Genomic DNA, 57,127 nt, shown 5'->3' with positions numbered 1-57,127 from the left:
TGCACCGTTTGCCCAGCTTCCGAACCCCTTCGTCGGCCCGAGCACTTTCACGGACGCGCAAGTTAAAGAAGCTGACGACGCGGCAATCAGCATGGACTTCGGAAACTACACAATGGGCAGGCTGGTGCCCAACCGACACAACTACGACTACAAAAACGTCGACTACAGGGATGTCCGCCGCGCCATCGTTGAGCGGATGCTCCAACTCGGCTATGAGCCGAGTGCGTACCAGGACGCCGAGAGGTCAAGAAATAGAGGTTATCGCGCAGCAAGGAACGAGAAACGGAAGGTCGACCGCTACGGGAAAAAATATGGCTGGATCGCCTATTTCGAGATGTGGGGTTGGCGCCAGGACCAGGGTCGTCTTGATGTTTGGGGCAGCGCCGAGCGCCCGTCGGATGCAGACCTCGACCCATCCTTTCCGGGCCCTATCATGTCGTGGGAGCCGACATTACCAAAACTCTTCGACGCCAGCCCCGACGAGATGGTGGCATGGATACAGCATGGGCCGACACCGGACTACGCGGCGCTACTTCAGCTTACCGAATTTCCGGGACTCGCCGGGGAGTGGGTAATGATTGACGGCTTCATCGACGAAACTGCAAAGCATGACTATCGGAACGTCTTCACGTTCATCCGGGCACTTCTCGTGAAGCACGAAGACGTCGACAAGGTGTCGCAGTTCTTTGAAGCCATGGAGTATCCCGGGAACCGGGCGATTCCAGAGGTCACGCAGCATTACTATACTTATGCAGGCGAGATGCCGTTCGGAGGCTCTCCGCAGAGTCTCACCTCTGCGCACGGAATCGGAACAGTCGCTTTCGACCGTGTCGAACTATCCCATCCCGACGATCGCGGTCTGGTTGTCAGCATCCAGTTGCCAGTTCATGAATACGCCTGGGAAAGCTATCACAGCGAACTGAACAATGCGAGCGGCGCAGTGTTGCCGAGTCCCAACCTTTGCCAAGCTGCCAATTTGCATTGCTGGCCTGGCTCTTGGGACATGCATGACGTCAATGGCGTGGCATCTCTGTTTCGAGAAATTGGCGAAGACAGTACCACCCTTAGCGGCCACGTCAGCTATCTACGCGCGGATCTGATGCGCAAGTACCTCGAGGAAAGCGGCCAGGTACTTGTCTGGATGGTGTGGGGCGAGCGTGGCCGGCACTATCGCGGACACACGAATGACGGACGTGATCTGCATAGCACCCTATCGACTCGGCAACAGATTCACAAGCAGTGGATTGTTTGGGGACATCCGGAATGACTGGCGCATCCGGCCGGATGTCATTGTCACAGACTTCATGATGCCGATCATGACAGGGCTTGAGCTCGCAAAAGCGCTTCGAAATCTTTGAAAAGCCTTGCTCTCCCAAAGAAATTATCGCGGCCGTACTTCATTTAGCCGGACAACAAAGCAAGATGTGGGGTCCGGGTTGTTGAGTTGCACTGAGAACTGACCCACCAGACCCGGTAATTTGCATCGAATGTTGACCCACGTGTAGAACACTGTCCTGCTTGGCAACGGGCGGGAGTTCGGAGTGATCGACCTAGCGATCCTGGCCGCATTCAGGCGCATTAGACCTCTGCACTGACGACAGTCCGCGACGCAACCCACTATGAGCCTTCCTCGGCGGCGGCGGCGACCACCAATGGCCGTTTCCGAACCGCAAGCTGCCGGTAGCACTGCAGAGAGTGAGTGACGGCAATGGGTCGGTCAGAGCCGGTTGGCCCTGGCGGGCGGCCAGCCGGTAGGCCGAGTCCGGTCCAAAAGCCGACTTTCGATGTGGCGGAATGGCTGACCGCTTCAGGCTGATTCTGTTCGTTGCAGAGAAATCGCCAACGGTCGTGGAAGCCGCAATCGCACGGGCAGACGAATTTTGGCGACGAGTCAACTCGGAGGAGGATGTCGTCGGGGCCTTTGAATGGTTGCGAAGCTATCTGTCGAATGGAGGTCTGGGCTTCTACAACTACGCCCAGCATACGATTGCGCTCGCGTTCGTGCTCGCGAGGATAGGCGATGCTGATGGCGCACGAAGGGAGCTAGATCGATTCCTAAAGGGGCGCTCAGCGGAAGACCCCCGTTTCCTTACAACTCGGCAGGATGTTGACTAGAGCTACCTCCGTCGCATGATGTCGGTAGTTGCCCTTGGCGCTGGAAAGCCTTCACCTGAATCGGCAGAGGTCCAAAACCGGCTGCGGATTCAACCGGTCGATGCAACACCTCCGCTGCTCACACAGATTCTAGGTGTTGCATCGACCGGTTGAATCCGCAACTAGGAACGGACCTTCGGGTTGTCCGAGGAGAGTCAGCTAACGGATCCGGATTCTCCGCACTTGCTGACTATGGGCCAGTCCTTTCAAAAGCACTCAATCCGCGATGCGAAGCACGGATACTGACGAGCAGCATTTGCCAGGCAATTGACCATCAGCTCCGCGTCGCTCGGAAAACGTCGCTCGAATTCCATCCAGTTCTTTAGCCGGAGAACAAGGGGCATTTCGACAAGCGCAGTGATGGCATCCCAAAACGCGTCCCAGTTCTTTCCGTACCAATCAGGAAACTCCAACTGCGTCATCAACCTCGTGTGCAACTGCGCGACGGACTCAATGTCACCAAGTTCGATCTCTACAATTTCGTGACGTGCCATGGTCTACTGTTCATGCAGCAGTCTAGTGTGTTGCATCGACCGGTTGAATCCACAGTCGTTCTGCGACGGCCGCTGGGCGCCTGCCGCGACATACCCGACTAGTGCCGAACTTGGCGCGCCGACGTTGTTTCCAAGTAAAACGGGCAAACGCAGTTTTTACTTGGAAACTCCTCGGGAACCGCGAGCAGGACCGCGGCATACGCCGAAGCCAGGCCGGCGCTCCGTCGGCAAGTGAGGGACTTAGTGTTTGCGAGCTGAGACGTCAGCCACAGGCAAGATCGTAGGGCCGAAGCAACAACAGCCGATCCGGTTCATTGTGCACCATTGAATGCGGCGAGTTCCTGCGCCAATTCATCCGGATCGTAGTCAACTACAGCGATGCCCAGAGCACTCAGTTGTTCCAGGAATTGCGATAGACTCGTCTGTGCCAGCTTCGCGGCACGTACGGAGGTTACCTCGCCGGTTTTGAACAAGCTGACTGCCAGAGCAGCGTGGACGCCTATCTGAAGCAGTTCTTCGGTAAATGGCACGCTGACGAATAGCGGGTGTCCGTCGCGTGTAACGAGCGCAAGCCGCCCCTCCCCAGCTTCTCGAATAAGGTCACGCAAGCATTCCTGCAGTTCGCTGAGCGAAAAGATATGCATGGCGTCCCCTCAGCATGTTTGCCCAGTATTCAGCCAGTCATCGTGGCAGGTATCGCCCCACGCGTGCGCTCTTTGCTCGTCACCAACAGATGTATAAGATCCATTTCTGTCAAAAGACGGTCAACGCCGGCGTTGTGATAAAGAGGCTGATATCGCAACGGCCTTGCGCAATCTGCGTTACTCAAGCAGTTCCTCCGGGCAGGAGAAATAACTCCCGGAAAGGCGGCACCACTCTCAAACGCCAAGAGACGGAGTGCGCGCCCGCTCATGTGACGGCACCCATTGCATCACCCGAGCCACGATGACCAGTCACTGAGGCTCTCCACAAACCATGATCTCCTGCCCCAGGCCCAGCCGAGGTGCTTTGCTTCAGCGTCCCCGCCACGAGGCACTTTCGTTGAAGATATCATCGGGAATCGCGGCCTCTCCCACATCTTCGACGACTCCCCGCACAATGAACGCGTCGAATTCAGGCTCGTCCGCCGGATGGCGGATCGTTTCAAGATAGCGTTCACCGAATTTCGTGCGCCAGTGTACAAACCGTTGAATGCCAGCGTGCCAACGCGCAATTGAGGCGTTTCGACAGCGCCCGCGGTAATAGACACCGTGTTGCAGTTCGTCCCTGCGCAGCAGGCCGCAACCATAGGCCGCCTCCAGCGTCTCAGGCGTCGGCTTGGAAGTCAGTTTATTTAACATGATATTTATAACATTTTGGCGGAAATGGATTACCACGGTTAAGCATTGCGTTGTTTAAGCGTTATGTGGACCGCTACGCGTCTGTTGGATCTGCGACGCTGTTGCCGTAAGAGCTTTCTGGCTACACATCGGAACTAGCCTACGAATCGGCGGAGCTTTCGGTTTTCGGCGCACATTCCCGCCTCGCAGGCGGACCCCCGGCCAGCGGGAAGTACGTAGCGCCCTCCAGCGTTACGGCATCCGCAATACGCGGCCGAGTGTTTAGCTAGAAGCCGTAAGCGTATGCGTTGGCTCGTGCATCGTGCAGCGCGTGGTGCTCGCCGCCATGGCGTAGAAAGTATGCCGCCCGTCGTGCGGAGTCGAGCTGACCACTAATGTTCGTGAAGGCCCAAGCGCCTGGCAGCGGCCCGTTCAGCAGGACGCGCAGCATGTCGATGTCCAATACATCGTCGTAGCAGAGGACAGGTTTGGATGCAGCAGGAATGTCTGTGAACCAGTCACGCAACTCCTCACTAAGCCGCTCCAGAATCATCGCTCTCCTCTCGAATCGGCCGAATTGCGGTATCACTACCGCTCGGACGAAATCGCTACACCACGTTTCGCTATAGTCCGTACGCTCGCCATAGAACTCGAATCCGTTCTCTCCAACAATTGCGATACTCAGAACCTCAGGCGTCTGGAAGTCGCTGAATTCCGTGTCAATGAAGTAGCGGTTGCCCCAACCGTTGCTGCGATTAGGCAAACACGACCAATTCATCGCGTCGTGAAAGCGCGTATCAGTCATCGCATACCTGTTTCCGCGGGAGCATGCCAGACACGCCGGCCCCGCTGATAGCGTGTGGCGACACCGTGGGGTACTGAGAACTTGCGACCGGCGGTTGTGGTGAACTGCGTCACGATGAGCAGGCGCTGGTGGCTCTCGCTATATTCGCTCGCTCCGATTCGGATCTCACGCAATGGATCCAGATGCCAGTCGTCAACGCGTTGCACACTACTCGTGCTCACCACGGCAGCCCCACGCAACACGCTCGGGCCACCAAGAAACTGATCAAGTGATACTGCACCCCGGGTGAGCCCCATCCAGACGACGCGTGGTACCGCACGAGAGCCCTTCTCCGCTACGCGAAGCACCAGCAAGTCGCCGGGCATCCACTGTTCCATCACTGCCCACACACCTGCACCGCCGGCGATCTCCGACTGCAGCGGTAATCGATTTTCGTCCTGAATAAGAAACATATGCTTTAAAACGAGAGGACCAGGGCTACGACAAATGGGTCGTAAATGCCGTGGTCAATTGGCCATCATACCGTGACCATCACGGGATGCAAAGGGTATCGGTCAAACAAGACGATGCGGGACACTTGGCCGCCATTGGCGCGGCCGTTCGCGCGCGCCGGCGGGCGTCTGGTGTGTCTCAGGAGGCTCTTGCCCATGCGACCGGCATCGACCGCAGCCATATGGGCCGGATCGAACGCGGCGAGCGCAATCTTTCCATCCTCAATCTCATCCGGATTGCTGCCGCCCTGGATATCGCCCCCTCCACCCTTCTCATGGCATCCGGTCTATAGGCGTCCATCTGCCATGGCGAGCCAGATCATGACGATCGAGCAGGCTTTCGGAAAGGCTGTGCGGATCCGGCGCAAGGCCATGGGATGGAATCAACGCGATCTGGCCAATCACGCGGGCCTGCAAACGGCCGCGGTCAGTCGCGTCGAACGCGGCGATGGTGCGCCCACCCTGCGCACCATGGAACGCATCGCGGCAGCGCTGAGCGTGCGGCTCTCCCTGTTGATCTGGCTGGCAGAGAGGCTTCGGGCGGCGAAAGACACGCCCGCCTCCCCCACGTCGGAATGAACGCGCCAGTTCCGGCGGGGTGCGCACGCATCGCCGGCGCAGTGCGAGACTGATAACTGGGCGATGCCTTCATGTGCGCGCCCCCACGGAAATGCGACTTCAATCGCAACCCGAAGCTCCGCTAAAGCGGGAAGCCCTCAATCACCAGCTTGTTCATGCAATTTGACATTAACGACAAGTGCGTCTCGCCATATGTCGCACCGACCGATCCCATTGCATGTCCATCGATTACAAAGCGGATGTGCTCAGGCAGTTCACCCGCCCTCCAGTTGGTCGCAAAACCGTGACGAAACGAATGGAAGGTTTTGCGCTTGTCTGTAATGCCCACGTCTTTACGCAAAAACTCACCGAACCACTTAGAAAAATTTGCGGTCAAGCTTCCATACTTGTTCCGCATCAGATCGGGAAACAGTGGGGCATCGGGACCGGGCAGCGATGCCACATAGTCGAGCAGACCCAAGCGAATCAGCACGGGATGCAGGGGCACATCGCGGTTCGAAGTGACAGTCTTAGTGGCATTTCCCTCCGCGTTGTTGATCACGAAATAGTCGAGGCGCCGAACGCCCAGGCCTTTCTTAAAATCGCGTTGCTTGAGTTGACCGATTTCCTCCAATCGCGCGCCAGAAAAACAAGCGATCAACGGCAGCCAGAAGGCGGCGACACCTCCCGCGCTGCCGCAGTAGACGGCAGCGCGGGAAGTAAAGATCTGATGACTGAAAATACGCTGAACATCATCGGCATCGAAGGAGACGCGGGGCTTGGGTTGATTCCTTGGCAGCGATACCGAAACCCCATCAAAGGGTGAATGTTCGATCCGGCCATTGGCGACTGCAAGCTTGAAGTTGGCGGCAAGCAAACCGAACTTTTTCTGCGCCGTTTGGGCCGAGCCATGCTCCAGCAGGTAAATCTTGAACGCGACCGCCTTGGCCTTGGCCAGTTCGCTGGCATGCGTAATCTGGGCAAAGGTCGCGAACTCCGCTACCGCGGCACGCATGGCCAGCACTGTGCGCGGATTTCGCCCCCGCTCGCGTATCCAATCATTCGTGATGTCGCCAACGGTCAGCCCGGTCTTTTCCGTCGTAAGCCGGGCATTCGCGACGGGCTCGACGTTGAACGATGGCGGCTGAACGGTCATTGGCAAGGGCAGCGACGCCATGGTCGGCGCAACGCTGGCGCCCGGCATCAACCTTTCGGTATTGCGGAGCTGGATCTTGCGATGCGCCTGCAGCAAGGCCTGCATAGCGCTCAGACGAAGGCTCTGATACTCGATCTGCTCGCGATCGACTTTGATATGCAAGTGCGGCAGCAGGGCGTCGAGAAACGGATCTGCCGCACTGTAGTCATGTTGCGCGGCCTGGCGCCCCAGATCGGCCACCACGCGATCCATGCAGAGTTGGTGCGCGCTCAGCGCATCCGGCGGCAGCAGCCCTTCCTGCTGCGCGTTGCGGGCCAACAATGGCCCCTCTAGGGCACCCTGCGCAGATCCCTGCCGCCGCGCATGGGCTTCACTGTCCAGCAACGCCTGCTCGAGTGTGCCACTCACCTCAGCGCTAAGCTTGCCCGCATTGCCGGCATCCAATTGACACCATGGGCGCAGGTGAACGTCGCGCAGCCGTTGGAAATACGCATCGTAATAGCTAACATAGTCGGCCACCAACTGACGACAGCGCACGGGATCGGCGGTGCGCAGGCTCACGCAAATAACCTTGGGGCCGCTCCAGAACGGCAGCATTTCCCTGCGCACCGTATAGCGGAACGCTGGGAATTGGCTGTCCGGGCGAGTGTGAAGATATGTGGGAGTTCGACGGGATTTCATGGGATCCACCTCTCCATGCATGGTACGCCGTCTGGTACGTTGCGTGGTACGGTGGTGAGAGCGTAAGAGCCCCTTGTGAAACCAGAACCCGGCCCCCGCAGGGGCCGGGCTGTCTTCTGGCGGAGACGGAGGGATTCGAACCCTCGATCCGGGTTTTAGCCCAGATGCTCCCTTAGCAGGGGAGTGCCTTCGACCTCTCGGCCACGTCTCCCAAACCTGCGTTGTGCGAGGGAGGCCACACAACGAAGCGCGTATTCTAGCGAGGCAGGTGCGAGTGGTCAATGAATTTTCGATGACTCGTGACAAAAATCACCGCATTCGTCATCGCATTCCAGGACCATAAACCGCGAGGTCCCGCCACGCCAGAAAACTTCAGAACCGGATCACGCCTGATCGAGTTCGAACACCTTGTGCAGCGCGCGCACGGCGAGCTCCATGTACTTCTCGTCGATCAGCACCGAGATCTTGATTTCCGACGTGGAGATCATCTGGATGTTGATGCCCTCTTCCGACAGCGTGCGGAACATCTTGCTGGCGATGCCAACGTGCGAGCGCATGCCAACGCCCACCACCGAGACCTTCGACACCTTCGGGTCGCCCGAGATATTGGCCGCGCCGATATGGGCCTTCACGCTGTCGTTCAGGATCGTCAGCGCGCGTTGATAGTCGCCGCGCGGCACCGTGAACGTGAAGTCGGTCTTGCCGTCCACGGACTGGTTCTGGATGATCATGTCGACGTCGATATTGGCGTCGGCGATCGGGCCCAGGATCTGGTAGGCGATGCCCGGCTTGTCAGGCACGCCCAGCACGGTGATCTTGGCCTCGTCGCGGGCAAAGGCGATGCCGGAGATGACGGCTGCTTCCATTTCAGAATCTTCCTCAAAAGTAATCAGCGTGCCCGAGTGCATTTCCTGCTCGAGCGGCAACAGGGGGTCGGTCAGCGACGACAGCACGCGCGTCTTCACGCGGTACTTGCCGGCGAACTCCACCGAGCGGATCTGCAGCACCTTGGAGCCCAGGCTGGCCATTTCCAGCATTTCCTCGAAGGTGATCTTGTCCAGTCGGCGGGCGTCCTCGACCACGCGCGGATCGGTCGTGTACACGCCATCCACGTCGGTATAGATCAGGCACTCGTCAGCCTCGATGGCAGCGGCAATGGCCACAGCCGAGGTGTCCGAACCGCCACGGCCCAGCGTGGTGATATTGCCGTCGTCGTCGATACCCTGGAAGCCGGTGATGACCACCACCTTGCCTTGCTCCAGGTCACCGAGGATGCGCTCGTCATCGATCGATTCGATGCGGGCCTTGGTGTAGGCCGAGTCGGTCTTCACCGGCACCTGCCACCCCGTGTAGCTGACCGCATCGATGCCTTCGCCGTGCATGGCGATGGCAAGCAGTGCCACGCTGGCCTGCTCGCCCGTGGAGGCCAGCATGTCCAGCTCGCGCGGGTCCGGCTGCGCGGAAATTTCCTTGGCGAGCCCAAGCAGGCGATTGGTCTCGCCCGACATGGCCGAAGGCACCACGACTACGCGGTGACCGGCGCGGTGCCACTTGGCTACGCGCTTGGCGACATTCTTGATGCGTTCCGTGGAACCCATCGAAGTGCCGCCGTATTTGTGAACGATGAGAGCCATCTTCTATCGACGCCAGCGGTTGTGCAAACCGTCGAAGATATACGATCCGGGCTTGCCAGTAAAGGCACGGAGGCCGGAAACAGCCCTGAAAAAGCCCCGTATTTGCAAATTTTCTTGTGAATAATTTTCACAAGAAGGATTCACAAGGCGTGTCCGGCGCGCAAGGACGGCAGTTCTTTCCACTCCACTCGCCAGCGTGGCGCGCGTGCTGCGTCTGCCGGCCAGCGCCGCTGCATACCAAGGCCGGCGACCATCACGAGCACTGCGTCGGCAGCCGTTCCGCTCCAAAGCAGGGGCAGAAACGTCCGACGCCAGGCAGGGACTCCCGCCTCCTGGTAAGCCTGCTTGAGCGCGCGGGCCGGGCCGCCGGGCCGCAGCACGATGCGCTCGCCGCCCGCCCTGGCGGCAAGGCGCAGCGGCTGCTCCATCACCGCCTGCGGCACACCAAAATCGTCATCGCGCGTGATATGGAGTTCGCCACGCCACGCTGGCACCACGATGCGAGACTCGCCTCGCCAATCGAACAGGAACGGCGCGGGCGTCTCGGCCGGCACGGCACGGCAGGCCAGCACCCGATCGCGAAAGCGGCGCAGGACGAGGCCGTCGTGCGCGATGGCCGGCTCGCCGCCGCCATGCTGGATCAACTGGGCCCGCATCGCGGCCAGACGTGCGGTAGTGGGCGGCTGCGCGCCGAGGTCACGCAGCCAGTGGCGCAGCACTGCATCGGCATGTTCCGATGGCAAGGCGCGCAGGCCAGACAGTTCGAGTTCGGAAAGGGTGTCGGCGTCGCGACCGGACTTGACGAGGTGCGCGAGCGTGCTGGCTGCCTGTGCATCGAGCATGGCAGCAGCCTGCCCGAAATGCGCAGCGGCCTGCATCACGTTCCCATCGAGACCGGGAAATGCCTGACGGAGTTGAGGAAGCTGGGCACGCAGCGCATTGCGCGCGAAGCGTGTATCGGTGTTGGAGGGGTCATCGATCCACGATAACGACTGGGCCGCGCAATACGCCTCGATATCCATGCGCGGCACATCGAGCCAGGGACGCAGCAACTGCACGTCGCCCCGGGCATCGAGCGGTCGGCGCATGGGCATGCCGGCCATACCCGCCACGCCGGTTCCACGGAACAGGCGCAGCAGCACCGTTTCCACCTGATCGTCGCGATGATGGGCGAAGAGCAGCAGCGTGGCGCCCTGCTCGCGGCACATGCGTCCCAGCGCCGCGTAGCGGGCACGGCGCGCGGCAGCCTCGATGCCCTCACCCGCTTTCGCTTCCACCACAACGCGTGCGGTCAGAAGCGGCACCTGCCAGCCAGCGCAGCGTTGCTCGCAGAACGCGCTCCAAGCATCGGCCTGCACCTGCAGTCCGTGATGGACATGCAGTGCGACGAGACGCACGAGTGGGAACGACTCGGCCAGTGCGGCGCGTGTGGCGTGGAGCAGCGCCACGGAATCGCGGCCGCCTGACAGCGCCACGGCCACCGTCACTGGCGAGGGACCGCCAGAAACAACAAAGGCCGCACCGGCCTGGAGAGCCTGTGCGACCTTCGCGGTCAAAGATTGTTCAACGCTCACGTCATTCCTGGACGCCGGTTTCCTTGAACTTGCCATACGCCATCAGGCGTTCGTGGCGACGCGCCTGCAGCTCCTTGACGCTCATGCCCTGGAACTGGCGCAGCGACTCGGCCAGCGAGCGCTTGAGCATGGCGGCCATGCCCTTGGGATCACGGTGCGCGCCGCCCAGCGGCTCGCTCACGATCTTGTCGATCAGGCCCAACGCCTTCAGGCGGTGCGCGGTCAGGCCCAGCGCCTCGGCGGCTTCCGGTGCCTTCTCGGCAGTCTTCCACAGGATCGACGCGCAGCCTTCCGGCGAGATCACGGCGTACGTGGCGAACTGCGTCATCTGCACGACGTCGCCCACGGCAATCGCCAGCGCACCGCCCGAGCCGCCTTCGCCAATGATCGTCGCGATCAGCGGCACACGCAGGCCAGCCATCACGAAGAGGTTATGGCCGATGGCTTCGGACTGGCCGCGTTCTTCGGCGTCGATGCCCGGGAATGCGCCCGGCGTATCGACGAACGTGAAGATCGGCAGGCCGAACTTGTCGGCCAGTTCCATCAGGCGCTTGGCCTTGCGGTAGCCCTCGGGCTTGGACATGCCGAAGTTGCGCAGCGCGCGCTCCTTCGTGTCACGACCCTTCTGGTGGCCGATCACCATGCAAGCCTGGCCGTTGAAGCGGGCCAGGCCGCCAACGATCGACAGGTCATCCGCAAACGCGCGGTCGCCATGGAGTTCGTGGAAGTCGGTGAAGATCTCGCGCACGTAGTCCAGCGTGTAAGGACGCTGGGGGTGGCGGGCAATCTGCGCAACCTGCCACGGGGTCAGGTTGGCGTAAATATCCTTGGTCAGTTGCTGGCTCTTGCCAGCCAGCCGCGAAATCTCTTCGGAAATGTCGACAGCCGAATCGTCCTGCACGAAACGCAGTTCTTCGATTTTTGCCTCGAGCTCGGCAATCGGCTGCTCGAAATCCAGGAAGGTAGTTTTCATAAAGCGCGGACCTGTCTGTGAAGGGGCGCATTCTACCGGAAAATTTGCCGGTTACTGCCACCCAATATGTTGATTCTTATGCGCTTTTAGCAGGAATCAACGCCGTCACTACAAACAATAAGGGCTTACCCGGTGCCTAATACGTCACGGGTAAGGGATCAAGGCTACGCCACATGTACCACGTGGCAACCGTTCGCCAGGGCTCCCAGTTGGCCGCCACCTCGCGCGCTTCGCTGCGCGTGACCGGCTCGCCACTGAAATAATTGGCCGAGATCGCGTTGATCAATCCTACGTCGTCGAGCGGTAGCACGTTGGGACGCGTCAGGTTGAACATCAGGAACATTTCCGCCGTCCAGCGACCAATGCCACGGATCTGCGTCAACTCGGCGATCACGGCCTCGTCATCCATGCTAGCCCAATCGTCGACATGGACACTGCCCGACTTGAAATGCTGGGCCAGATCGGTGATGTACTCGGCCTTGCGCTTGGACAAGCCGCAGCCAGCCAGTTGCTCGGTGCCCGCCTTCAGGAACTGGGCGGGCGTGACACGCGGACACAGCGCCGCGAGCCGGTCCCAGACCGATTGCGCAGCCTTGACCGAGATCTGCTGGCCGACGATGGCTCGCGCCAGCGTGATGAACGGATCGCCGCGCGACACCAGATGCGCGGGGCCGTACGTCGGAATCATCTTGCGCAGGATGCGGTCGCGCTTCATCAGGTCGGCGCAGGCTTCGTCCCAGTAGGCGGGACGCTCGGCGTCGATGACGGTCTCGACCGGTAGCGGAACGGCATCCGCTTCGGGCAGCGCTGGCTTGCCTCGCGTGCCAGCCAGCCTGGCAGCCTTCGCGACCGGCGCTTTCGGCGCCTGCCGGGCCGCGGCCTTTCCGGCAGGTGCCGGACCGGTAGCGGCAGTCTTTGGCTTGCGCGCGGCAGCGTTCAAGCACGCCTCCACTCGGTGGCGCCGCCCGGCTTGTCTTCGAGCACCACGCCGGCCTCCAGCAGCTCGGCACGGATGCGGTCTGCTTCGGCGAAATTGCGCCCGGCCTTGGCGGCCTTGCGTGCGGCGATCTGCGCTTCGATCTGCTCGCCGCTGAGCGCGCCCGCCACGCTGCCACCTTGCAGGAAGGTATGCGGATCGCGTTCCAGCAGGCCCAGCGTGCCCGCCAACGCCTTGAGCTGGCGCGCGGCCATGGCCGAGTGGGCGCCACTGGTGCGATTGACCTCGCTGGCCAGGTCGAACAGCACGGACACGGCGATCGGCGTGTTGAAATCGTCGTTCATCGCATCGGCAAAGCGCTTCGCATGGGCTTCTTCCCAATCCACGGCGCAGCCGCCGGGCTGCGATTCCTTGAGTGCCGTGTAGAGGCGCGTCAGGGCATGGCGGGCGTCGTCCAGGTGCGCATCGCTGTAGTTCAGCGGGCTGCGATAGTGCGCGCGCAGGATGAAGAAGCGCACGACTTCGGCATCGTATTCCTTCAGCACATCGCGGATCGTGAAGAAATTGCCGAGTGACTTCGACATCTTCTCGTCGTTCACGCGCACAAAGCCGTTGTGCATCCACATATTGACGAACGGCTTGCCGCTGGCCCCCTCGGACTGCGCAATCTCGTTCTCGTGGTGCGGGAACTGCAGGTCCGCGCCACCGCCGTGGATGTCGAAGTGCTCGCCCAGCAGCGTGCAGCTCATGGCCGAGCACTCGATATGCCAGCCCGGACGCCCGCTACCCCACTTGGAGTCCCACTTGCTTTCGGGCGGCTCGCTTGCCTTGGCGGACTTCCACAACACGAAATCGAGCGGATCCTGCTTGGCGTCGTTGGCGCTCACGCGCTCGCCAGCGCGCAGGTCTTCCAGCGACTTGCCAGACAACTTGCCGTAGCCCGGGAACTTGCGCACCGAGTAATTCACGTCGCCGTCGGCGGCGTGGTACGCCAGACCCTTGGCCTCCAGCTTCTCGATGATGTTGAGCATCTGCGGCACGTACTCCGTGGCGCGGGGCTCGTAATCCGGACGGATAATGCCCAGCGCAGCCGCATCTTCATGCATGTACTGGATGAAACGGGTGGTCAACTGCCCGATGGTCTCGCCGTTCTCGGCGGCGCGGCGGATGATCTTGTCGTCGATATCGGTGATGTTCTGCACGTACGTCACCTCGTACCCGGCGGCGCGCAGCCAGCGGTGCACCATGTCGAACACCACCATCACGCGCGCGTGGCCCACGTGGCAGTAGTCGTACACGGTCATGCCGCACACGTACATGCGGACCTTGCCGGGTTCGATAGGCACGAGAGGCTGCTTTTCACGCGCGAGCGTGTTGTAGATGTTCAATTGCTGCATGAAGCGGATAGGAGTAGGTGACAGCGGTAGGTGACGGCGCGACGAACACGTGCGCCATGGCGCGCAGGCCCCATATCTTACCGGAAGCTTTCGGGTCCGGCCGGGGCGCGGGCCGCGCTGCGGACCGGCAACCCAGCGGCGCGTGCTGCACGCCGCGCCGCTTTGCTAGAATGCCGCGGAGTATAACGAACCGCCACGATCTGCCTCTACATGCGCCTGCCTCTGCCCATCCTGCACTTTGCCGCTGCCCGCCGTGGCGCCTCCCTCTCCGCGCTGACCGGCGCCCTGGCGATGGCTGCCACGCTGACGGCCATGCCGGCCGTCGCGCAAAACGGGCCGGTGTCGCTGGAGGCCCCCGCCGCGCCGCCTAGCGGGCTGGCATCGGCAGATCCCGGCATGGCGCCCGCCCAGAAAGCCGTCAACGACAAGCGCTACGAAGACGCCATCAAGGGTTTCGACAAGGTACTGGCCGAGAATCCGCGCAACGTTCAGGCCCGGTTCCAGCGCGCATGGGCCCTGGCCAAGCTGAACCGCGACGATGAAGCCGTGCAGGCATTCTCCGAAATGGCACAGGATTTCCCCGAACTGCCAGAACCGCATAACAATCTTGCCCTGCTCTACGCCAAGCGCGGAGATCTGAAGCGCGCCGAGGCCGAACTGCTGTTGGCGTTGCAGGCCAAGCCAGACTACGCCATCGCGTCGAGCAACCTGGGCGACGTCTATCGCCGGCTGGCCCAGCAGGCCTATGGCGAAGCCGTCCGCCGCAACCCCGCAGATACGCGTGCCGCCGCCAGCCTGCGCCAATTGCAAGGCGCGGAGGCTACGTCCGCCGCACCGGCCAGCGCGCCCGCTGCGACGCCTGCTGCGCCCGCGTCGCGCGGCAAGACTCCCGCTGCACGGTAATCAGCCGCCGGGTTCTGCCGCCTCCCTTTTTAGCTCTCTCTGATCGACTGCTTTTGTTCTGAATTCCGGAGTCCAGACATGACCTTCTCCCGCCGCTTTTCCCGACGCATGGCCCTGACCGGTGCCCTGGCCGCCGCAATCGGCCTCAGCCCGCTGGCCGCCCTGGCCCAGGGCGCCAGCCCGGCAGCCGCCGCGCAGAAGACCGAGCGTGTGCAGTTCACCACCAGCGCCGGCAAGTTCACGATCGAGGTGTACCCCGACGCGGCGCCGAAGACCGTGGCCAATTTCATGGAATACGTGAAGAGCGGCTTCTATACCGGCACGATCTTCCACCGCGTGATCAACGGCTTCATGGTCCAGGGCGGCGGCTATGACCGTGACATGAAGGAAAAGCCCACGCGCGCGCCGATTCCGCTGGAGTCCCAGAACGGGCTGAAGAACAAGACGTACACCGTGGCCATGGCACGCACATCGAACCCGAACTCGGCAACCGCCCAGTTCTTTGTCAATGTGGTGGATAATCCGAACCTCGACTATCCGCAGCCCGATGGCAACGGCTATGCCGTATTCGGCAAGGTGGTGGAAGGCACCGATACGATCGACAAGATGAAGACCACGCCGACCACGGCCTACGGCGCCATGCGCAACGTACCGGCCACCCCGATCGTGATCGAGTCCGCCACCGTCGTCACCAAGTAATATCCGCAACCCGAACACCGAACACCGAGAGGTAACCCCATGAGCAAGGTACAACTCCAGACGACGCAAGGCGTCATCACCATCGAACTGGATGCCGAGAAGGCCCCGAAGTCGGTGGAGAACTTCCTGTCGTACGTGCGCAAGGGCCACTATGACAACACGGTCTTCCACCGCGTGATCAAGAACTTCATGATCCAGGGCGGCGGTTTCGAGCCGGGCATGAAGCAGAAGGACACTGATGCCCCGATCGAGAACGAAGCCGGCAACGGCCTGAAGAACGATCGCTACACCGTGGCAATGGCCCGTACCAACGCGCCCCACTCGGCTACCGCCCAGTTCTTCATCAACGTGGTGGACAACGATTTCCTGAACTTCAGCTCGCCCACGCCGCAAGGCTTCGGCTACGCCGTGTTCGGCAAGGTCGTGGAAGGCACTGACGTCGTGGACGCCATCAAGGGCGTGCGCACCGCCAGCTCGGGCTTCCACCAGGACGTGCCGATGGAAGACGTCGTGATCCAGAAGGCCACGATCGTCGAGTAATTCCGGCAACCCGTGCCATCCGATTGCGGGCATGCCGCTCGTGGTGAACAAGTCAACACGCCCATCCGACACGCATGACCGCAACCACCCACACGCCGGTGGCCGCACCGATTCCGGTGCAGGCGCCGGCGTGGTTCATTTCCGATCTGCACCTGACCCCTGGCATGCCCCGCACGCTGGAGGCATTCGACCAGGTATTGAGCGACGCCGCGCGACACGCAGGCGCCTTGTTCATCCTGGGCGATTTCTTTGAATTCTGGGTCGGGGACGAGGAGACCGACACGCCGTTCGCGGCAGGCGTGGCCGCTGCGCTGCGCCGTGTGGCCGACACCGGCCTGCCGGTCTACCTGATGCATGGCAACCGTGATTTCCTGATCGGCAAGCGCTTTGCCGCCGCCGCAGGCGCCACGCTGCTACCCGATCCCTCCATCATCGACTGCGCCGGCCGCCGCGTGGTACTGAGCCACGGCGACATGCTCTGCACCGATGACGAGCGCTATATGCGCTTCCGGCGCTGGACACGCAAGCGCTGGGTGCAACGGCTGTTCCTGATGTTGCCGCTTTCCACGCGGCTTGGCATTGCGCGGCGCCTGCGCGCCGACAGCGAGGCCGGCCGTGCACGCCAGCCTGCCGATGCACCGCCGCCCACCTATGGCGATGCCGCGTCCGAAGCAGTCGAGAAATTGCTGACAGACAGCGCCGCCAGCACGCTCGTCCACGGCCACACGCACCGGCCGGCCCTGCACGCGCACACTGGTGGTGAACGGTGGGTGCTGACGGATTGGGATCTCGACGGCCGCCACCCACGTGCCGCCGTGTTGCAGCTCGGCGCCAGCGGTTTCAGCGTGCTGCCGCGCGCCTGACTACTTCATCATCTTGCGCAGTTCGCTGGCATCGAAACGGTCGTTCGGGGTGTTCTCGAGATGTTCGCCAAGGCGATCGAGCGCGGCCAGCACGGCCTCGATGCGGTCATGCTGCTTGGCCGCATTGTCGATCAGGCTCTTGAGGGCCAGCGACACTGGATCGTCCGCATTCGGCGTGATGCCGTAGGCCGAGAACTCCTGCTTCGCGCCCTGCTGCGAGGCCGGCGCATCGGGCATGATGATGCGCGCCGGAATACCTACCGCAGTCGCACCGGGCGGCACCGGTTTCAGTACCACGGCATTCGAACCCACGCGGGCGCCATCGCCCACCTCGAACCCGCCCAGCACCTTGGCGCCGGCACTGACCACCACGCCCGTACCCAGCGTCGGATGCCGCTTCTGCCCCTTGTAGAGCGACGTGCCGCCCAACGTCACGCCCTGGTAGATCGTGCAGTCATCGCCAATCTCGGCAGTCTCGCCAATCACCACGCCCATGCCGTGGTCGATGAACACACGTCGCCCCAGCTTTACCGCCGGATGGATCTCGATGCCGGTCAGGAAGCGCGACCAGTGCGAAATCCAGCGCCCCAGCCAATGGAATCCGGACCGCCAGCAGGCATTGGCCACGCGGTGGAACATCACGGCATGCAGGCCCGGATAGCAGGTCAGCACCTCGAGACGGCTGCGCGCGGCGGGGTCCCGCCGCATGATGGCGTCGATTTCTTCCTTCAGGCGAGTGAACATCTTTGTCGTGTCGTGTTGCCGCGCCGATGCGCCATCCATGCAAGAGCACGACGGTCGCCGGCGCGGTCATAAGCGGTAAGCGGGTACTGCGCTCTGTGCGGCCGTGGGGGGACGGTCCGGTCGCATGCGAGCAGCGAGTGTAAGAGATTTGCGAGCCTGCCGCCGCCCCTGACGCTGTCAGGGCCTTTGGGGTCGCAGTGCCCTCAACATCGATCCGGCAGCCGGCAACAGCCGCACGACCCCAGATGGCGGGAGGCGCCTCGGGTATCGTCGTGCGGTGCGAATGCCGGGTAGAAATTCACGGATGGATGTCCTTGTCGATATCGTCGTCAACCTGCCCTGCAGCGTCCGCGCCGGCGGGCTTGCCGCCCGTCAGCAGCATCCGCTTGGCGATGCCGCGCAGGATGTTGACCTCCTCGCGCTCCAGGCCGGCGCGGGCAAACATCCGGCGCAGGCGCGGCATCAGCTTGCGCGGATTGGCAGGATCGAGAAACCCGATGGCCGCCAGCCCCGCCTGCAGATGCCCGAACATCGATTCGATCTGCTCGGTCGTGGCAGGCTCACCAGAATAGCCGATATTGGGCGTGGCGTCCGAGGCCGCCTCGCCGCGCGGCACTTGCCCATCGAGCAGCGCCAGGCGCATTTCGTAGGTGATCAACTGCACCGCCTGCGCGAGATTCAGCGAGCTATAGGCCGGATTGGCCGGGATATGGGTCACGGCGGAGCAGCGCAGCACCGCCTCGTTGGGCAGGCCATAACGCTCGTTGCCGAACACGAAGGCGATCATGGCTGCGTCGTCCGCACCGGCCAGCACCGTGTGTGCCTGCGCCGCCGCCGCACGCGGCAGCAGGCGGGGCGGGCCGAATTCACGCTGGCGCGCCGTCATCGCGACGGTAAAGGCCGTTCCGGCCAGCGCGGCCTCGATATCGGGGACGATACGGGCGCCCGCCAGCACATCGTCCGCGCCACTGGCCATGGCCACGGCATCGGCATGGGCCAACACATCAGGCTCGCGCGGCGACACCAGCACAAGGCCGCCCGGCGCTGCACCGAAGCCCATGGTCTTCATCGCACGCGCCACCGAACCCACGTTGCCCGGGTGGCTGGTCTCCACGAGCACCACACGGACACGGGAAAAAATGTTTCCCGGATCACACGATGCCGGGGATGCCGGATCTGGTCCGGCCGATTGATTCAACGCTTCAGTCATTTGGGATGGCCCGTCGTCACCGATTACCGCATCGAGGCGTGCGGCGGGCCGGGTTTCCTATACAATGCTGCCTTCAATTTGCGGCGCGTCGCCAGAACCGGCGGCGCCCCTCGTTCTTCTACAATCCGTTGTGTTGTTCGGCCAACGCCGGGCATTCGCGCATTCCTGACCACCATGCTGGCGGGGACGCCGCGCGATCCATGCCTTGCTGCGCCGTCTGGAGAGATTCATGCATCCGATGCTCAATATCGCCGTCAAGGCGGCCCGCAAGGCGGGTTCCATCATCAACCGTGCGTCGATGGACGTCGACCTGGTGCGCGTTTCGCGCAAACAGCACAACGATTTCGTGACCGAAGTCGACCGCGCAGCCGAAGCGGCGATCATCGAGATCATCAGCACCGCCTACCCCGAGCACGCCATTCTAGCGGAAGAGTCCGGCCAATCCTGGGCCGAAGGCGAAGAGCAGAGCGAATTCACCTGGGTCATCGACCCGCTCGACGGCACGACCAACTTCATCCACGGCTTTCCCCAATACGCGGTTTCGATCGGCCTGCTGCACAAGGGCGTACCCTCGCAGGCGGTGGTCTACGACCCCACGCGTGACGAACTGTTCACGGCCAGCAAGGGCGCCGGCGCGTTCCTGAATAACCGCCGCATCCGCGTGACGCGCCGCGACAAGCTGGCCGACTGCCTGATCGGCACGGGCTTCCCGTTCCGTGATCTCGACGGCATGGACGAGTACCTCGAAATCTTCTCGCTGATGACGCGTAGCTGCGCTGGCCTGCGCCGCCCGGGCGCCGCAGCGCTGGACCTGGCCTATGTGGCCTGCGGCCGCCTGGATGGCTTCTTCGAAACCGGCCTGAAACCGTGGGACATGGCAGCCGGCATGCTGTTGATCACCGAGGCCGGCGGCCTGGTGGGCAACTACGCTGGCGAATCGCGCCAGATGGAACAAGGCGAAGTGCTGGCCGGCAACCCGAAGGCATTTGCGCAGATGGTGCGCCTGCTGACGCCGTTCTCGCTGGACAACGCCAAGCCGAAGCTGAAGCCGATCCAGGACTGATCTTCGCCGGGGGGGCGCCGTCAGGCGCTCCTGTCGAGGGTACAGGCCGTGGGCAGGTAGTTCTGTTTGAAACCGTCGCTGCCGCCCCGCACCGCGCAGTTCCACGTCCCATCGGTCAGCCGCCCCACCGTGATACGCGTGTTGCGGGCGGCCACATGCACATCGCCATCCAGCAACACCACGATGGCACCAGACCCATCCGCGTTGAACACGAAAGTATTAGGCGTGGCGGTCAGCGGCGACTGGATATAGCCCAGTGCGTCCCTGGCATCGGGGAATGCATGCACGCCGTGCTGCAGCCGCTCCTCCACCGGGATCTTGTAGGCCGATGCCTCCCAGAACGCTCGCGCCACCTGCGCCTTGACCGTGTAATCCTGGTAGGTCGGGATGGCAATGGCGGCCAGGATCCCGATGATTGCCACCACGATCATCAATTCGATCAGCGCAAAACCCCTTTCGAGCCTGCTGCGCTTTCTTTCGGATTGTTCCGGCCCCATTCCCGCTTTCTTGCTGCGCATACTTACTCGTCCCGTTGCCGGCGTTTTATTGGATTCGTGCCGGTGCCTGCGGTCCTATCCAAGCTTTGTGCCATGTCTGAACGACCCCGGAAGTGACAAATTCTGTCCGCCGGTCACGTCGCGCGTACCTTCGGGCTGACAAGTTCGATGTGCGCTGCCGGACCAGGTGACAAATCCCGGCATGCTGCACTTCGCCACGAAGCGTCCCACCAAAAATTCGTCAGAGGCGAAACGTCTCATTCAAAAATGAGAATCCGCCGCATGGGCCGAGGGTTGACCAGGCAGTAAAATGCCGCTTTGCGCCACGGAAGGAATGGCTTGGCCGCGCGGATGCCCCGAGGCATCCGGACGTACCGCCAGCCATCCCCGATGTGGCAACCGATACACCGGCGGCCCTGCCAGACCGCCCGCGAGGAACGCATGTCCGCAGAAACCCTTTCCAACCTTCCCGCAACCGACAGCGCCACGGTCGGCGACAACCGCTCTGACGCCGTTGACGCAATAGCCACCCAAGGCGACTCGGCTGTCCCGGAACATTCCGAGAAGCCGGCCAAGACGGCCAAGGTGGATAAAGCGGCCAAGTCCGGGCAAGCCGAAAAACTCTCCCCGATGATGCAGCAGTACACCGGCATCAAGGCGGACCACCCGGACACGCTGCTTTTCTACCGGATGGGCGACTTCTACGAGCTGTTCCATGACGATGCCGAGAAGGCCGCTCGGCTGCTCGACATCACGCTGACCGCACGCGGCCAGTCCGGTGGCGTACCCATCCGCATGGCGGGCATCCCCTTCCACTCGGCGGATCAGTACCTCGCACGACTGGTCAAGCTGGGCGAATCCGTGGCGATCTGCGAGCAGATTGGCGACCCGGCCACCAGCAAGGGGCCGGTCGAGCGCAAGGTCGTGCGAATCGTGACGCCGGGCACGCTGACCGATGCCGCGCTGCTGTCGGACAAGGTCGACTCGTTCCTGATGGCCGTCCACCAGCAGACCACGCGACGCGGCGTCAGCAAGACCGGTCTCGCATGGCTGAACCTCGCCAGCGGCGAACTGCGGCTGATGGAATGCGATGGCGCGCAACTGTCGCGCGAACTGGAACGTGTCCGCCCCGCCGAACTGCTTTACGCCGATGGCATCGAACTGCCCGCCCTGGCCTGTGCGCGCACGCGGCTGCCCGAATGGCATTTCGACCAGGAAGCCGGCACGCGGCGCCTGCGTGAGCAGATCGGTGTCGCCAGCCTGGAGCCGTTCGGCTGCGCAGGACTTGGCGCGGCACTGGGTGCTGCGGGCGCGCTGCTCAACTACGCGGCAAGTACGCAGGGCCAGTCCTTGCGCCACGTGCAAGGCGTGACCGTCGAGCGCGAATCGGAGTTCGTGGGCATCGACACCGCCACGCGCCGCAATCTCGAACTGACCGAGACGCTACGCGGCGGCGAATCGCCCACGCTGTTCTCGCTGCTCGACACCTGCTCCACGACAATGGGCAGCCGCGCGTTGCGGCACTGGCTCCATCATCCGCTGCGCGATCCGGCACTGCCACGTGCCCGTCAGCAAGCCATTGGCGCGCTCATCTCACAAGACCCCGACGCTGTCCGGTCGCATCTACGCAAGCTGTGCGACGTCGAGCGCATCACGGCGCGGCTCGCACTGCTGTCGGCACGGCCGCGAGACCTGTCGGCCCTGCGGGATACGCTGCGTGGCCTGCCGCTGGTACAGGCCAGTGTCACCTTGGCCGATGACGCCGCGCTGCTGGCCGAGACGCTCGAGGAACTCGATGTCCCGCAAGACTGCCTGGATCTGCTGGCGAGCGCCGTGGCAGACGAGCCGTCGACCGTGATTCGCGACGGCGGCGTGATCGCGCGCGGCTATGACGCGGAGCTAGACGAACTGCGCGACATCTCAGAAAACTGTGGGCAATTCCTGATCAGCCTGGAAACCCGCGAGCGCGAACGCACCGGCATTTCCAATCTGCGCGTCGAGTACAACCGCGTGCATGGCTTCTATATCGAGGTCACGAACGGACAAGCCGACAAGGTACCCGACGACTACCGGCGCCGCCAGACGCTCAAGAACGCCGAGCGCTACATCACGCCAGAACTGAAAGCCTTCGAGGACAAGGCGCTGTCGGCGCAGGACCGTGCGCTGGCACGCGAGAAACAGTTGTACGAGGCGCTGCTCCAGACGCTGCTGCCGCATATCGGCAGCCTGCGTCGCGTGGCCGCCGCGCTGGCGCGTCTCGACGTGCTGGCCACGCTCGCGGAGCGCGCGCGAACGCTGGACTGGACACAGCCGGAACGCGTGACCGAGAACGTGATCGACATCTCGCAGGGCCGGCATCCGGTGGTCGAGGGCCAACTGGCGGCGGAGTCGGTCGCGTTTATCGCCAATGACTGCCACCTCACGGAGGCGCGCAAGCTGCTGCTGATCACCGGCCCGAACATGGGCGGCAAGTCGACGTTCATGCGCCAGACCGCGCTGATCGTGTTGCTGGCCTGCGTGGGCGCCTGGGTGCCCGCACGCCGCGCCGTGATCGGTCCCGTCGATCGCATCTTCACGCGCATTGGCGCCGCCGACGATCTGGCGGGCGGGCGCTCGACGTTCATGGTCGAGATGACCGAGGCCGCCGGCATCCTGCACAACGCCACACCGTCGAGCCTTGTCCTGATGGATGAAATCGGACGCGGTACATCGACGTTCGATGGCCTGGCACTGGCGTGGGCCATCGCGCGGCACCTGCTGTCGCACAACCGCAGCCATACGCTGTTCGCCACGCACTACTTCGAATTGACGCAGCTGCCGCAGGAGTTCCCGCAGGCCGCCAACGTCCACCTGTCCGCTGTGGAGCATGGCGACGGCATCGTGTTCCTGCATGCGGTGCAGGACGGTCCGGCGAGCCAGAGCTACGGCCTGCAGGTGGCGCAGTTGGCTGGCGTGCCACAGCCGGTGATTCGTGCCGCGCGCAAACATCTGGCGTGGCTCGAACAGCAGTCGGCCGATGCCACGCCGACACCGCAGATGGACCTGTTCGCCGCACCGGCCACGCCGCTGGACGACGAGATGGAAGTGCCCGCGCCGATGCAGACACAGGTCATGGGCGAATCTTCCGCTGCGCTCGACGCGTTGGAGGAAATCGATCCGGACAACCTGTCGCCGCGCGATGCGCTGGAAGCGTTGTACCGGCTCAAGACGCTCGCGCAGTCCGCTACCCGGCCATGACGGCACCTTGCCCGACTGGCTCGACCTGCCATGGCCGGCGCGCGCTCGGCGTCGCGCTCCTGACCGTCGTATGCAGCGCGTGGCTGAGCATACCCGGCCCGGCCTACGCCGCTCGTACCACTGCGGTTCGTCCCCCGCCCGCGCCGGTGGTCCAGCCGACGCGTATCGGACTGATTGCCGACGTGCCGCAATGGCCGGAGGCCGAGACTGACGCCTCTGCGCTGTTCGATCTGATGAACGCCCGACAGATGGCGCTGATCATCCATGCAGGTGGCATCAAGGGCGATACCGAATCGTGTGCGGACACCATTCTGGGTGCGCGGCAGCGCGTGCTGGATGACTCGCCTGCGCCGCTGCTCTTCGTGCCCGGAGAAACCGACTGGGCCGAATGCCACAAGCCCGTCAACGGCAAGTTCGACGCCGTTGAGCGCCTGAACCGCCTGCGCGAACTGTATTTTCCGGTGGACACGACGCTGGGCCGTCGAACGCTGCCGGTGATCCGGCAGTCGGACCAGGCGATGTTCCGCAGCTTCCGCGAGAACGTGCGGCTGATAGTGGGTGGCGTGATGGTAGTGGGCCTGAACCTGCCCGGCGACAACAACCACTATCGGAGCGAGGGCGGCCGAAACGGCGAGTTCGAGGACCGTCGCGAAGCCAACCGGCAATGGCTGCATCGCGCGTTCTCGGTGGCCAAGCAACGCGACCTGCCCGGCATCCTGGTGGTGGCGCATGCCGACCCGGAGTTCGGGAATGGTTGGGAAAAGCGCGGCAAGCCGTCGCTGCTCGATGGCTTCATGCGACGTGGCACCCGCGACGGCTATCTGGAATTCAAGAATCAGATGCGCGAACTCAGCGCAAAATTTCCGGGACAGGTGCTGCTGATACACGCCAGCGACAGCGGCTTCAGCATCGACAAACCCCTGAAGGACAAGGACGGCAAGATCCTCGGCAATTTCACGCGCGTATCGCTCCCGATCGGGACGCCATCCCGTTGGGTCGAATTGACTGTCACGCCCAACACACGATCGGTTTTCCAGGTGACGCTGCAGGATGGGCCGAAAAACAACTGACCAGGATCAAACGAAGTGGATGGCAGACAAACAGTCTGCGCAGCCAAGCAAAAAGCCGGCAAATGCCGGCTTTTTGCTTGCTTCTTGCGATGACCTGTCGCGTATCGCCCGGAAGATTCGTAAGGGAATCGAGAGTGGATCAGTGCAGCGTGCGCGGGCTTTCGCCTTCGCCGTCGTCGTCTTCGTCAACGACTTCGATGCCCGAGGCACCGTGGGCGTGGCCATGCTCGACTTCGTCGTCGGTGGCTTCACGCACTTCGGAAACTTGCAGCCAGAAACGCAGGGCCATGCCGGCCAGCGGGTGGTTGCCGTCAAGCACCACCTTGTCTTCCGCCACATCGGTCACGGTGTAGACGATCGTATCTTCATCGTCGCCGTCTTCGGGTACGCCCTCGAACTGCATGCCAACTTCGAGCGGCTCGGGGAAGCGGTCACGCGCTTCCACCTTGACCAGTTCAGCATCGTAGTCGCCAAATGCGTCTTCGGGTTCGAGCTGCAGCTGGGTTTCGAAACCGACGTCGTGGCCGTCCAGCGCTTCCTCGATCTTGGGGAACGTGCCATCATAGCCGCCGTGCAAATAGACCATGGGCTCATCGGACTCTTCGATCAGATTGCCCTGCGCGTCCGACAGCTTGTACATCACGGACACCACCGTGTTCTTAGCGATTTTCAATTCTTGACTCCATGAGCGATTCCGCATTATACGCGCAGGCCCTGCCTGCGGGACCCATTGATCCTGACGCGCCGCTCACGCTGCTCGGGGGCATGACACCCGCGGCATTCATGCGTGACGTCTGGCACCGCAAACCGTTGCTGATTCGACAGGCCGTGCCTGGAATCGTGCCCCCAGTGTCGCGCGAAGCGCTTTTGGAACTGGCGGACCGCGACGATGTGGAATCGCGGTTGGTGTCGTACTTTCGCAACCGCTGGAAGCTCGAACATGGACCCTTCTCGGAGGACAACCTGCCGTCACGAAAGACTGGCAAGTGGTCCCTCCTGGTCCAGGGCGTGAACCTGCACAACCAGGCCGCGGCAGACCTGATGAGCCAGTTCCGCTTCGCGCCCGATGCACGGCTCGATGACGTGATGATCAGTTACGCGACCGATGGCGGTGGCGTGGGACCGCACTTCGATTCCTATGACGTGTTCCTGCTGCAGGTATCGGGCCGGCGCCGCTGGCGGATTTCGTCACAGACGAAGCTCGACCTGATCCCCGACATGCCGCTCAAGATCCTCGCCGACTTTACCGCCGAAGAGGAATGGGTCCTGGAGCCAGGCGACATGCTCTACCTGCCGCCGCAGTATGCGCATGACGGCGTGGCCGAAGGCGAGTGCATGACCGCATCCATCGGCTTCCGCGCCCCCACCTACCGTGAACTCGCCGGGCACTTTCTGGCCTGGTTGTCCGAGACCGTGGAAACCAACGAAGGGCTCGATGGCCGCTATGCCGACGCAGGCGAAAAGGCCACATCGACCCCGGCAAAGCTCCCGGCCGGGCTGGCCCGCGCCGTGACGGAGCGGCTACAGGCACTACGCTGGAACGCCGCCCTGGTCTCCGAGTTCCTGGGCAGCCACCTCTCCGAGCCCAAGGCGTCGGTGCAGTTCAACGAGGTCGAAGAGATCACGTTGAAACAGTACATGAAGCTGGCCAAGGCGCATGGCGTGGTCCTTGCTCCCGGTACGATTGCGCTCTACGACCGCACGAGCTTTTTCCTCAACGGTGAAGCCTACGAGCCGCCGCCGACGCTTGCGATGTGGCTGCAACGTCTGGCGGACAATCGTCAACTGACCGCAAAGGAAGTCAACGCATGTGCTTCACTGCCGGACCTGATGGACACATTTCATGACTGGACCATGGAAGGTTGGCTGCAATTGGCACCTCCTTCGGTGTAATAATGCGTAACAGGGCGAACCAGAAGATTTCGGCTATACACAAGCCGGGGAAACGCGGATATAATCGCCCGCTGGCTAGTACTGTGGACCACTGCACGGTCGGCACCCGGGAGAGCCTATATTTGCAGTACAAGAGCGATAATTACCGGTAATTATTCATCGCCTGTTTTCGTTTTATTAAAAGTTAAAGGACGAACAATGAAGAAGTCTCTCCTGATCGCATCCCTGCTGGCTGCAGTTGCTCTGGCCGCCTGCGGCAAGAAGGAAGAAGCAGCTGCTCCGGCCGCTGACACGGCAGCTTCGGCTCCGGCTGCTGCCGCTCCGGCTGCTGACGCATCGGCTCCGGCCGCTGCTCCGGCTGCTGACGCATCGGCCCCGGCCGCTGACGCCTCGGCCCCGGCTGCTGACGCTTCGGCTCCGGCTGCCAAGCAGTAATCGGATTCTTCCGATAAAAAAGCCGACCTTCGGGTCGGCTTTTTTATTTCCGGATTATGTCGGAACCCCACCAAATACAAGGTTGCCGACTGCAGGATTATGACCGCACGGACTGCCAGCCCAACCCCTCGTCCTGATCCGCGATGAGAATGTCCTGAGCCAGGACACCCAGCACCCCAGCGAGCGCATCCCCCACCAGTTCTCGCGTGTTGTTCTGCTTGCTCAAATGGGCCGCCACCACGCCTGAGAGCTGTGGATGGTTGACCTGGGACAGAATGCTGGCAGCGATGTCATTCGCCAGATGGCCGAAATCGCCGCCGATGCGACGCTTCAGCGAGTACGGATAGACCGAATTGCGCAACATTTCACGGTCATGATTGCACTCCAGGACGAGTGCATGAACGCCCGCCAGCCGCGCCGTCACATACGGCGTCTCCATGCCCGCATCGGTGAGCACACCCAGTCGCACCTGGCCATCGGTAAGTACAAATTGCAATGGCTCGCGCGCATCGTGCGGCACTGTATAGGGGTGGATCTGCAAGCCGCCGACGGAGAACGCGTGGTCGGCGCAACACACCCGGACATCCGCCGCGTCGGCGCCTCGCATGTGCGAGGTCGCCAGCCAAGTCCCATGGCTCGTATGCACGGGCAATTTGTGACGGGCTGCGAACGCGTACGCCGAGCCGACATGGTCGCCATGCTCATGCGTGACGAGCACCGCGTCGAGCTGATCCGGCGTGACGCCCAACCGCTCCAGCCGCCGCGCAGTCTCCTTGATGCCAAAACCGCAATCGAGCAGCACCCGCGTGACCGCAGTGCCTTCCGTGGCTTCTATCAGCAGGGAGTTGCCGTCGCTGCCGCTCCCCAAAAAAGCAAAGCGCATCATCGATGCGCTCGCTGGGGAAGATGCCCGACGGCGGGCGCCGTCGGCATCGAACCAATACAAACTACGGTCATCAGTGCAGCTGTTCGTCGAGCAGCGACAGAATCCGCTTGCCGATCTCGGTGTTCTCCGGCTGGCCGGCATCGTTCTGCACAGTCACCGTGGTGCCCGTACCGCTGCCCTTCAGCGACACGCGATACTTCTTCGCGGTCTTGCCATCGTTGGCCTTGGTGAAGATCTTCGAGAGGAAGCCACGATCATCCACAGCCTGCTTCGGGTCCACGTAGCGCACGTAGTACAGGCCCTGCGCACGGTCGCGGTCTTCCACTGTGAAGTTCACGCGGTCGAGCGAAAGACCCACCGAACGCCAGGCGCGATCGAACGGCTCCGGCAGTTGCAGCGCCGGAGCGCCATTGACCTGCGACAGGAACGACTTGCCGTCGCCCTGGCTGGCCGCAGCGCCCGTAGCAGCGCTGGCGGCAATGCCGGTCGCTGCGCCCGACGGTGCCGGCGCAGCGGCTGCTGCGTTGCCCACCGGGGTCGGATTCTTGGCCATCAGGTTGGCCTGCTCCTTCTGCACGCCGAGGCGCTGGGCCAGACGCGAGAGGAATTCGGCTTCCAGTTCCGGATCTGCCGGACGCGGCGTCCAGACGGTCGACGACTTGTCTACGCCCGTCAGTTGCTCCTGCGCACCGCGGTGGCTGATGAACACTTCGAGCTGGCCGTTCTGGGCACGCTCGACGCGCGTGCGGAACTTGTCGCGCTCAGACGTCGAGTACAGGCCGTCGAACACCTTGCCGATGGTGTTGCGGATGATGTCCTGCGGAATCTTGGCGCGGTTCTCCGCCCAATCCGTTTCCATGATGCCGGTCTGCGGCGAATCCTGCGTCAGCAGGAAGCCGTTTTCCTGCCAGAAGCCGCGCAGCGACTCCCACAGCTGATCGGCACGCATGCCGTTGCTGACCACGAGCCAGCGCTGATTGCCGTCGCGCTCCATGCGGATGCCCTGGGCGTTCGGCAGCACGTTGGCGCCGGGTTCGGCTTCGCGAGTCTTGGTGGCCTGCTGGTAGTTCGACAGCGTGGACGTGCCCGCAGCGTCAGGCACCGTGTAGCGGCGGTCGCCATCCAGCTTGGTCAGGTCCGGCGGAATGTCCAGCGATGCGGTCTTCTTGCCCTGGGACTTGTAGTCGATCTTGTCGGGCTGCATGGCCTCGTTGATGCTGCTGCAGCCAGCGGCCAACAGGGTCAGGGCCAGCACGGGCGCAACCACGGCGACACGGCGGACTTGCGTCGCGCCGCGACGGTTAAGCTTCTGTTTCATTGACACGTAATCCTGGTTTCAAGAATCGGCGAATAGCCGAACGTTCAGCCGGCGAATCTCAGCCAAGCAGGCCGGCCGCTGCCAGCGCGCGGCGCACGGTTTCATGCTGCCCCTCAGCCAGCGGGGTCAGCGGCAGGCGGATACCGCCGGCCATCTTGCCCATCTGCTGGAGTGCCCACTTCACCGGAATCGGATTGGCTTCCACGAACATCGCGCGGTTCAGGCCGATCAGTTCCATGTGCAGGCGGCGGGCCGTGACGACATCGCCCTTCAGTGCCGCCACGCACATCTCATGCATCTTGCGCGGCGCCACATTGGCGGTGACCGAGATATTGCCATGACCGCCCAGCAGAATCAGCGCCACTGCGGTGGGGTCATCGCCACTGTAGATGGCGAAGCCTTCCGGGACGTCCTTGATCAGTTGCGCGGCGCGGTCGATATTGCCCGTGGCTTCCTTGACACCGACGATACCCGGTACCTGCGCCAGGCGCAGGATGGTGTCGTTGGCCATGTCCGCAACGGTGCGGCCAGGCACGTTGTACAGCAGCACGGGCAGTTCCACGGCTTCCGCAATGGTGCGGAAATGGCGGTACATGCCCTCCTGGGTCGGCTTGTTGTAGTACGGCACGACCTGCAGCGATGCATCGGCACCCACCTGCTTGGCGAAAGCCGTCAGTTCGATGGCTTCGCGCGTGGAGTTGCCACCGGTGCCGGCGATGATGGGCACGCGGCCCGCAGATTGTTCGACCGCCACGCGGATCAGTTCGCAGTGCTCCTCGACGTTGACCGTCGGCGACTCGCCCGTGGTACCCACGATCACGATGCCATCGGTGCCTTCTGCCGCGTGCCAGTCGATGAGGGCGCGCAAGGCCGGGTAATCCAGGCTGCCATCCTCATGCATCGGGGTGACGATGGCCACGATGCTGCCGGTAATCTGTGTCATAGCTCAAGGAATCGGAAATTCGAAACAACCGGGATTGTACCGGAACCGTCAGGCGCTCCGGACCCCCGACGATGAGGGAAAACGTGAGCACGCGTAACCGCTGGTCCGGCCAGCGGCACAAGGGGCGCGCGGGCGCGTCACCCGGGCAGTCTGTAGCGTGGCGGCGCCGCCGCGCCAGAAGCGTCGCCGGCCTCGGAAACCGCACAAATCCGCTGCACGAAGGCCAGTTTCGGCGACTCCACCAGACCGTCCTCGAAACCCACGACGCGCAGCCGCCCATGCGTCACATCGAGCAATTCGCCCGGCTTCAGCAGGAACTCGGGCCGGGAGGGTTTGCCAATCGTCTCGTTGCCGGCGGCGAAGGTTTCATAGATCAGCACGCCGCGCGGCGCCAGCGCATCGAGCAGGTGTGCCCAGAGCGGCCTGTGCAGATAGTTCGTGACGACGATGGCATCGAAAGTACCCGCATCCGCCAGCGGCCAGCTACCCAGTTCGAGGTCCGCCACCCGCCCTTGCACGGATGCAGGCAGGCGGGCGATCGCTTCGGCATCGCGGTCCACAGCCAGCACGCGGAAACCCTGTTCCGCCAACCAGGACGCGTGCCGGCCGTTGCCGCAGGCCAGGTCAAGCACCCGGCCGCCCGGCTGGATCAGGTGGGTCCAGCGGACCAGCCACGGTGAGGGCACGGTGGGTGGGACAGGCGTGGGATGCAGGAGCGTCATGGGGACAAACCGGGGAAATTCGACTGTCGAGAAGGCGGCGGCGTTACTGAAGAACCATCAGCACGGGTTTCAGCATCAGCTCGACCATCGACAGCAGCACGGTCATCACGGGCTGCATCCAGATCTGCGTGATCACTCCGGCCGCCACCAGCGCCAGCACGATGAAAATACCGTATGGCTCGACCTTGCCCACGGCTTCGGCGGCGCGGCGCGGCAGGAAGGCGGTCAACACCCGGCCGCCGTCGAGCGGGGGAATCGGAAACAGATTGAACGCGGCCACTACCGTATTGACGATGATGCCGGCGCGCGCCATCTGGCTCCAGAACGGCTCCTGCACATGACCCACCGCCAGCGCCAGGGCAACCAGCGCCCACAGGAACGCCTGGATGATATTGCTGGCCGGACCCGCCAGCGCTACCCACATGCCATGCCAGCGCGGATTGCGCAGGTGGCTGAACACCACCGGCACGGGCTTGGCAAAGCCGAACACGAACTGGCCGGCCGTGAGCACATACAGCAGTAGCGGAACGGCCACCGTGCCGATCGGATCGATATGGCGAATCGGATTCAGGCTCACGCGGCCCAGCAGCCAGGCCGTGTCGTCGCCGAAGTATTTCGCCACGAAACCATGGGCGGCCTCATGGAGCGTGATGGCCAGCAACACCGGCAGGGCATAGACCGCAATGGTCTGGACGATCGAGGAATCCATCAGGTCATTCTAGAGGGCTGGTGACCAGCATAACTGCCGGCCGTGTCGGCGCATTGTGCGGTATGTATCAAATAACGGGATGGATCAGCGCCGCATGGGCGCCCTTTCAAACGGCGGCATCCAGACCAAAACGCTCGATATCGCCCCGTCCGGCGCGGATCAGCTCGGGCTCACCACCGGTCAGGTCGATCACGGTGGTGGGCTGCGCCGGCGCTGCGCCGCCGTCGATCACCAGATCGAGCTGCCTTTCGAGCCGTGCCCGGATCTCGGCCGGATCGTTCATGGGCGCCTCGTCCCCCGGAACCTGCAGCGTCGCCGAAATCAGTGGCTGACCCAACTCCGCCAGCAGCGCCAGCGGAATCGCTTGGTCCGGCACCCGCACGCCGATTGTCTTGCGCGCGGGATGCGATAACCGTCGCGGCACTTCCTTGGTGGCTTCGAGGATGAACACGTAGGGCCCCGGCGTAGCACCCTTGATCCAGCGGTACTGCCGGTTATCGACCCGCGCAAAGTTGCCGAGTTCCGACAGATCGCTGCACATCAACGTCAGATGATGCCGGTCGTCAATACCGCGCAGCCGGCGCAGGCGCTCCACGGCTGCCTTGTCGTCAAGCGGGCAAGCCAGCGCGTAGCTGGAGTCCGTGGGCAGCGCGATCAGGCCGCCCTGGCGCACGATCTGCGCAGCCTGCTTGATCAGGCGCGACTGCGGGTTGTCGGGATGGATCTCGAAGAACTGTGACATGAAGCGCGGAAATCCCCAGCGTACGTTGGATGCGTTGGATGGCTTACCAGTTGTGCCAGATCGGCGTGACGGTCGAGGGCAGCGGCGGCAGCGTCCCAAGTTCCACGCGGCCCTCGCCGGGTCCGTGGAAATCGCTGCCGCGCGAGGCCATCAGCCCGTAGTGCCGCGCCACGTCGACATACCGCCGGTACTGGTCCGGTGTATGGCTGCCGGTGACCACCTCCACGGCGCGGCCACCCAGTTGCGTGAACTCATCGAATAGCGCGTCGTGCTGGGTATCGGTGTAGTTGTAGCGGCCCGGATGCGCCATGACCGGAATGCCGCCCGATGCGCGAATCCAGCCGATTGCCTCGGCGAGCGTGGACCAGCGGTGCGGCACGAAGCCCGGCCGGCCTTCCGAGAGATATTCGCTGAACACATCGCTGATGGTCTTGCAGTAGCCTTCGTCTACCAGCCAGCGCGCAAAGTGGGTGCGCGAAATCAGGTCAGGGTTACCGACATGGCGCAGGGCGCCCTGGTAGGCGTCGGCAATGCCGATCTTCGCCAGCGCCTCACCGATATCCTGCGCACGGCGCGCACGGCCATCGCGCGTGCGCGCCAGCCCGTCAATCAGTTCCGGATGGAACGGGTCGATCTGCAGGCCCACGATATGCACGGTTTGCCCGGCCCACGTGACCGAGATCTCGACGCCGGGCACATAGCGCATGCCGAGTGCCTCGGCGGCGGCGCGCGCCTCGGTCTGGCCGCCCACTTCGTCATGGTCGGTCAACGCCCAGAAGGCCACTCCGCCTGCGTGCGCCCGTGCGGCCACCTCGGCGGGCGCGAGCATCCCGTCGGACACGGTGGAGTGGCAGTGCAGATCGGCGTTGATGGCGTGGGGGTTTTGCATGGCGATCATTCTACTCCCGGCAGGGGTTTTTGGCCCTGTCGCTAGCGGTGGCGTTGTACGGATGGCGAACTAGCGCGAGGTATGATGGGCGCCTGTTTCGCTCTGCCCTGCCTCTGCCATGTCCGCCACTTCCTCCGATACTTCCGACACCACCCAGACCGACGTACTGATCATCGGTGCAGGGCCGGTCGGCCTGTTTGCGGCCTTCCAGGCCGGCGTGCTGGGGCTGCGCTGCGAGCTGATCGACGTGCTGGACCGCGCGGGCGGTCAATGCACCGAGCTCTACCCTGAAAAGCCCATCTACGACATTCCCGCCGTGCCAGGCTGCCTGGCACAGGATCTGGTGGACCGGTTGCTCGAGCAATGCGCGCCATTCGATTTTCCGATGCACTTTGGCCAGCGCGCCGAATCCGTGACCGACATCACCGGCGCCGACGGCCACCCGCGCCTGCTGGTGACCACGGATACCGGCAAGCGCTTCGACGTGGCGGCGGTGCTGATCTGTGCCGGCGCCGGAGCTTTTGCGCCGCAGCGCGTCTCGCTGCCCGAGGCCGCAGCGCTGGAAGACCGTCACGTGCATTACGCCGTGCGCGATGTTTCGCGCTTCTCCGGCAAGCGTGTGATCGTGGCCGGTGGCGGCGATTCCGCGCTGGACTGGGCCATGGCGTTGCGCAAGGTGGCCTCGCGCGTGACGCTGCTGCACCGTCGGGAGGGTTTCCGTGCAGCCGATCACACGGTGAACGCCATGCGTGCATCGGTAGCGGCTGGCGAGATGGACTTCGTAGTCGGCATGCTAGGCAGCCTGCAGACCGATGACGCAGGCGCGCTGGCGAGCGCGGGCATCAAGTCGCGCGATGGCGACCAGACGATTGCCGCCGACGAACTCGTGGCGCTCTATGGACTGGTATCCGAACCTGGTCCGATCGCCCACTGGGATCTCGACATGCACGCGGGCCGCATCCATATCGACAACACCACAACCTATGAAACCTCGCGTCGCGGCATCTTTGCGGCGGGGGATATTGCGGTGTATCCAAACAAGCAGAAGCTGATCCTGTCGGGGTTCCATGAAGCCGCGCTGGCGCTGCGTAAGGCTTACCACTACGCCTTCCCCGACAAGGCGCTAGTGCATATGCATACGAGCAACAATCCGGGGTTGAAGGCGAAGTTGACGCAGTAATCTCCTCGCGGAACTAACTCCCCTCTCCCGCGCGCGGGAGAGGGGTTGGGGGAGAGGGCCGGAGGTTCTGCTTGCCAGCTTGTCGCAATTTGAAATGCTGGCCCTCTCCCCCGCCCCTCTCCCGCCATGCGGGAGAGGGGAGAAAACCGCCGGCAAACTAGGGCTCCAAAAACCCCTCGATCAACCCCGCCACCACCTTAGGCTGGTCGTGGTGCAGCATGTGCCCTGCATCCTCCACGATGACCTCCCTGAAGTCCGGGAACGCGCGGAAGCGCTCCCTGAATTCCTCGATGCTCTGCTTGTGGGCGATGTGCTTGAGCGTCTCCGAGTCTCGCGCTTCCACGTGCAGCACCGGCGCTGTGACCTTTTCCCAGATGGCCATGATCTCGTCGATCCGATACAGCGTGGGATTGGTCATCTTGTGCGCGGCGTCGCCAAGGATCTCCCAACGGCCCTCATCGTTACGACTCGACCAGTGCGTGGCCAGAAAGGCGGCGCGGTCGTCGGGCAGTCGTGGGTTGGTCTTCTGCAGCCGCGCGGCCACCGCGGCCTGGCTCTCGTAGGTTTTCAGCACCGGCGCCTCGCGCAGTTCGTCGAGCCAGCGCGCCAGGCGGCCTGGCGCCTGGTCCGGACGCGTGCGCGTGAGTCCGAAACCCTCCAGGTCCACCACGCGGCGCACCCGCTCTGGCCGCACGCCGGCATAGATGCAAACCACGTTGGCGCCCATGCTGTGGCCCACCAGATCCACCTGCCCTTCCGGCTGATAGTGGTCGAGCAGCGCTTCGAGGTCGGCCACATAGTCCGGGAACCAGTAAGACCGCGTGCCGGGATGGCGCGTGGGGTATTCGGTCTCGCCAAACCCGCGCCAGTCCATCGCAATGACGTGCCAGTCGCGCTGGAGTTCATCGACCAGGAACTGGAACGAGGCCGCCACATCCATCCAGCCATGCAGCATGAAGAGTTTGGCCGCGCCGGGTTGTCCCCAGTGGCGGACGTGCGTGCGCAGCCCACGCAGCGTGATAAATTCGGAACGCGAAGTTTCCGTGATGGTCATGGTGTCTACCCTCGGTGCCCGGGTCTTCTGATGCGCGTGCAGCGGTTGGGTATCCATCGCACAGCCGCCCGGAGAAAAAATAGAACGATCGTTCGCTCGGCGGATTATAGCCACAACAGCGGCCCGCCTGCAGCGACACGAACCAGACACACAGGAGACCATGGCATGACCGCCTTGCCGGCCACGCGTCGTGACGACTATCACGCGCTGCATGACTCGTTCCGCTGGAACGTGCCCGAAACCTTCAATCTGGCCGAAGTCTGCTGCGGCCGCTGGGCGCGCGATCCCGCCACGGCGGACCGTATCGCCGTGCACACCGAGCACGAGGACGGGCGGCGTGCCTCCTACACCTACGCGCACATCCAGGCCGAGGCCAACCGGCTGTCTCGCGCGCTGCGCGAGCTTGGCGTGCAGCGCGGAGACCGCGTGGCCATCGTGATGCCGCAACGCATCGAGACCGTGATCGCCGGCATGGCCGTCTACCAGCTTGGTGCCGTGGCCATGCCGCTGTCGATGCTGTTCGGCCCGGAAGCGCTCTCCTACCGCATCGACCATAGCGAAACCCGCATTGCCATTGCCGACGAGACCTCGATCGACAACCTGCTGGCCGCCCGGCCCGATTGTCCGACGCTGAAGACCATCATCGGCGTGGGCAGCGCCATCGGACGCGGCGATGTCGACTGGGACACCCTGCTCGCCGCGCAGCTTCCCGAGTTCACCGCCGAGCAGACCAAGGCAGATGAAGCCGCCGTGCTGATCTACACCAGTGGCACCACCGGCCCGCCCAAGGGCGCGGTGATTCCGCACCGCGCGCTGATCGGCAATCTGACCGGCTTCGTCTGCTCGCAGAACTGGTATCCGCAGGACGACGATGTGTTCTGGAGCCCCGCCGACTGGGCGTGGACCGGCGGCCTATGGGATGCGCTGATGCCCGCGCTGTACTTCGGCCGACCAATTGTCGGTTATCAGGGCCGCTTCACGGCCGAGCGCGCGTTCGAACTGCTCGAACGATACGGTGTGACCAATACCTTCCTGTTCCCCACGGCGCTCAAGCAGATGATGAAGGCGTGTCCGACACCTTCGGACAAGTACGACCTCAAGCTGCGCGCGATCATGAGTGCCGGCGAGGCCGTGGGCGAGACCGTGTTCACATGGTGCCGCGATGCGCTCGGCGTGATCGTCAACGAGATGTTCGGCCAGACCGAGATCAACTACATCGTCGGCAACTGCACGGCGCAATACGATGACGATCGCCTGGGATGGCCCGCACGTCCCGGCTCGATGGGACGTCCCTACCCTGGCCACCGCGTGGCCGTGATCGACGAGGACGGCAAGCCCTGCCCGCCCGGCGAGGACGGCGAGGTGGCGGTCTGCGCCACCGATATCCACGGGCATCCAGACCCGGTGTTCTTCCTTGGTTACTGGAAGAACGACACCGCCACGGCGGGCAAGTATTCGGAATATGGCGGCCTGCGCTGGTGCCGCACGGGCGACCTCGCGCGCATCGACGCGGATGGCTACCTCTGGTATCAGGGCCGCGCCGACGACGTGTTCAAGTCATCGGGCTACCGGATCGGGCCGAGCGAGATCGAGAACTGCCTGCTCAAGCATCCGGCGGTATCGAACTGCGCCGTGGTGCCCTCTCCGGACCCGGAGCGCGGTGCCATCGTCAAGGCGTTCATCGTGCTGACACCGGCCGTGGCACGATCCTTCGACAACGACGCGGCGCTGGTAGCCGAACTGCAGCAGCATGTGCGCGGTCAGTTGGCGCCGTACGAGTATCCGAAGGCCATCGAGTTCATCGACCAGTTACCGATGACCACAACTGGCAAGATCCAGCGCCGCGTGCTGCGGCTGCAGGAACAGGAGCGCGCGCAAAAGGCGCAGGGCTCGGCGAGCGCCTAACCTGCCGAGGCTTCGAGCCAGGCCAGTTCATCCTCGTCGAACCCGGCCGCGCGGCGGGCGTCGAGGTTGAACGGGCCGCGCAGCTTCGGCGCCTTGTACTGTTCCGACAGTTGCGCGTAGGTAGCCACCGGTTCCAGGCCGCGCTGCGTGCAGAGCCAGCGGTACCAGTGGTTGCCGATGGCGACGTGGCCCACCTCGTCGCGCAGGATGATGTCGATGATGGCGGCGGCAGCTTCATCGCCCGCCTCGGCCAGTTTGGCGCGGACCGGTGGCGAGGCGTCCAGTCCGCGCGCCTCCAGCGTGCGCGGCACCAGCGCCATGCGCGCCAGCACATCGCCCGAAGTCTTGTCGGTCATTTCCCAGAGGCTGTTGTGCGCCGGAAAATCGCCATAGCTGGCGCCCAGTGTCTCCAGGTGATCCGCCAGCAACGTGAAGTGATACGCCTCCTCGTCGGCCACGCGCAGCCAGTCGCGGTAATAGTCCGTCGGCATCCCGTGGAAACGCCACGCCGCATCGAGCGCGAGGTTGATCGCGTTGAATTCGATATGGCAGAGCGCGTGGATCATGTTGGCCCGGCCTGCCGTGGTGTGGATGGAGCGGCGCCGCGTGACCTGCTGCGGCGGCACCAGTTCGGGGCGCTCGGGCCGGCCCGGGAGTGCCAGGGCTGGGTCCGCCACGAGGACGTCATCGGCGTCCACTACGGTTTGCCCGTTACCCAGCGCCGCATAAAGCTGGCGCGCGGCGACGACCTTGGCCCTGGCATCGGTCATGCATAGCACCGTCAGGGCTTGTCGGCGCGCCGAAAGTGGCGATTCGGCGGGGTGGACGGGTGCAATCACTGGCATAGGCGTAAAATTCGGGAAGCCGCCATTGTAGAGCCTCGCCGGCACGTCGCCGGTGGCGAATCCGGCCCAGCCCCAGGCTCTTTTAATCGGCGCGGCCATCCCCAATTACACGCATCAGGCAGGAGACCCCATGGCGCTTTACCAGCTCGGCGATATCACCCCGTCCATTCACGAACACGCCTATGTGGCGGCAGAAGCCACCATCATCGGCAACGTGACGCTCAAGGCGCGCGCCAGCGCATGGCCGGGCGTGGTAATCCGTGGCGACAACGAGCCAATCGTCGTGGGCAAGGACACCAATATTCAGGAAGGCTCCGTGCTGCACACCGACCCGGGCCGTCCGCTGACGCTGGGCAACAAGGTGTCGGTAGGCCACCAGGCCATGCTGCATGGCTGCACAGTGGGTGAAGGCTCGCTGATCGGTATCCAGGCCGTGGTGCTCAACGGCGCCGTAATCGGCCGCGAATGCCTTGTTGGCGCCGGTGCCGTGATTACCGAGAACAAGGTGTTCCCGGACCGCTCGCTGATCCTGGGCGCGCCCGCCAAGGTGGTGCGCGAACTGACCGATGACGATGTGGCCAACCTCTATCGCAACGCCGAAACCTATGCGAAGCGACAGGCCGTTTACAAGACCGAACTCAAGCGCATCGGCTAACGCCGAGCGCATCAACGCAAGAAAGACAGACCCGTGACCGCTTCCTCGAATCCCGACACCCTCCAGAAATTCCTGTTCGACGCGGCTCCCGTGCGCGGCGAACTGGTCCGCATGGAGGCCACCTGGCAGGAGGTGTTGAACCGCAACGCCTATCCGGCGCCAGTGCGCCGCCTGCTGGGCGAGATGATGGCGGCTGCGGCGCTGCTGTCGGCCAACCTCAAGTTCAACGGCGCCCTCATCATGCAGTTGCACGGCGATGGTCCGGTGCGCATGCTGGTGGTGGAGTGCCTCTCCGACATGTCGATGCGTGCCACCGCCAAGATCGCCGAAGATGCCGAACTGGCCGATGACGCTACGCTGAAGCAACTCGTCAATGTGCATGGCAAGGGCCGCTTCGCGATCACGCTCGACCCGCAGGACAAGCTGCCGGGGCAGCAGGCTTACCAGGGCATCGTGCCGCTGGCCGACGAACACGGTCCGCTGGCCACCATGACCGAGGTGCTCGAACATTACATGCAGGCGTCGGAGCAGCTCGACACACGGCTCTGGCTGGCCTCGAACGATCAGGTTTCTGCAGGCATGCTGCTCCAGAAGCTGCCGTCGTACGGCGGCACGATCGAAGCCCAGGTTGGGGAAACAGGCGCCCCGCTCGACGAACAGGGCCGCGCGCAGGACCTCGACACCTGGGACCGCGCCTGCCAGCTCGGGGCCACGCTCAAGGAAGAGGAGTTGCTGGCGGAATCGCCCGATACGCTGATTCGCCGGCTGTTCTGGGAAGAACTGGAAAACGCCGGCCTGCGCGTCTTCGAGCCGATGACGCCGCACTTCCAGTGCTCATGCTCGCGCGAACGTGTGGGCGCCATGCTGCAATCGCTGGGCCGCGACGAGATCGAAGGCATCATCGCCGAACGTGGTGAAGTGGAAATCCATTGCGACTTCTGCGGCCAGCGGTATGCGTTCGATCCCGTAGATGCGGCGCAGTTGTTTACGGCGCCGGTGGCAACGGGTGCGGGGGAAGGGGCGAAACAGCAGCATTGATCTGCCGCTTGCCGATGTCTTGCTCCCCTCTCCCATAGGGAGAGGGGAGAAAACCGAGAGCGTAGAGAAACGCACCGTACGGAACCCCACACAGGGTTCCGCGGGTCCAATGGCATGCTTGGTATCTGGCTGCCGAAGGAGTCCGACATGACAGCGACAATTCGTTGCACTTCCCTGCTGACCGCTGCTGCGGCCCTCGCCATCCTTGCCGGATGCGCGGCGCCCGTGCCGCGCGATATGGATGGTGTGCCGGCCACGGCGCGCCTGGCACCGGGATCGATCCCGCCGGCCCCGCTCAGCGAGGCCGAACGCCAACGACTATCTGCCCAGAACCAGCAAATCCTGCGCGAGCAAGCCACGGTGATGGCGAGCGAACAGCAGGCCGCAGCCTGGAGCCGCGCGGCGTACGCGTATCCGAATACCAGCTTCAGCCTGTTCTACGGCGGATGGGGTGGTGGAAATTGGGGCGGCGGCGTGGGAATCAGCTCACCGGGGTATGGCGGATACGGATGGGGTGGATACCCCTATGGCTGGTGGTAAGCGGCGACAGGTAAACGATTCTGGCGTCGTTGCGCGGCCTTGCCGTACCTGGTGTACTGTCTGCGGCCGCGCGCCTAGCCAGAACCGCTTCGCTTCGTTTGCCTGTCGCCGCTAGCCGGCTATGGCTTCCGAAAACTAATGACCACCCCGTCCGGCGACTGAGTTCGGCGGAGGCGGCAGTGGCGGCGTGGCGCTGACCTTCGGGGCCGGGGCCACGAACTGGACGAAGACTTCACTGTCCTTGACCATGCCCAGCTCGTAGCGGGCACGTTCCTCGATGGCGCCGGTGCCGTCCTGGAGGTCCTTGACCTCCCCTTCCAGCTTGGCATTGCGCAGTTTCAGCGCCTGGTTGTGCGTGGCCTGTTCGTTGACCTGGCGATTCAGGTCCCAGACGCGCAGCCAGCCGCCCTTGCCCAGCCAGAGCGGATACTGGATGGCAATCAGCAACACGAACAACAGCAGGGAAATCAGGCGCATCGGGGCACAGGCGCTAGGGACAAGCCCCGCGGACAGGGCGATCTGGATCGGCACCAATGATCCACCAAGCGGCCGAAGATTGCAAAACAAAAGACGCTACAAAGCGAAACAACGACTCAATACTGTTGCAAATGTCGCGCGCCAATGAAAAACGCCGCCCTGAGGCGGCGTTTTTTCTGGCATCAGCGCAGGTTATAGAACGCGCTCTTGCCCGGGTACGTGGCGATATCGCCCAGATCTTCCTCGATGCGGATGAGCTGGTTGTACTTGGCGATACGATCCGAACGCGACAGCGAGCCGGTCTTGATCTGGCCAGCGTTCGTGCCCACGGCGATGTCGGCAATCGTGCTGTCTTCGGTCTCGCCCGAGCGGTGCGAGATCACGGCCGTGTAGCCGGCGCGCTTGGCCATCTCGATGGCAGCAAACGTCTCGGTCAGCGTGCCGATCTGGTTGATCTTGATCAGGATCGAGTTGCCGATGCCCTTCTCGATGCCTTCCTTCAGGATCTTGGTGTTGGTCACGAACAGGTCGTCACCCACCAGCTGCACGCGCTTGCCGAGCTTGTCGGTCAGCGTCTTCCAGCCTTCCCAGTCGCCTTCGGCCATGCCGTCCTCGATCGACACGATCGGGAACTTGTCGCACAGGTTGGCCAGGTAGTCGGCGAACTGCGTCGACGACAGCTTCAGGCCTTCGCCTTCCAGTGCATAGACGTCTTCGGCTTCGTGATAGAACTCGCTCGCGGCGCAGTCCAGCGCCAGCAGCACGTCTTCACCGACCTTGTAGCCAGCCTTTTCCACGGCCTGGACGATCGTGTTCAGGCATTCCTCGTTCGACGAGAAGTTCGGTGCGAAGCCGCCTTCGTCGCCCACGGCCGTCGACATGCCCTTGTCGGCCAGGATCTTCTTCAGTGCGTGGAACACTTCGGCGCCGCAACGCAGGGCTTCACGGAAGCTGGTCTGCGACACGGGCATGATCATGAATTCCTGGATATCCAGGCTGTTGTTGGCGTGCGCGCCACCGTTGACGATGTTCATCATCGGCACCGGCATCTGCATCGCACCCGAACCGCCGAAATAGCGGTACAGCGGCAGGCCAGCCTCTTCGGCAGCAGCCTTGGCCACGGCCATCGACACGGCCAGCATCGCGTTGGCGCCCAGGCGGCCCTTGTTCTCGGTGCCGTCCAGTTCGATCAGCGTGCGATCCAGGAACGCCTGCTCGGAAGCGTCCAGGCCCATGATGGCCTCGGAGATTTCGGTGTTGATATGCTCGACGGCCTTCAGCACGCCCTTGCCCAGATAGCGCGACTTGTCGCCATCACGCAGTTCGATGGCTTCGCGCGAGCCAGTGGATGCGCCCGACGGCACAGCCGCACGGCCCATCACGCCCGATTCCAGCAGCACGTCGCATTCGACGGTGGGATTGCCGCGCGAGTCCAGAACCTCGCGACCGATGATATCTACGATTGCACTCATATTTCCTCTCAGGACTGTTGAATCTTGCCAATCTGCTGCGTCATGACGCGCTCAGGATGCCCGACAAATATGTCAGGCGCCTTCCACCACGATCATGTTCATCTTTGCGGCATGCTCGCGCGACTTGCGGGCGGCCAGGTATTCCTCGCTCGCGTAAAACACCTTGGCGGCGTCGTAGCTGGGGAACTTCAGTACCACCACGCGCGTGGGCGCCCACTCACCTTCGAGCGGCTCCGTCTTGCCGCCGCGCACCAGTACCTCGGCGCCGTGGGCCTGCATGGCTCGCGACGACAGCACCTTGTACTGCTCGTATTGCTGGGGGTCCGTCACGTCGACGTACGCGATGATATAACCGGCGGCCATCCGTTATCTCCAAAGCTTTTGTATTGTCTTTCGATACTGTTGCATTCGCTTTGATGCAACCTCAAGCGACACCGCCCGCGACAGGCGCGGGCGGCGGTTACTGCAGGCTGACTCAGGCGCAGGCTGGCCAGCCGAAGTTGTCTTCGAGGAAGCCGGCGCGCTTGGTCAGCGCATCGAGGTCCTTCAAGACGGAGAGCAGTTCCTTCATGCGCGACAGCGGCACGGCGTTCGGACCATCGGACATGGCCTTGCTCGGGTCCGGGTGGGTTTCCATGAACAGGCCAGCCACGCCCGTGGCCACGGCCGCACGCGACAGCACCGGCACGAACTCGCGCTGGCCGCCGCTGCTGGTGCCCTGCCCGCCCGGCAACTGCACCGAGTGCGTGGCGTCGAACACCACCGGCGCATGGGTCTCGCGCATGATCGCCAGCGAGCGCATGTCCGAGACCAGATTGTTGTAGCCGAAGGAGACACCGCGTTCGCAGGCCATGAACACGTCATCGGGCAGGCCAGCTTCGCGTGCAGCGTCGCGGGCCTTGTCGATCACGTTCTTCATGTCGTGCGGGGCCAGGAACTGGCCCTTCTTGATATTCACCGGCCGGCCGCTCTGGGCGCAGGCGCGGATGAAATCCGTCTGGCGGCACAGGAAGGCCGGCGTCTGCAGCACGTCCACCACGGCGGAAACCGGCTTGATCTCGTCGATCTCGTGGATATCCGTGAGTACCGGCACCCCAATCTCGCGCTTCACCGTGGCCAGGATCTCCAGACCCTTCTCCATCCCCAGTCCACGGAACGACTTGCCCGACGAACGGTTGGCCTTGTCGAACGAGGACTTGTAGATGAACGGGATACCCAGCGCGCTCGTGATTTCCTTGAGTTGGCCAGCCGTATCAAGCGCCATCTGCTCGGACTCGATCACGCACGGGCCCGAAATCAGGAAGAACGGCTTGTCGAGGCCAACGTCGAATCCACACAGTTTCATGGCTGTCTCCTTCGTCGCGGGCCGTCAGGCGCCCTTGCGTTGCTGCGAGGCCAGCGCGGCTTCCACATACGCCTTGAACAGCGGATGACCGTCGCGCGGCGTCGAGGTGAACTCCGGGTGGAACTGCACGCCAACGAACCAGGGGTGCATCGACTCCGGCAACTCCATCATTTCCGGCAGGTTCTCGGTCGGCGTACGCGCCGAAATCACCATCCCGGCGCCTTCGAGCTGCGGCACGTAGTGGTTGTTGACTTCGTAGCGGTGACGATGGCGCTCGTTGACTTCGGCACCATAGATCTGCGCGGCCTTCGTACCAGCCTTGACCGGCACGCGCTGGGCGCCCAGGCGCATCGTGCCGCCCAGGTCGGAATCGGCCGAGCGTTGTTCGACCTTACCTTCACGGTCCAGCCACTCGGTGATCAGTGCCACCACCGGATGCTCGGTTTCGAGGTTGAATTCGGTCGAGTTGGCGTCCGTCATGCTGGCCACGTGGCGCGCGAATTCGATCACGGCCAGCTGCATGCCCAGGCAGATGCCCAGGTACGGCACCTTGTGCTCGCGGGCATACTGAATCGCGCGGATCTTGCCTTCCGTGCCGCGCTTGCCGAAACCGCCCGGCACCAGGATGGCGTCCAGCGGCTGCAGCACTTCGAGGTGACCCGATTCGAGTTCTTCCGAATCGATGTACTCGATGTTCACGCGCGTTGCGGTGTGCATGCCGGCGTGGCGCAGCGCCTCGATCAGCGACTTGTACGACTCGGTCAGGTCGACGTACTTGCCAACCATGCCGATCGTGATTTCGTGCTCGGGATTTTCCTGCGCCTTGACCAGCTTCTGCCACATCGACAGATCGGCCGGCTTCGGATCGAGGCGGAGTTCCTCGCAGATCAGGCGGTCGAGGCCCTGCTCGTTGAGCATCTGCGGAATCTTGTAGATGCTGTCGGCGTCCCACACCGAGATCACGGCGTCTTGCGGGATGTTCGCGAACAGCGAGATCTTGGCGCGCTCGTCGTCGGGAATCGGACGGTCGGCGCGGCACAGCAGTGCCGTGGGCGAAATACCGATTTCGCGCAGCTTCTGCACCGAGTGCTGGGTCGGCTTGGTCTTCAGTTCGCCAGCGCTGGCAATGAACGGCACCAGCGTCAGGTGCACGAAGGCGCAATGGTTGCGGCCCATGCGCAGGCTCATCTGGCGCGCGGCTTCGAGGAACGGCAGCGATTCGATATCGCCCACCGTGCCGCCGATTTCCACAAGTGCCACGTCGGCCTTGCCATCGTGCGAGGCGGCTGCGCCGCGCTCAACGAATGCCTGGATTTCGTTGGTGATGTGGGGAATGACCTGCACGGTCTTGCCGAGGTACTCGCCACGACGTTCCTTGCGGATCACCGATTCGTAGATCTGGCCAGTCGTGAAGTTGTTCGACTTGCGCATCTTGGCCGAGACGAAGCGCTCGTAGTGGCCAAGATCCAGATCGGTTTCCGCGCCATCTTCCGTCACGAACACTTCGCCGTGCTGGAAAGGGCTCATCGTGCCGGGATCGACGTTGATGTAAGGATCGAGCTTGAGGAGGGTGACTTTGAGGCCGCGCGACTCGAGAATGGCCGCGAGCGAAGCAGCAGCGATGCCCTTGCCGAGAGAAGAGACGACGCCACCGGTGACGAAGACGAATTTGGTCATAAACCGAGCTTGCCGGGGAAATCGGGATTATACATGAGACCCCGTGCGCCGCCGACCCGGAATTTGTGACAGCGGCATGTCGGGCCGCCGCCCTTTCCTACGCCTTCCGACGGTCTTTCAGCCTGCCTGGCGCATCCCGTCGATCAGTTCCCGCACCAGCCCAGCGGTCTCCAGCGGGCGCTCCATCGGATAGAGATGACCACCCTCCACATAGCGCAGGCGATCGCCCACCAGCTTGCGCGTGGCACCCAGACCTACCTGTCTCACCTCCTTCGAACGCGTACCCGCAATAAAGCTGACCGGCACCGGTGCTCCATGGGCCACGCGTCGTCCCAGACTGGTCGGCAACGTGCGGTAGATACGATATTCGACATCGCGATCGAAGCGAAGCCTGCGCTCGGCGGCGCGGCCCGTGGGTTCAGTGCCGAGTTCCGCGTAGTCGCGTAGCACCTCGGGGTCCCAGACCTGGAAATTGCGCTTGGCCTGGAAATGGGTCCAGACCGATTCGGTGTCGGGCCAGTGCGTGCGTCGGTTCTTGGTCACGGCTGCGGGACTTGGTTTTTCGTCGAGTCCCAGTACCTGCGAGGCCCGCAGCAACGAGGCCCGCCAACCGGCGATGATCGGAGAATCGAGCATCACCACGCCCTGCACGCGATGCGGCTGGCGCAGCGCGGCCATCAGCGAGAGAAAGCCGCCGAGCGAATGCCCGACGAGCCAGACCTTGCGATGATCGGCCCCGTCGCGTCCGGCCCGCTGCATCTCGCGCAGCAACTCCTCGACGAGGTTCGGCCATTCGCGCGTGACGGGCAGCTTGGGATCGTGGCCATAGCGCTCCACCGCGCGGATCTCGAACGTATCCTCCAGTTGGCCGAACAGCTTGCGATACGTTGGAACCGGAAAACCGTTGGCGTGGGAGAACAGCAGGAGGTCGCGCATGGGGGCTGGGGCGATGAAGAATGAGTTTCGCCGCAGAGTGTACTGCGAGGCCAGGCCCGTTTCGGCTAGGCAAAATCCTCTATCGCCAACCTGCCCCGCTCGAATTTAGTGCTCGCGGCGTGCTCTGACCGGCTGGCCCCAGCGGTCGGCGTCATCGCGCGCCAGCGGAAATTCGGCAGGCTGGGCGGCATCCCATTCGGGATTGCCGATTTCCCCGAACACCTGACGCAGACGCTGGCCCCAGGTGTCGCGGATCATGCGGAAGTACGCGTTGCGTTCGTCGATGTTGACGAAGTGCGTCACGCGCAGCGAATCAGCTTCGTAAACCAGCAGGTCCAGCGGCAGGCCCACCGAGATATTCGACTTCAGCGTCGAATCCATCGAAATCAGCGCGCATTTCGCGGCCTCGCCCAGCGGCAGCGACGGGGACACCACACGGTCGATGATCGGCTTGCCGTACTTGGCCTCTCCAATCTGGAAGTAGCAGTTCTCAGGCGTGGCTTCGACGAAATTGCCTGCCGCATAGATATTGAACAGCCGCGTACGCTCGCCCCGGATCTGGCCGCCGAACACGATGCTCACGTTGAAATCGATGCCGGCGTCGCGCAGCGCGTGGGCATCACGCTTGTGCACGGCACGCACAGCTTCGCCCACGATGGTGGCGGCCTCGAACATGTCGCGGGCCGTCCACAGCGAGCGTTTTTCGTCACGCGCCTCGGCCAGGCATTGGCGCACCGACTGGCTGATAGCCAGGTTACCGGCGGTCATCAGCACCATCATCCGATCGCCTGGCTCTTCGAAAACAGTCATTTTCCGGGCAGTGGAAATGGCGTCCACGCCGGCATTGGTTCGGGAATCGGAGAGGAATACCAGGCCGGCATCCAGCCGCATGGCTACGCAGTACGTCATGAAGTGATTGATTGTTGGGGCTGCCGGGGCGGCAAGCTTGCATTCTAGCCGCTCGGCAAGAACGGAGCGTTTGAACGGGCGGGAGAGGGGACTAGGCCACAGGTGCGATAGAGATATCCACTTCCAACGTCTCGCCCGCGCCACCCTCCAGAATGCCCCGGATTGGTGCGGCGGAAGCGTAGTCGCGCCCCACGGCGAGTCGCACATGGCGAGTATCTGTGACACAACGGTGCGTGACGTCGATGCTGCACCAGAGGCCCTGGTCGGCATCGAGGCAAATGTCGGTCCACGCGTGGCTCGCCATGGCCGTGGCGGCCGGATCGTAGAAGTAACCGCTGACATAGCGAGCGGGAATACCGAGCGCGCGGCACGCCGCGACCATCACCTGCGCCTGGTCCTGGCACACCCCGCTGCCCAGCCGGAATGCGTCTGCGGCCGAAGTGCCCACGTCGGTAGTGTTGGCCTTGTAGCGCACACGGGTGGCCACCCCGTCGGCCAGCGCCAGCAACGCGGGCATATCGTGCCCGGCCGCCAGGTACGGCGCGGCAAATCCCTGCAGATCGGCAGGCGCCTGGGTCAGCGGTGTCCCGGTCATGAAGTAGAGCGGCGATACGCGCGCCTCGCCGGCTTCAGGCAAGTCATGAAAGGCATGATGGCCGCCCTCGCCCGTCCTGACCTCCACTTCGCCCGTCGCGGCGATAGCGATCCTGCGGGCCGGGCCCGCCATCGTGAAGTTGTGGACGATATTGCCGAAGCCATCCCGTGCTTCGGTCAGGTTGCCGGGAACGTTCAGGTGCCAGTCCGCAACCGATTGCAGCGGCCCCGAGCGCGGCGCCAGACGCAGTTCATGCACGCTGCGGCGTACGGGCTCGGTGTAGTGATAGACAGTCTTGTGGTGGATCCGATATTTCACGATGCATAGTGCGCGCTACGGCACACCTGCCCTCCAGCGTTCCGCGTCCGGCACATAGGGTGCCGGACGGGTGATCCACTCTGCGCAATCGACTCAGGCAGCCAGCGGCACAAGGAAATCGCGGCTGATACCGTTGCCGAGATCGCCGATGCGTTCCAGGAAGCTGGTCAGGTAGGCGTGCAGGCCGACAGCAAAAATGTCGTCGATGCGCGCGTATTTCAAATCGGCGTGGAGTTTACCAGCCTGGCGCATGGTCTCCGCTGACTGCTGGTTGGCCACCAGCGCCAGGATCGCGACTACCTCGTCCATGCTCGACACCAGCGAGCGTGGCATGTCCGGCCGCAGGATCAGCAACTCCGCCACGCGCTGGGGCGTGATCACGGCACGGTAGATCTTGCGGTAGACCTCGAAGCCCGACACCGAACGCAGCACCGCCGCCCAGTGGTAGAAATCGTTTTGCTCGCGGTTGGGATCGTCGGTGTCGCTGTCGTCGCGACCCGATGCCTGGAACTTGACGTCGAGAATCCGCGCGGTGTTGTCGGCGCGCTCCAGGAACGTGCCAAGCCGCATGAAATGAAACGCGTCGTCCTTGAGCATCGTGCCGAACTGCACGCCACGCGCCAGGTGCGAGCGGAATTTCACCCATTCGAAAAAGCGCGACGGGTCCTGACGCAACTCCCCATCCGCGATCATGCGCTGGACATCGAGCCAGGTGGTGTTGATGGTCTCCCAGACCTCGGTCGTCAATGATCCGCGCACTGCACGGGCATTCTCGCGGGCCGCCCGCAGGCAGCTCATGATTGACGACGGATTGGTCATGTCGCGCACCATGAAGTCGATCACATCGTCACGATGCAGCAACCCGTACTTGTGGTCATAGGCGTGCGTCAACTCGGAAATATCGAGCATGGCCCACCAGCCCTGCTCGGCCATTTCGGCCGACTGCGGCAGCAGCGAGGTCTGGTAGTTGACGTCGAGCATCCGCGCGGTGTTCTCCGCGCGCTCGGTGTAGCGGGCCATCCAGAACAGGTGGTCGGCGGTACGGCTCAGCATGATGGGCTCCCGGCTTGTCGTTGTTCGCGGCGTTCAGCGTTCCAGTACCCAGGTGTCCTTGGTGCCTCCGCCCTGCGAGGAATTCACCACCAGCGACCCTTCACGCAATGCCACGCGCGTCAGTCCGCCAGGCACCATCCGAACTTCCTTGCCAGACAGCACGAACGGCCTCAGGTCGATATGGCGCGGCGCGATGCCCGATTCCACATACGTGGGACAAGTGGACAGCGCCAGCGTGGGCTGGGCGATGTACTGCTCGGGGCGGGACTTGACCACTTCGCGGAACTGCTCGATCTCGGCACGCGTGGCAGCCGGACCCACGAGCATGCCGTAGCCGCCGGCACCGTGCGTCTCCTTGACCACGAGCTTCTCCATGTTGTCGAGCACGTACTGCAGGTCATCGGGCCGCCGGCACATATACGTGGGAACGTTCGACAGGATGGCTTCCTCGCCCAGGTAGAAGCGGATCATGTCCGGCACGTACGGATAGATCGATTTGTCGTCGGCCACCCCGGTGCCAATCGCGTTGCTGATCGTCACATTGCCGGCCCGGTAGACCGACAGCAAACCGGCCGCACCGAGCGTGGAGTCCGGCCGGAATGCGAGCGGATCGAGGAAGTCATCGTCCACGCGGCGGTAGATCACGTCGATCCGTTGCGGCCCCTGCGTGGTACGCATGTAGAGGTGATCGTCCTCGACAAAGAGGTCGCTGCCCTCCACCAGTTCCACGCCCATCTGCTGGGCCAGGAACGCGTGCTCGAAATACGCGGAGTTGTACATGCCCGGCGTGAGCACCACCACGGTGGGGTCCGCAATGTTCTGCGGCGACACGCTGCGCAGCATGTCGAGCAGCAGATCCGGGTAATGCGCCACCGGTGCCACGCGATTGCGCGCGAACAGTTCGGGGAACAACCGCATCATCATCTTGCGGTTCTCAAGCATGTAGGACACGCCCGACGGTACGCGCAGGTTGTCTTCCAGCACGTAGAACTCGCCCTCTCCTGCCCGCACCACATCGATACCCGCCACGTGCGCGTAGATATCGCGCGGCACGTCGATGCCGAGCATCTCGGGACGGTACTGCGCGTTGTTGTAGATCTGGTCAGGCGGAATCACGCCAGCCCGGATGATGTCCTGGCCGTGGTAGATATCGTGGATGAAGCGGTTCAACGCCGCCACGCGCTGCCGCAGGCCGCGTTCCAGGGTCGCCCATTCACTGGCCGGAAAGATGCGGGGGATGACGTCGAACGGAATCGTCCGCTCGGTGCCGCTGTTGGACTCGTCCTTGTCGCCATAGACGGCAAAGGTGATGCCCACCCGGCGAAAGATCAGGTCCGCCTCCGCCCGCTTGTTGTCCATTGACCCGCCGGACTGCCCGCCCAGCCAGTCGGCAAAGTTGCGGTAGTGGGGCCGCACCGCCCCGGTCGGCAACGCCTGACCGGCTTCGATGCCCGTCAACGTGCCATCTTCCCGCCCTTCCAGCATCTCGTCGAAAAACCGCGCCGCCATGATGGCCGCTCCTTCGTGGAAATGGGCGCCAGCTGCGTGCAGTCTCCTCGCCTGCCGCTTCCGACGACTGTCTGGCGACGCCGCCGGCCTCCCGTTCATTGATGCTTTATCGAGACAACGCTTTCAGCATACCCGCGCCGGCAATTCCCGCAAGGGTTGCATGTGCGAGACATGCACCGGCACGCAAAACGGTTTAGCAAGATGCTTGCCAGGGGACTACGCCTGGCAGGAGGTTTTGCTCCGAGGGCTGGTGGCTCTGCTTGCCAGCCACTTCGCAATTTGCACGGTTTGCCCTCTCCCCCGCCCCTCTCCCTGAGGGAGAGGAGCGCAAACCGGAGAGACGCAAGCTATCGCGCCGTGCCGCCCGCACACGACGCCGACTCCGGCGGGCAGTTATCCAGTATGTCCTGCACCAACGCCTCCGGCGTCCGGCGGATATCGAGCACCAGCGCGTCGCGCGGCTCCTCCAGTGTGTCGAACTGGCTTTGCAGCAGGGCCGGGTTGAAGAAATGGTCTTCGCGGACCGACAGGCGGCCACCAATCGTCGATGCATCGCCCTTCATGAACACAAAGGTCACGCCGCCTTCCGGAGGGTTCAGCCGATCGCGGTAGACCTGGCGCAGCGCGGAGCAGGTAAACACATGGGTGCGCCCTTCTGCACGGGCTTCGTCGATGGCCGCGCGCATGGCAGCCAGCCACGGCCAGCGGTCGTCATCGGTCAGCGGCACGCCGGCGTGCATCTTGGCCTTGTTGGCCTCGCTGTGAAACGTGTCGGCATCATGGAAGCCGCAATGCAGGCGCTGCGCCAGCATCTGGCCCACGGTGGTCTTGCCGCTGCCAGAAACGCCCATCAGGATATAGATCATGTCTGCTCCATCGATCATGGTGTCGGATGGTGTCGCCACCCTTGTCGGTAGCCGCCACGAACCATTGCGGTTGCACGGCGGTACCCCAGGCACCGTGGCGCCCGGGGAAACGAATAAGAAGAATCTGAAAACGACGGCCCGGAACGAGCCTGCTGTTTGAACGGATGAACCTATTGTGCGACGGCGACGCCCATTTGGACAGACGCGGGAACACTCGACATGGCATCCGCTTCGGAGAGGTCCAGCGCGCTGCCCCCTTCCTCGGCAATCCGCGCATGGCGGCGGAACAGGCCGAACAGGCCGCGCCCCATGCTGAACTGCGCGAAATCATCCTCAGGCGCGGCAACCGGCTGGCGCGCTGCAAACTCCGCCTGCACCGAGGCATCGCCCACCAGTTCGAGCGTGCCGGCCACGGCATCCACGCGAATGACGTCCCCGTCACGCACACGGGCCAGCGGACCGCCTGCCAGCGCCTCGGGGCCAACGTGGATCACGGCTGGCACCTTGCCCGATGCGCCCGACATGCGGCCATCGGTCACCAGTGCCACCTTGTGACCAGCGTCCTGCAACGCGCCCAGCCCCGGCGTCAGCCGATGCAATTCGGGCATGCCATTGGCATTCGGCCCCTGGAAGCGCACCACGGCCACCACATCGCGATTCAGTTCATCGGCCTCGAAGGCGGCCTGCAGCGCCTCCTGCGATTCGAAGACGCGCGCCGGCGCCTGCACCACACGATGCTCATCGGCCACGGCCGAGACCTTGATCACGCCGCGCCCGAGGTTACCGGCCATCAACCGCAACCCGCCCTCGGCCGAGAATGGCGCCGACGCCGGTGCCAGCACGCTGGAGTCGCCACTGACGGTGGGGCCATCGCGCCAGCGCAACATACCATCGGTCATCACCGGTTCCTGCGTGTAACGCGCCAGGCCCCGCCCGGCCACTGTCTGCACATCCTCGTGCAGTAGTCCGGCCTCCAGAAGCTGGCCGATCACGTAGGCCACACCGCCTGCCGCATGGAAATGGTTCACATCGGCAGCGCCATTCGGATAGACACGCGCCAGCAGCGGCGTGACGGCCGACAGACGGTCGAAGTCGTTCCAGTCGATGACAATCCCTGCCGCGCGTGCCATGGCAACGAGGTGGATCGTATGGTTGGTCGATCCGCCGGTTGCCAGCAAGCCGACCATCGCATTGACGATGGCGCGTTCGTCCACGACCTGCGCCAGCGGCGTGTACTCGCGACCCCGCGCGATCAGCACCAGGGCGCGCTGCGCGGCGGCGGTGGTCAATGCGTCGCGCAACCCGCTATCCGGATGCACGAACGCCGCGCCGGGCATGTGCAGGCCCATGATTTCCATCAGGAACTGGTTGCTGTTGGCGGTGCCATAAAACGTGCACGTGCCGGCGCTGTGATACGCGGCGCTTTCAGCTTCGAGCAATGCATCGCGCCCCACCTGTCCCGTGGCGTAGAGCTGGCGCACCCGCGCCTTCTCCTTGTTCGACAGTCCGGTAGCCATCGGCCCCGCTGGCACGAACACCACGGGCAGGTGCCCGAACTGGAGCGCGCCCATCAGCAGGCCCGGCACGATCTTGTCGCAGACGCCGAGCATCAGCGCCGCGTCGAACGTGTTGTGCGACAGCCCAACGGCGGTGCTCATGGCAATGGCATCGCGCGAGAACAGAGAGAGCTCCATACCGGCGTTGCCCTGCGTGATGCCATCGCACATGGCCGGCACGCCGCCCGCCACCTGCGCTACCGCACCCACGGCACGCGCCGCCTCCCGGATCACGGACGGATAGCGCTCATACGGCTGATGCGCAGACAGCATGTCGTTGTAGGCGGTGATGATGCCGAGATTCGGCGCATGCTCCACACGCAGCTTGAGCTTGTCGTCCGAAGGCAGCGCTGCGTAGCCGTGAGCCAGGTTGGCACACGACATGCCACGCAGCGGACCTAGTTCCCGCTGGGCCCGTTCGCAGCGCGCGAGGTAGGCGGCACGGCTGGCACGGCTGCGTTCGACGATGCGTTCGGTAACGGCCGAAACTTCTGCGCGGGCGTGGCCCGGGGTAGCTGGGGACATGGCGGATCGATTCTCGTGGGGGTATCGGGCGGCATATCGGGCGGCAAATCTCGCCCTCCATGCTGTAGATTTTCTACATTATAGCCAGGAGACGATTCCCAACGAAAGCCCGGCATCCTCCCGCACTCGACTTATTCAGCGTATTTTCGCACGAAATTCGGGTAAATCCTGAGGCATCGAGCATCTCACCGGATGCAGAAAACCTCCTCCTAACGTGTAGAATCTCTACAAATTCAAGGGCGACATCATTGAGAGCCGCCCGGCACGACTCCACGCCCACCCTCACCATGCGCGACAGAATCCTTGCCGTCTACGACACGCTGCGTCCCTCCGAACGCCGACTTGCCGATTACGTGACCCGTCACGGCGCCAGCGTCATCCGCCTGACCATGCCTGAACTTGCCGAGCGCGCAGGCGTATCGCAGCCCACGATTGCGCGCTTCTGCGCAGCGCTAGGCTACGATGGCTTCAAGGAGTTCAAGCTCCAGTTCGCCCAGAACGTAGGCGGCGGCATCCCGTTCGTGCATCAGGATGTGGCTGCCAGCGACCGGCCTGCCGACATCGCCGGCAAGGTCTTCGACCGCACCATCGCCACGTTGATGACCGTGCGCAATGCCCTCTCCGCCGACCAGATCGAACACGGCATTCGCCTGCTAGCGGATGCAAGGCGCATCGAGTTTTACGGCTGCGGCAATTCAGGCATCGTTGCACTCGATATCCAGCACAAGTTCTTCCGTCTCGGCATCCCGACCACGGCCTACTCCGATCCGCACGTATTCAGCATGTCCGCCGCACTGCTGCGCCCTGGCGATGTGGCCGTGCTGGTATCCAACAGCGGTCGAACCTGGGATATGCTCACCGCCGCCACGCTGGCTCGCAGCAGTGGCGCAAGCGTGCTGGCACTTACGCACAGCGGTTCGCCCTTGGCCGGACTTGCCGATGTCTGCGTGTTCTCCGATGTCGAAGAAGACAGCGAAGTATTCACGCCGATGACCTCACGCATCTGCCACCTTGTGCTCGGCGACGTTCTGGCGGCCGGCGTGGCACTCGGCCGCGCGGAATCGGTGGCCGGCGGGCTGCAACGCGCCAAGGCCCACCTGCGCGAGCGACGCATTGCCGGGGCGGACCCCGCGCCGCTGGCGCCCAATTCGGAGACCTCGGCAGCGAGCGCGACCACCAGGAAAAAAGCCAGAAAGGCGACCCCATCCACGCGCGCTACGCGGTGATAAACCGCTCGCCTTCCGGTCCTACTCCGGGCCAGGTACTTCGGGTGCATCTCGCCAGTAGCGCCGATGTTGCTGGCGATACGTCGTCACCGTCTGGCCAGCACCCCTTGTCTCGATCGTGATCGCGCCTGCTTCATCGCTCCGGTAGCGCGCGATACCAGCGCGGCCATAGCGCCGCCAGACATCATTGCGCGGATGGCCATAGCGGTTCGCAAACCCCATCTGGAAAATTGCCAGCTCCGGCTGTACCGCCGCCAGGAATGCACGATGCGACGACGTTCCGCTGCCATGATGCGGCACGAGGAGGAAGTCGGCATGCAAGCGATCCTCCTCTGAACGACGCACCAGCGCGAGTTCCTCGCGCACGCCAATATCCCCGGTCAGCAGCGCGCTGCGATGCGGGGTCGACACCCGCAACACACAACTCCGCGCATTGCTGGAGAGCCTGGAATTCTCCAGCGCCGCCAGCGAGGGGTGCAGGATCTCGAATGTCACACCGTCCCAGTCCCACGCTGCGCCGGCGAGGCACGCCTGCCAGTTAGTCTTTCCGGCATCGCTGGTCAGCAGCCGATGGTCCGCGGCACCCGCCGTCAGCCGTTGCGACACCGGCACTGCGGCCAAGACATCCCTCACACCCCCCGCATGGTCGGCGTCTTCATGGCTCACCATGAGCATGTCAAGCCGACGCACGCCCGACGCACGCAGAAAGGGGACGATGACCTGTCCGCCCGCGCTGGTGCCGGACCCATACGCCGGACCGGCGTCGTAGAGCATGGCGTGCTCGCGCGTCTCGACTAGCACAGCTGTCCCCTGCCCGACATCAAGCGCCGTCATCCGGAACTCGCCATGCGGCACTGGCGCCCGACCTGCCGCCAGCATCGGCACCATCAGCACCCCGCCAAGCCAGCGAGGCAGCGCGTGAAGCCGGGCACGAGGCATCAGCACCAGCACAACACCCAGCATGGCCAGACCGAATGCCACCGGCCCGGGATGCGCCGCCTCCCAGACCGCCCACGACGGCGCGGCTAGCCATGCGAGACCCTGCACGAGCCACGCCAGCGCGGCGTGAGCCACCGCCAGCAATGGCGAGGCGACAGCGACCGGCATCCCGGCCGCCAGCAGCGCTAGCGGCGTGACCAGCAGGCTAACCACCGGAATTGCCACCGCATTGGCCAGCCCCGATACCAGCGATACCTGTCCGAACAGCAGCAGCGTCAGCGGCACCAAACCAATCGTCACGGCCCATTGCGTCCGAGCCGCACTGGCAATGCCGGCACCCAGCCGCCACACCCAACCTGCCGGACCGGCCTGCCGTGCCCGCTCTGCGCTCCCATCGCCCTCACGCCGGCTCGCATGCAGGAAGATCACGGCCACGGCCCCAAACGACAACCAGAACCCTGGCGAGAGCACCGCCCAAGGGTCGATGGCCACCGCCACGGCCGCCGCCCACGCCAGCACCACCGACGCTGGTGGCGCCCTGCCACTCCACAACGCCACCGCCGCCACGATGAGCATCGTGACGGTACGCAATGCAGGAATCTGCATGCCTGCGATGGTGGCGTAGGCCAATGCCGTCAACACGGCAACAACGAGCGCGGCTTTCTGGGCAGGCCAGAGGAGGGGGAGGGGTATCAATTTCCAACGGCTCGCGCCGCTCTCCCGCCTGCGGAAGTCCCTTGTGTTTTCTCCCCTCTCCCGCATGGCGGGAGAGGGGTCGGGGGAGAGGGCGCAACGCTTGAATTCGCCGCCGTCGCAACTCGATGCGCCTGCCCTCTCCCCCAGCCCCTCTCCCGCGTGCGGGAGAGGGGAGCAAGCCGCGCGGTATCGGTCGCGGCGGACGTGCACGAACCCCACCCCAAACGACCACCTGTCTCTTCTACACCTCCCCCATCCCACCAGACACGCCTGAA

The 57,127-nt window shown here is 63.6% G+C and carries 54 protein-coding genes and 1 tRNA gene (1 of these 55 cut by a window edge); 18 read left to right on the top strand and 37 right to left on the bottom strand.

The window, feature by feature from the left end:
* Positions 1–1,267, top strand: the final stretch of a protein-coding gene (locus FFS21_RS18835) for an NACHT domain-containing protein (RefSeq protein ID WP_137926299.1). The gene continues 2,765 nt to the left of window position 1, outside the view; 1,267 of the gene's 4,032 nt are visible here — the last part of the coding sequence; its start codon lies beyond the left edge, outside the window; the stop codon is at positions 1,265–1,267.
* Positions 1,268–2,360: 1,093 nt separating this feature from the next.
* Here the strand turns inward: FFS21_RS18835 and FFS21_RS18830 are convergent.
* From FFS21_RS18830 to FFS21_RS18815, 4 genes are all read right to left on the bottom strand, one after another.
* The gene (locus tag FFS21_RS18830) at positions 2,361–2,648 is read right to left on the bottom strand and encodes a barstar family protein (protein WP_137926298.1); all 288 of its coding nucleotides are present in this window, start codon (positions 2,646–2,648) and stop codon (positions 2,361–2,363) included.
* 311 nt (positions 2,649–2,959) lie between these two features.
* Positions 2,960–3,292: a UPF0175 family protein gene (locus tag FFS21_RS18825; RefSeq protein ID WP_137926297.1), complete on the bottom strand. Its 333-nt coding sequence runs from the start codon at positions 3,290–3,292 to the stop codon at positions 2,960–2,962.
* 369 nt (positions 3,293–3,661) lie between these two features.
* Positions 3,662–3,988, bottom strand: a complete 327-nt coding sequence (locus tag FFS21_RS18820) for a hypothetical protein (RefSeq protein WP_137926296.1) — start codon at positions 3,986–3,988, stop codon at positions 3,662–3,664.
* 265 nt (positions 3,989–4,253) lie between these two features.
* On the bottom strand, positions 4,254–4,772 hold the full coding sequence (locus FFS21_RS18815) for a 3'-5' exoribonuclease (RefSeq protein WP_137926295.1): 519 nt from the start codon (positions 4,770–4,772) through the stop codon (positions 4,254–4,256).
* A gap of 538 nt (positions 4,773–5,310) precedes the next feature.
* Here FFS21_RS18815 and FFS21_RS18805 point away from each other — a divergent pair.
* A complete protein-coding gene (locus FFS21_RS18805; protein WP_137926293.1) occupies positions 5,311–5,556 on the top strand; it encodes a helix-turn-helix domain-containing protein in 246 nt (81 codons plus the stop codon).
* A gap of 13 nt (positions 5,557–5,569) precedes the next feature.
* Positions 5,570–5,842 (top strand): helix-turn-helix domain-containing protein, encoded by a 273-nt coding sequence (locus tag FFS21_RS18800; RefSeq protein WP_137926292.1) that lies wholly within the window; start codon positions 5,570–5,572, stop codon positions 5,840–5,842.
* Between the two features lie 121 nt (positions 5,843–5,963).
* On the opposite strand, the gene FFS21_RS18795 is transcribed toward FFS21_RS18800, so the two are convergent.
* From FFS21_RS18795 to cysS, 7 genes are all read right to left on the bottom strand, one after another.
* Positions 5,964–7,658, bottom strand: a complete 1,695-nt coding sequence (locus tag FFS21_RS18795) for a site-specific integrase (protein ID WP_137926291.1) — start codon at positions 7,656–7,658, stop codon at positions 5,964–5,966.
* A gap of 117 nt (positions 7,659–7,775) precedes the next feature.
* A tRNA-Ser gene (locus tag FFS21_RS18790) sits at positions 7,776–7,869 on the bottom strand.
* Positions 7,870–8,041: 172 nt separating this feature from the next.
* The gene (locus FFS21_RS18785; protein ID WP_137926290.1) at positions 8,042–9,292 is read right to left on the bottom strand and encodes an aspartate kinase; all 1,251 of its coding nucleotides are present in this window, start codon (positions 9,290–9,292) and stop codon (positions 8,042–8,044) included.
* Positions 9,293–9,432: 140 nt separating this feature from the next.
* Positions 9,433–10,902 (bottom strand): tRNA lysidine(34) synthetase TilS, encoded by a 1,470-nt coding sequence (tilS, locus tag FFS21_RS18780; RefSeq protein WP_171020442.1) that lies wholly within the window; start codon positions 10,900–10,902, stop codon positions 9,433–9,435.
* A complete protein-coding gene (locus FFS21_RS18775) occupies positions 10,868–11,839 on the bottom strand; it encodes an acetyl-CoA carboxylase carboxyltransferase subunit alpha (RefSeq protein WP_137926289.1) in 972 nt (323 codons plus the stop codon). Before FFS21_RS18775 ends, tilS begins: the two co-directional genes overlap by 35 nt.
* A 136-nt stretch (positions 11,840–11,975) precedes the next feature.
* Positions 11,976–12,779 carry a DNA-3-methyladenine glycosylase family protein gene (locus FFS21_RS18770; protein WP_137926288.1) on the bottom strand — a complete coding sequence of 268 codons (804 nt, stop codon included), beginning with the start codon at positions 12,777–12,779 and terminating at the stop codon, positions 11,976–11,978.
* Positions 12,776–14,173: a cysteine--tRNA ligase gene (cysS, locus tag FFS21_RS18765; protein WP_137926287.1), complete on the bottom strand. Its 1,398-nt coding sequence runs from the start codon at positions 14,171–14,173 to the stop codon at positions 12,776–12,778. Before cysS ends, FFS21_RS18770 begins: the two co-directional genes overlap by 4 nt.
* 210 nt (positions 14,174–14,383) lie before the next feature.
* Here cysS and FFS21_RS18760 point away from each other — a divergent pair, with 210 nt between their 5' ends.
* The 4 genes from FFS21_RS18760 (at position 14,384) to FFS21_RS18745 (ending at position 17,178) form a co-directional block, all read left to right on the top strand.
* A complete protein-coding gene (locus FFS21_RS18760; protein ID WP_137926286.1) occupies positions 14,384–15,076 on the top strand; it encodes a tetratricopeptide repeat protein in 693 nt (230 codons plus the stop codon).
* Positions 15,077–15,154: 78 nt separating this feature from the next.
* Positions 15,155–15,775 (top strand): peptidylprolyl isomerase, encoded by a 621-nt coding sequence (locus tag FFS21_RS18755; protein ID WP_137926285.1) that lies wholly within the window; start codon positions 15,155–15,157, stop codon positions 15,773–15,775.
* 39 nt (positions 15,776–15,814) lie between these two features.
* Entirely contained in the window at positions 15,815–16,315 is a 501-nt protein-coding gene (locus FFS21_RS18750; protein ID WP_137926284.1) for a peptidylprolyl isomerase, read from the top strand.
* 74 nt (positions 16,316–16,389) lie between these two features.
* Positions 16,390–17,178 carry a UDP-2,3-diacylglucosamine diphosphatase gene (locus FFS21_RS18745; RefSeq protein WP_137926283.1) on the top strand — a complete coding sequence of 263 codons (789 nt, stop codon included), beginning with the start codon at positions 16,390–16,392 and terminating at the stop codon, positions 17,176–17,178.
* Here FFS21_RS18745 and cysE read toward each other — a convergent pair whose 3' ends face one another.
* A complete protein-coding gene (cysE, locus tag FFS21_RS18740) occupies positions 17,179–17,922 on the bottom strand; it encodes a serine O-acetyltransferase (RefSeq protein WP_137926282.1) in 744 nt (247 codons plus the stop codon). It abuts the gene before it with no gap.
* A gap of 298 nt (positions 17,923–18,220) precedes the next feature.
* On the bottom strand, positions 18,221–19,132 hold the full coding sequence (locus FFS21_RS18735; RefSeq protein WP_137926281.1) for an RNA methyltransferase: 912 nt from the start codon (positions 19,130–19,132) through the stop codon (positions 18,221–18,223).
* Between the two features lie 229 nt (positions 19,133–19,361).
* On the opposite strand from FFS21_RS18735, the gene FFS21_RS18730 reads away from it, so the two are divergent.
* Positions 19,362–20,195 (top strand): inositol monophosphatase family protein, encoded by an 834-nt coding sequence (locus FFS21_RS18730; protein WP_137926280.1) that lies wholly within the window; start codon positions 19,362–19,364, stop codon positions 20,193–20,195.
* 20 nt (positions 20,196–20,215) lie between these two features.
* On the opposite strand, the gene FFS21_RS32710 is transcribed toward FFS21_RS18730, so the two are convergent.
* Entirely contained in the window at positions 20,216–20,713 is a 498-nt protein-coding gene (locus FFS21_RS32710) for a pilin (protein WP_137926279.1), read from the bottom strand.
* Positions 20,714–21,322: 609 nt separating this feature from the next.
* On the opposite strand from FFS21_RS32710, the gene mutS reads away from it, so the two are divergent.
* Together mutS and FFS21_RS18715 are read left to right on the top strand one after the other, a co-directional pair.
* The gene (gene mutS / locus FFS21_RS18720) at positions 21,323–23,929 is read left to right on the top strand and encodes a DNA mismatch repair protein MutS (protein WP_171020443.1); all 2,607 of its coding nucleotides are present in this window, start codon (positions 21,323–21,325) and stop codon (positions 23,927–23,929) included.
* Positions 23,926–24,999, top strand: coding sequence for a hypothetical protein (locus FFS21_RS18715; RefSeq protein ID WP_249359485.1), 1,074 nt, complete (start codon positions 23,926–23,928; stop codon positions 24,997–24,999). The genes mutS and FFS21_RS18715 overlap by 4 nt, the downstream gene beginning before the upstream one ends.
* A gap of 139 nt (positions 25,000–25,138) precedes the next feature.
* Here the strand turns inward: FFS21_RS18715 and FFS21_RS18710 are convergent, their stop codons facing one another.
* Positions 25,139–25,672, bottom strand: a complete 534-nt coding sequence (locus FFS21_RS18710; RefSeq protein ID WP_137926277.1) for an FKBP-type peptidyl-prolyl cis-trans isomerase — start codon at positions 25,670–25,672, stop codon at positions 25,139–25,141.
* 11 nt (positions 25,673–25,683) lie between these two features.
* On the opposite strand from FFS21_RS18710, the gene FFS21_RS18705 reads away from it, so the two are divergent.
* Both FFS21_RS18705 and FFS21_RS18700 read left to right on the top strand, forming a co-directional pair.
* The gene (locus FFS21_RS18705) at positions 25,684–26,892 is read left to right on the top strand and encodes a ribosomal protein uL16 3-hydroxylase (RefSeq protein ID WP_171020441.1); all 1,209 of its coding nucleotides are present in this window, start codon (positions 25,684–25,686) and stop codon (positions 26,890–26,892) included.
* Positions 26,893–27,090: 198 nt separating this feature from the next.
* Positions 27,091–27,327, top strand: coding sequence for a hypothetical protein (locus FFS21_RS18700; protein ID WP_084003951.1), 237 nt, complete (start codon positions 27,091–27,093; stop codon positions 27,325–27,327).
* Between the two features lie 97 nt (positions 27,328–27,424).
* Here the strand turns inward: FFS21_RS18700 and FFS21_RS18695 are convergent, their stop codons facing one another.
* The 7 genes from FFS21_RS18695 to FFS21_RS18665 all read right to left on the bottom strand — a co-directional run bounded on the left by FFS21_RS18695 (position 27,425) and on the right by FFS21_RS18665 (position 33,536).
* A complete protein-coding gene (locus tag FFS21_RS18695) occupies positions 27,425–28,213 on the bottom strand; it encodes an MBL fold metallo-hydrolase (RefSeq protein ID WP_137926276.1) in 789 nt (262 codons plus the stop codon).
* A 70-nt stretch (positions 28,214–28,283) separates the two neighbouring features.
* Positions 28,284–29,531, bottom strand: a complete 1,248-nt coding sequence (gene bamC / locus FFS21_RS18690) for an NlpB/DapX family lipoprotein (RefSeq protein WP_137926275.1) — start codon at positions 29,529–29,531, stop codon at positions 28,284–28,286.
* 58 nt (positions 29,532–29,589) lie between these two features.
* Complete coding sequence (gene dapA / locus FFS21_RS18685) at positions 29,590–30,474, bottom strand: 4-hydroxy-tetrahydrodipicolinate synthase (protein ID WP_137926274.1); 885 nt, start codon at positions 30,472–30,474, stop codon at positions 29,590–29,592.
* Between the two features lie 137 nt (positions 30,475–30,611).
* On the bottom strand, positions 30,612–31,196 hold the full coding sequence (locus tag FFS21_RS18680; RefSeq protein ID WP_137926273.1) for a class I SAM-dependent methyltransferase: 585 nt from the start codon (positions 31,194–31,196) through the stop codon (positions 30,612–30,614).
* A gap of 43 nt (positions 31,197–31,239) precedes the next feature.
* Positions 31,240–31,905, bottom strand: coding sequence for a site-2 protease family protein (locus FFS21_RS18675; protein ID WP_137926272.1), 666 nt, complete (start codon positions 31,903–31,905; stop codon positions 31,240–31,242).
* Positions 31,906–32,011: 106 nt separating this feature from the next.
* Positions 32,012–32,647 (bottom strand): L-threonylcarbamoyladenylate synthase, encoded by a 636-nt coding sequence (locus FFS21_RS18670; protein ID WP_137926271.1) that lies wholly within the window; start codon positions 32,645–32,647, stop codon positions 32,012–32,014.
* 43 nt (positions 32,648–32,690) lie between these two features.
* Positions 32,691–33,536 carry a 3',5'-nucleoside bisphosphate phosphatase gene (locus FFS21_RS18665; protein WP_137926270.1) on the bottom strand — a complete coding sequence of 282 codons (846 nt, stop codon included), beginning with the start codon at positions 33,534–33,536 and terminating at the stop codon, positions 32,691–32,693.
* 118 nt (positions 33,537–33,654) lie between these two features.
* Between FFS21_RS18665 and FFS21_RS18660 the strand changes: the two genes are divergently transcribed.
* On the top strand, positions 33,655–34,716 hold the full coding sequence (locus tag FFS21_RS18660) for an NAD(P)/FAD-dependent oxidoreductase (RefSeq protein WP_137926269.1): 1,062 nt from the start codon (positions 33,655–33,657) through the stop codon (positions 34,714–34,716).
* Between the two features lie 157 nt (positions 34,717–34,873).
* Here FFS21_RS18660 and FFS21_RS18655 read toward each other — a convergent pair whose 3' ends face one another.
* A complete protein-coding gene (locus FFS21_RS18655) occupies positions 34,874–35,770 on the bottom strand; it encodes an alpha/beta fold hydrolase (RefSeq protein WP_137926268.1) in 897 nt (298 codons plus the stop codon).
* Positions 35,771–35,935: 165 nt separating this feature from the next.
* On the opposite strand from FFS21_RS18655, the gene FFS21_RS18650 reads away from it, so the two are divergent.
* Positions 35,936–37,675, top strand: coding sequence for an acetate--CoA ligase (locus FFS21_RS18650; protein WP_137926267.1), 1,740 nt, complete (start codon positions 35,936–35,938; stop codon positions 37,673–37,675).
* Here the strand turns inward: FFS21_RS18650 and FFS21_RS18645 are convergent.
* Positions 37,672–38,520, bottom strand: a complete 849-nt coding sequence (locus FFS21_RS18645) for a ferritin-like domain-containing protein (RefSeq protein ID WP_137926266.1) — start codon at positions 38,518–38,520, stop codon at positions 37,672–37,674. The genes FFS21_RS18650 and FFS21_RS18645 overlap by 4 nt on opposite strands.
* A gap of 130 nt (positions 38,521–38,650) precedes the next feature.
* On the opposite strand from FFS21_RS18645, the gene FFS21_RS18640 reads away from it, so the two are divergent.
* From FFS21_RS18640 to FFS21_RS18630, 3 genes are all read left to right on the top strand, one after another.
* Positions 38,651–39,175 (top strand): gamma carbonic anhydrase family protein, encoded by a 525-nt coding sequence (locus FFS21_RS18640; protein ID WP_137926265.1) that lies wholly within the window; start codon positions 38,651–38,653, stop codon positions 39,173–39,175.
* 33 nt (positions 39,176–39,208) lie between these two features.
* Positions 39,209–40,213 (top strand): Hsp33 family molecular chaperone HslO, encoded by a 1,005-nt coding sequence (gene hslO / locus FFS21_RS18635; protein ID WP_137926264.1) that lies wholly within the window; start codon positions 39,209–39,211, stop codon positions 40,211–40,213.
* Between the two features lie 147 nt (positions 40,214–40,360).
* Positions 40,361–40,753 carry a hypothetical protein gene (locus tag FFS21_RS18630; RefSeq protein ID WP_137926263.1) on the top strand — a complete coding sequence of 131 codons (393 nt, stop codon included), beginning with the start codon at positions 40,361–40,363 and terminating at the stop codon, positions 40,751–40,753.
* Between the two features lie 135 nt (positions 40,754–40,888).
* Here the strand turns inward: FFS21_RS18630 and ftsB are convergent, their stop codons facing one another.
* From ftsB to edd, 12 genes are all read right to left on the bottom strand, one after another.
* The gene (gene ftsB / locus FFS21_RS18625) at positions 40,889–41,230 is read right to left on the bottom strand and encodes a cell division protein FtsB (RefSeq protein WP_137926262.1); all 342 of its coding nucleotides are present in this window, start codon (positions 41,228–41,230) and stop codon (positions 40,889–40,891) included.
* Between the two features lie 182 nt (positions 41,231–41,412).
* Entirely contained in the window at positions 41,413–42,702 is a 1,290-nt protein-coding gene (gene eno, locus FFS21_RS18620; RefSeq protein WP_137926261.1) for a phosphopyruvate hydratase, read from the bottom strand.
* A gap of 72 nt (positions 42,703–42,774) precedes the next feature.
* On the bottom strand, positions 42,775–43,065 hold the full coding sequence (locus FFS21_RS18615; RefSeq protein WP_137926260.1) for a DUF1330 domain-containing protein: 291 nt from the start codon (positions 43,063–43,065) through the stop codon (positions 42,775–42,777).
* 112 nt (positions 43,066–43,177) lie between these two features.
* On the bottom strand, positions 43,178–44,047 hold the full coding sequence (gene kdsA, locus FFS21_RS18610; protein ID WP_137926259.1) for a 3-deoxy-8-phosphooctulonate synthase: 870 nt from the start codon (positions 44,045–44,047) through the stop codon (positions 43,178–43,180).
* Between the two features lie 24 nt (positions 44,048–44,071).
* On the bottom strand, positions 44,072–45,724 hold the full coding sequence (pyrG, locus tag FFS21_RS18605) for a CTP synthase (protein WP_137926258.1): 1,653 nt from the start codon (positions 45,722–45,724) through the stop codon (positions 44,072–44,074).
* Positions 45,725–45,841: 117 nt separating this feature from the next.
* Entirely contained in the window at positions 45,842–46,660 is an 819-nt protein-coding gene (locus FFS21_RS18600) for an alpha/beta fold hydrolase (protein ID WP_137926257.1), read from the bottom strand.
* Positions 46,661–46,765: 105 nt separating this feature from the next.
* Positions 46,766–47,569, bottom strand: a complete 804-nt coding sequence (locus FFS21_RS18595; RefSeq protein ID WP_137926256.1) for a proteasome-type protease — start codon at positions 47,567–47,569, stop codon at positions 46,766–46,768.
* Between the two features lie 91 nt (positions 47,570–47,660).
* Positions 47,661–48,482 (bottom strand): transglutaminase family protein, encoded by an 822-nt coding sequence (locus FFS21_RS18590; RefSeq protein ID WP_137926255.1) that lies wholly within the window; start codon positions 48,480–48,482, stop codon positions 47,661–47,663.
* A gap of 93 nt (positions 48,483–48,575) precedes the next feature.
* On the bottom strand, positions 48,576–49,535 hold the full coding sequence (locus FFS21_RS18585; protein ID WP_137926254.1) for an alpha-E domain-containing protein: 960 nt from the start codon (positions 49,533–49,535) through the stop codon (positions 48,576–48,578).
* A 33-nt stretch (positions 49,536–49,568) separates the two neighbouring features.
* Positions 49,569–51,044 (bottom strand): circularly permuted type 2 ATP-grasp protein, encoded by a 1,476-nt coding sequence (locus FFS21_RS18580; protein WP_137926253.1) that lies wholly within the window; start codon positions 51,042–51,044, stop codon positions 49,569–49,571.
* Positions 51,045–51,391: 347 nt separating this feature from the next.
* Positions 51,392–51,910 carry a gluconokinase gene (locus FFS21_RS18575; protein WP_137926252.1) on the bottom strand — a complete coding sequence of 173 codons (519 nt, stop codon included), beginning with the start codon at positions 51,908–51,910 and terminating at the stop codon, positions 51,392–51,394.
* A gap of 170 nt (positions 51,911–52,080) precedes the next feature.
* Positions 52,081–53,991: a phosphogluconate dehydratase gene (gene edd / locus FFS21_RS18570; protein WP_137926251.1), complete on the bottom strand. Its 1,911-nt coding sequence runs from the start codon at positions 53,989–53,991 to the stop codon at positions 52,081–52,083.
* A 287-nt stretch (positions 53,992–54,278) separates the two neighbouring features.
* On the opposite strand from edd, the gene FFS21_RS18565 reads away from it, so the two are divergent.
* Entirely contained in the window at positions 54,279–55,217 is a 939-nt protein-coding gene (locus FFS21_RS18565; protein WP_137926250.1) for a MurR/RpiR family transcriptional regulator, read from the top strand.
* A 21-nt stretch (positions 55,218–55,238) separates the two neighbouring features.
* On the opposite strand, the gene FFS21_RS18560 is transcribed toward FFS21_RS18565, so the two are convergent.
* Positions 55,239–56,918, bottom strand: a complete 1,680-nt coding sequence (locus FFS21_RS18560; RefSeq protein WP_349304718.1) for a DNA internalization-related competence protein ComEC/Rec2 — start codon at positions 56,916–56,918, stop codon at positions 55,239–55,241.
* Positions 56,919–57,127: the final 209 nt, after the last annotated feature.

It is taken from the genome of Cupriavidus sp. 2SB, from assembly GCF_005503625.1.
Lineage (GTDB): Bacteria > Pseudomonadota > Gammaproteobacteria > Burkholderiales > Burkholderiaceae > Cupriavidus.
The sequence above is the reverse complement of the archived record's forward strand: the minus strand, read 5'-3'. Positions and strand labels throughout refer to the sequence as shown.

Bases quoted from the DNA above. Each gene is read 5' to 3' on its own strand.
- FFS21_RS18830 (WP_137926298.1), bottom strand. From the start codon at position 2,648: ATGGCACGTCACGAAATTGTAGAGATCGAACTTGGTGACATTGAGTCC.
- FFS21_RS18825 (WP_137926297.1), bottom strand. From the start codon at position 3,292: ATGCATATCTTTTCGCTCAGCGAACTGCAGGAATGCTTGCGTGACCTT.
- FFS21_RS18820 (WP_137926296.1), bottom strand. From the start codon at position 3,988: ATGTTAAATAAACTGACTTCCAAGCCGACGCCTGAGACGCTGGAGGCG.
- FFS21_RS18815 (WP_137926295.1), bottom strand. From the start codon at position 4,772: ATGACTGATACGCGCTTTCACGACGCGATGAATTGGTCGTGTTTGCCT.
- FFS21_RS18805 (WP_137926293.1), top strand. From the start codon at position 5,311: ATGCAAAGGGTATCGGTCAAACAAGACGATGCGGGACACTTGGCCGCC.
- FFS21_RS18800 (WP_137926292.1), top strand. From the start codon at position 5,570: ATGGCGAGCCAGATCATGACGATCGAGCAGGCTTTCGGAAAGGCTGTG.
- FFS21_RS18795 (WP_137926291.1), bottom strand. From the start codon at position 7,658: ATGAAATCCCGTCGAACTCCCACATATCTTCACACTCGCCCGGACAGC.
- FFS21_RS18785 (WP_137926290.1), bottom strand. From the start codon at position 9,292: ATGGCTCTCATCGTTCACAAATACGGCGGCACTTCGATGGGTTCCACG.
- tilS (WP_171020442.1), bottom strand. From the start codon at position 10,902: ATGGCAAGTTCAAGGAAACCGGCGTCCAGGAATGACGTGAGCGTTGAA.
- FFS21_RS18775 (WP_137926289.1), bottom strand. From the start codon at position 11,839: ATGAAAACTACCTTCCTGGATTTCGAGCAGCCGATTGCCGAGCTCGAG.
- cysS (WP_137926287.1), bottom strand. From the start codon at position 14,173: ATGCAGCAATTGAACATCTACAACACGCTCGCGCGTGAAAAGCAGCCT.
- FFS21_RS18760 (WP_137926286.1), top strand. From the start codon at position 14,384: ATGCGCCTGCCTCTGCCCATCCTGCACTTTGCCGCTGCCCGCCGTGGC.
- FFS21_RS18755 (WP_137926285.1), top strand. From the start codon at position 15,155: ATGACCTTCTCCCGCCGCTTTTCCCGACGCATGGCCCTGACCGGTGCC.
- FFS21_RS18750 (WP_137926284.1), top strand. From the start codon at position 15,815: ATGAGCAAGGTACAACTCCAGACGACGCAAGGCGTCATCACCATCGAA.
- FFS21_RS18745 (WP_137926283.1), top strand. From the start codon at position 16,390: ATGACCGCAACCACCCACACGCCGGTGGCCGCACCGATTCCGGTGCAG.
- cysE (WP_137926282.1), bottom strand. From the start codon at position 17,922: ATGTTCACTCGCCTGAAGGAAGAAATCGACGCCATCATGCGGCGGGAC.
- FFS21_RS18735 (WP_137926281.1), bottom strand. From the start codon at position 19,132: ATGACTGAAGCGTTGAATCAATCGGCCGGACCAGATCCGGCATCCCCG.
- FFS21_RS18730 (WP_137926280.1), top strand. From the start codon at position 19,362: ATGCATCCGATGCTCAATATCGCCGTCAAGGCGGCCCGCAAGGCGGGT.
- FFS21_RS32710 (WP_137926279.1), bottom strand. From the start codon at position 20,713: ATGCGCAGCAAGAAAGCGGGAATGGGGCCGGAACAATCCGAAAGAAAG.
- mutS (WP_171020443.1), top strand. From the start codon at position 21,323: ATGATGCAGCAGTACACCGGCATCAAGGCGGACCACCCGGACACGCTG.
- FFS21_RS18715 (WP_249359485.1), top strand. From the start codon at position 23,926: ATGACGGCACCTTGCCCGACTGGCTCGACCTGCCATGGCCGGCGCGCG.
- FFS21_RS18705 (WP_171020441.1), top strand. From the start codon at position 25,684: ATGAGCGATTCCGCATTATACGCGCAGGCCCTGCCTGCGGGACCCATT.
- FFS21_RS18700 (WP_084003951.1), top strand. From the start codon at position 27,091: ATGAAGAAGTCTCTCCTGATCGCATCCCTGCTGGCTGCAGTTGCTCTG.
- FFS21_RS18695 (WP_137926276.1), bottom strand. From the start codon at position 28,213: ATGATGCGCTTTGCTTTTTTGGGGAGCGGCAGCGACGGCAACTCCCTG.
- bamC (WP_137926275.1), bottom strand. From the start codon at position 29,531: ATGAAACAGAAGCTTAACCGTCGCGGCGCGACGCAAGTCCGCCGTGTC.
- dapA (WP_137926274.1), bottom strand. From the start codon at position 30,474: ATGACACAGATTACCGGCAGCATCGTGGCCATCGTCACCCCGATGCAT.
- FFS21_RS18680 (WP_137926273.1), bottom strand. From the start codon at position 31,196: ATGACGCTCCTGCATCCCACGCCTGTCCCACCCACCGTGCCCTCACCG.
- FFS21_RS18675 (WP_137926272.1), bottom strand. From the start codon at position 31,905: ATGGATTCCTCGATCGTCCAGACCATTGCGGTCTATGCCCTGCCGGTG.
- FFS21_RS18670 (WP_137926271.1), bottom strand. From the start codon at position 32,647: ATGTCACAGTTCTTCGAGATCCATCCCGACAACCCGCAGTCGCGCCTG.
- FFS21_RS18665 (WP_137926270.1), bottom strand. From the start codon at position 33,536: ATGCAAAACCCCCACGCCATCAACGCCGATCTGCACTGCCACTCCACC.
- FFS21_RS18660 (WP_137926269.1), top strand. From the start codon at position 33,655: ATGTCCGCCACTTCCTCCGATACTTCCGACACCACCCAGACCGACGTA.
- FFS21_RS18655 (WP_137926268.1), bottom strand. From the start codon at position 35,770: ATGACCATCACGGAAACTTCGCGTTCCGAATTTATCACGCTGCGTGGG.
- FFS21_RS18650 (WP_137926267.1), top strand. From the start codon at position 35,936: ATGACCGCCTTGCCGGCCACGCGTCGTGACGACTATCACGCGCTGCAT.
- FFS21_RS18645 (WP_137926266.1), bottom strand. From the start codon at position 38,520: ATGCCAGTGATTGCACCCGTCCACCCCGCCGAATCGCCACTTTCGGCG.
- FFS21_RS18640 (WP_137926265.1), top strand. From the start codon at position 38,651: ATGGCGCTTTACCAGCTCGGCGATATCACCCCGTCCATTCACGAACAC.
- FFS21_RS18630 (WP_137926263.1), top strand. From the start codon at position 40,361: ATGACAGCGACAATTCGTTGCACTTCCCTGCTGACCGCTGCTGCGGCC.
- ftsB (WP_137926262.1), bottom strand. From the start codon at position 41,230: ATGCGCCTGATTTCCCTGCTGTTGTTCGTGTTGCTGATTGCCATCCAG.
- eno (WP_137926261.1), bottom strand. From the start codon at position 42,702: ATGAGTGCAATCGTAGATATCATCGGTCGCGAGGTTCTGGACTCGCGC.
- FFS21_RS18615 (WP_137926260.1), bottom strand. From the start codon at position 43,065: ATGGCCGCCGGTTATATCATCGCGTACGTCGACGTGACGGACCCCCAG.
- kdsA (WP_137926259.1), bottom strand. From the start codon at position 44,047: ATGAAACTGTGTGGATTCGACGTTGGCCTCGACAAGCCGTTCTTCCTG.
- pyrG (WP_137926258.1), bottom strand. From the start codon at position 45,724: ATGACCAAATTCGTCTTCGTCACCGGTGGCGTCGTCTCTTCTCTCGGC.
- FFS21_RS18600 (WP_137926257.1), bottom strand. From the start codon at position 46,660: ATGCGCGACCTCCTGCTGTTCTCCCACGCCAACGGTTTTCCGGTTCCA.
- FFS21_RS18595 (WP_137926256.1), bottom strand. From the start codon at position 47,569: ATGACGTACTGCGTAGCCATGCGGCTGGATGCCGGCCTGGTATTCCTC.
- FFS21_RS18585 (WP_137926254.1), bottom strand. From the start codon at position 49,535: ATGCTGAGCCGTACCGCCGACCACCTGTTCTGGATGGCCCGCTACACC.
- FFS21_RS18580 (WP_137926253.1), bottom strand. From the start codon at position 51,044: ATGGCGGCGCGGTTTTTCGACGAGATGCTGGAAGGGCGGGAAGATGGC.
- FFS21_RS18575 (WP_137926252.1), bottom strand. From the start codon at position 51,910: ATGATCTATATCCTGATGGGCGTTTCTGGCAGCGGCAAGACCACCGTG.
- edd (WP_137926251.1), bottom strand. From the start codon at position 53,991: ATGTCCCCAGCTACCCCGGGCCACGCCCGCGCAGAAGTTTCGGCCGTT.
- FFS21_RS18565 (WP_137926250.1), top strand. From the start codon at position 54,279: ATGCGCGACAGAATCCTTGCCGTCTACGACACGCTGCGTCCCTCCGAA.
- FFS21_RS18560 (WP_349304718.1), bottom strand. From the start codon at position 56,918: ATGCGGGAGAGGGGAGAAAACACAAGGGACTTCCGCAGGCGGGAGAGC.